This window comes from Streptomyces ferrugineus (assembly GCF_015160855.1).
Classification (GTDB): domain Bacteria; phylum Actinomycetota; class Actinomycetes; order Streptomycetales; family Streptomycetaceae; genus Streptomyces; species Streptomyces ferrugineus.
On the sequence record NZ_CP063373.1, the window covers coordinates 8,933,524 to 8,991,194 of the forward strand.

Annotated in this window: 45 protein-coding genes and 1 riboswitch (2 of these 46 only partly in view); of the genes, 23 read left to right on the forward strand and 22 right to left on the reverse strand. The window is 72.9% G+C overall.

Translation table 11 applies throughout. From position 1 onward, the window contains the following. Window positions 1-274 carry the 3' end of a decaprenylphosphoryl-beta-D-ribose oxidase gene (locus tag IM697_RS39695; RefSeq protein WP_194041670.1) on the forward strand. It extends 1,082 nt beyond the left edge of the window, so 274 of the gene's 1,356 nt are visible here — the last part of the coding sequence; its start codon lies beyond the left edge, outside the window; it ends in the stop codon at window positions 272-274. Between the two features lie 32 nt (window positions 275-306). Then, a complete protein-coding gene (locus IM697_RS39700) occupies window positions 307-1,062 on the forward strand; it encodes a decaprenylphospho-beta-D-erythro-pentofuranosid-2-ulose 2-reductase (RefSeq protein WP_194041672.1) in 756 nt (251 codons plus the stop codon). A 95-nt stretch (window positions 1,063-1,157) separates the two neighbouring features. On the opposite strand, the gene IM697_RS39705 is transcribed toward IM697_RS39700, so the two are convergent. Both IM697_RS39705 and trpS read right to left on the reverse strand, forming a co-directional pair. Then, a complete protein-coding gene (locus IM697_RS39705; protein WP_194041674.1) occupies window positions 1,158-1,736 on the reverse strand; it encodes a 2'-5' RNA ligase family protein in 579 nt (192 codons plus the stop codon). 125 nt (window positions 1,737-1,861) lie between these two features. Continuing rightward, complete coding sequence (gene trpS / locus IM697_RS39710) at window positions 1,862-2,875, reverse strand: tryptophan--tRNA ligase (protein ID WP_194041676.1); 1,014 nt, start codon at window positions 2,873-2,875, stop codon at window positions 1,862-1,864. Between the two features lie 131 nt (window positions 2,876-3,006). On the opposite strand from trpS, the gene IM697_RS39715 reads away from it, so the two are divergent. The 4 genes from IM697_RS39715 (at window position 3,007) to IM697_RS39730 (ending at window position 6,205) form a co-directional block, all read left to right on the forward strand. Beyond that, window positions 3,007-3,567: an RNA polymerase sigma factor gene (locus IM697_RS39715; RefSeq protein ID WP_228044352.1), complete on the forward strand. Its 561-nt coding sequence runs from the start codon at window positions 3,007-3,009 to the stop codon at window positions 3,565-3,567. After that, entirely contained in the window at window positions 3,554-4,582 is a 1,029-nt protein-coding gene (locus IM697_RS39720) for a hypothetical protein (RefSeq protein WP_228044353.1), read from the forward strand. Before IM697_RS39715 ends, IM697_RS39720 begins: the two co-directional genes overlap by 14 nt. 100 nt (window positions 4,583-4,682) lie before the next feature. Further along, complete coding sequence (locus IM697_RS39725) at window positions 4,683-5,471, forward strand: hypothetical protein (protein WP_228044354.1); 789 nt, start codon at window positions 4,683-4,685, stop codon at window positions 5,469-5,471. Continuing rightward, entirely contained in the window at window positions 5,468-6,205 is a 738-nt protein-coding gene (locus tag IM697_RS39730; protein WP_407699577.1) for a hypothetical protein, read from the forward strand. Before IM697_RS39725 ends, IM697_RS39730 begins: the two co-directional genes overlap by 4 nt. 25 nt (window positions 6,206-6,230) lie before the next feature. On the opposite strand, the gene IM697_RS39735 is transcribed toward IM697_RS39730, so the two are convergent. Further along, on the reverse strand, window positions 6,231-7,679 hold the full coding sequence (locus tag IM697_RS39735) for a glycine hydroxymethyltransferase (RefSeq protein WP_194041680.1): 1,449 nt from the start codon (window positions 7,677-7,679) through the stop codon (window positions 6,231-6,233). 31 nt (window positions 7,680-7,710) lie between these two features. Then, window positions 7,711-7,807, reverse strand: a riboswitch (ZMP/ZTP riboswitch). A 187-nt stretch (window positions 7,808-7,994) separates the two neighbouring features. On the opposite strand from IM697_RS39735, the gene rocD reads away from it, so the two are divergent. Continuing rightward, a complete protein-coding gene (gene rocD / locus IM697_RS39740) occupies window positions 7,995-9,209 on the forward strand; it encodes an ornithine--oxo-acid transaminase (RefSeq protein WP_194041682.1) in 1,215 nt (404 codons plus the stop codon). A gap of 105 nt (window positions 9,210-9,314) precedes the next feature. Here the strand turns inward: rocD and IM697_RS39745 are convergent, their stop codons facing one another. Beyond that, the gene (locus tag IM697_RS39745; protein WP_194041684.1) at window positions 9,315-10,109 is read right to left on the reverse strand and encodes a DUF3050 domain-containing protein; all 795 of its coding nucleotides are present in this window, start codon (window positions 10,107-10,109) and stop codon (window positions 9,315-9,317) included. 171 nt (window positions 10,110-10,280) lie between these two features. Here IM697_RS39745 and IM697_RS39750 point away from each other — a divergent pair, with 171 nt between their 5' ends. Genes IM697_RS39750 through IM697_RS39775 form a run of 6 tightly spaced genes read left to right on the forward strand, consistent with a single transcriptional unit; the run spans window position 10,281 to window position 18,463 of the window. Beyond that, entirely contained in the window at window positions 10,281-10,895 is a 615-nt protein-coding gene (locus tag IM697_RS39750) for a putative antibiotic biosynthesis monooxygenase (RefSeq protein ID WP_228044355.1), read from the forward strand. Between the two features lie 29 nt (window positions 10,896-10,924). Further along, entirely contained in the window at window positions 10,925-13,198 is a 2,274-nt protein-coding gene (gene pabB, locus IM697_RS39755) for an aminodeoxychorismate synthase component I (protein WP_194041687.1), read from the forward strand. Continuing rightward, complete coding sequence (locus tag IM697_RS39760; RefSeq protein WP_194041689.1) at window positions 13,195-14,835, forward strand: AMP-binding protein; 1,641 nt, start codon at window positions 13,195-13,197, stop codon at window positions 14,833-14,835. The genes pabB and IM697_RS39760 overlap by 4 nt, the downstream gene beginning before the upstream one ends. Before the next feature lie 38 nt (window positions 14,836-14,873). Continuing rightward, window positions 14,874-16,433, forward strand: a complete 1,560-nt coding sequence (locus IM697_RS39765; RefSeq protein ID WP_194041691.1) for a class I adenylate-forming enzyme family protein — start codon at window positions 14,874-14,876, stop codon at window positions 16,431-16,433. Further along, a complete protein-coding gene (locus IM697_RS39770; protein ID WP_194041693.1) occupies window positions 16,430-17,617 on the forward strand; it encodes an FAD-dependent monooxygenase in 1,188 nt (395 codons plus the stop codon). The genes IM697_RS39765 and IM697_RS39770 overlap by 4 nt, the downstream gene beginning before the upstream one ends. A 48-nt stretch (window positions 17,618-17,665) precedes the next feature. Continuing rightward, window positions 17,666-18,463: an aminotransferase class IV gene (locus IM697_RS39775; RefSeq protein WP_407699578.1), complete on the forward strand. Its 798-nt coding sequence runs from the start codon at window positions 17,666-17,668 to the stop codon at window positions 18,461-18,463. A 109-nt stretch (window positions 18,464-18,572) separates the two neighbouring features. On the opposite strand, the gene IM697_RS39780 is transcribed toward IM697_RS39775, so the two are convergent. Then, the gene (locus tag IM697_RS39780) at window positions 18,573-19,064 is read right to left on the reverse strand and encodes a carboxymuconolactone decarboxylase family protein (protein WP_194041695.1); all 492 of its coding nucleotides are present in this window, start codon (window positions 19,062-19,064) and stop codon (window positions 18,573-18,575) included. 28 nt (window positions 19,065-19,092) lie between these two features. After that, the gene (gene pdxR, locus IM697_RS39785) at window positions 19,093-20,514 is read right to left on the reverse strand and encodes a MocR-like pyridoxine biosynthesis transcription factor PdxR (RefSeq protein ID WP_194041697.1); all 1,422 of its coding nucleotides are present in this window, start codon (window positions 20,512-20,514) and stop codon (window positions 19,093-19,095) included. A gap of 145 nt (window positions 20,515-20,659) precedes the next feature. Between pdxR and IM697_RS39790 the strand changes: the two genes are divergently transcribed. The 5 genes from IM697_RS39790 to IM697_RS39810 all read left to right on the forward strand — a co-directional run bounded on the left by IM697_RS39790 (window position 20,660) and on the right by IM697_RS39810 (window position 23,643). Beyond that, entirely contained in the window at window positions 20,660-21,454 is a 795-nt protein-coding gene (locus tag IM697_RS39790; protein WP_228044356.1) for an SAM-dependent methyltransferase, read from the forward strand. A gap of 223 nt (window positions 21,455-21,677) precedes the next feature. Beyond that, a complete protein-coding gene (locus tag IM697_RS39795; RefSeq protein WP_228044357.1) occupies window positions 21,678-21,836 on the forward strand; it encodes a DUF7848 domain-containing protein in 159 nt (52 codons plus the stop codon). Window positions 21,837-21,947: 111 nt separating this feature from the next. Next, window positions 21,948-22,460 carry a carboxymuconolactone decarboxylase family protein gene (locus IM697_RS39800; RefSeq protein WP_194041701.1) on the forward strand — a complete coding sequence of 171 codons (513 nt, stop codon included), beginning with the start codon at window positions 21,948-21,950 and terminating at the stop codon, window positions 22,458-22,460. Continuing rightward, entirely contained in the window at window positions 22,457-22,903 is a 447-nt protein-coding gene (locus IM697_RS39805) for a carboxymuconolactone decarboxylase family protein (RefSeq protein ID WP_194041702.1), read from the forward strand. The genes IM697_RS39800 and IM697_RS39805 overlap by 4 nt, the downstream gene beginning before the upstream one ends. Further along, window positions 22,900-23,643 (forward strand): isocitrate lyase/PEP mutase family protein, encoded by a 744-nt coding sequence (locus IM697_RS39810; protein WP_194041704.1) that lies wholly within the window; start codon window positions 22,900-22,902, stop codon window positions 23,641-23,643. The genes IM697_RS39805 and IM697_RS39810 overlap by 4 nt, the downstream gene beginning before the upstream one ends. 12 nt (window positions 23,644-23,655) lie before the next feature. Here IM697_RS39810 and IM697_RS39815 read toward each other — a convergent pair whose 3' ends face one another. From IM697_RS39815 to IM697_RS39840, 6 genes are all read right to left on the reverse strand, one after another. Next, on the reverse strand, window positions 23,656-24,615 hold the full coding sequence (locus tag IM697_RS39815; RefSeq protein ID WP_194041706.1) for an ABC transporter substrate-binding protein: 960 nt from the start codon (window positions 24,613-24,615) through the stop codon (window positions 23,656-23,658). Between the two features lies 1 nt (window position 24,616). Continuing rightward, window positions 24,617-26,566, reverse strand: coding sequence for an ABC transporter permease (locus tag IM697_RS39820; protein WP_194041708.1), 1,950 nt, complete (start codon window positions 26,564-26,566; stop codon window positions 24,617-24,619). Continuing rightward, window positions 26,566-27,657 carry a quaternary amine ABC transporter ATP-binding protein gene (locus tag IM697_RS39825; protein WP_194041710.1) on the reverse strand — a complete coding sequence of 364 codons (1,092 nt, stop codon included), beginning with the start codon at window positions 27,655-27,657 and terminating at the stop codon, window positions 26,566-26,568. The genes IM697_RS39820 and IM697_RS39825 overlap by 1 nt, the downstream gene beginning before the upstream one ends. Next, window positions 27,657-29,186, reverse strand: a complete 1,530-nt coding sequence (locus IM697_RS39830) for a GMC family oxidoreductase (RefSeq protein ID WP_194041712.1) — start codon at window positions 29,184-29,186, stop codon at window positions 27,657-27,659. The genes IM697_RS39825 and IM697_RS39830 overlap by 1 nt, the downstream gene beginning before the upstream one ends. A gap of 50 nt (window positions 29,187-29,236) precedes the next feature. Next, window positions 29,237-30,763 carry an aldehyde dehydrogenase family protein gene (locus IM697_RS39835; protein WP_194041714.1) on the reverse strand — a complete coding sequence of 509 codons (1,527 nt, stop codon included), beginning with the start codon at window positions 30,761-30,763 and terminating at the stop codon, window positions 29,237-29,239. A gap of 174 nt (window positions 30,764-30,937) precedes the next feature. Then, window positions 30,938-31,507, reverse strand: a complete 570-nt coding sequence (locus IM697_RS39840) for a DinB family protein (RefSeq protein WP_194041716.1) — start codon at window positions 31,505-31,507, stop codon at window positions 30,938-30,940. Window positions 31,508-31,576: 69 nt separating this feature from the next. Here IM697_RS39840 and IM697_RS39845 point away from each other — a divergent pair, with 69 nt between their 5' ends. Further along, window positions 31,577-32,467 (forward strand): MarR family winged helix-turn-helix transcriptional regulator, encoded by an 891-nt coding sequence (locus IM697_RS39845; protein ID WP_194041718.1) that lies wholly within the window; start codon window positions 31,577-31,579, stop codon window positions 32,465-32,467. Between the two features lie 13 nt (window positions 32,468-32,480). Here IM697_RS39845 and IM697_RS39850 read toward each other — a convergent pair whose 3' ends face one another. From IM697_RS39850 to IM697_RS39895, 10 genes are all read right to left on the reverse strand, one after another. Then, window positions 32,481-34,430, reverse strand: a complete 1,950-nt coding sequence (locus IM697_RS39850) for a hypothetical protein (protein WP_194041721.1) — start codon at window positions 34,428-34,430, stop codon at window positions 32,481-32,483. Then, window positions 34,427-36,562 (reverse strand): serine/threonine-protein kinase, encoded by a 2,136-nt coding sequence (locus tag IM697_RS39855; RefSeq protein WP_194041723.1) that lies wholly within the window; start codon window positions 36,560-36,562, stop codon window positions 34,427-34,429. The genes IM697_RS39850 and IM697_RS39855 overlap by 4 nt, the downstream gene beginning before the upstream one ends. 76 nt (window positions 36,563-36,638) lie before the next feature. Then, window positions 36,639-39,467, reverse strand: coding sequence for a hypothetical protein (locus IM697_RS39860; RefSeq protein ID WP_194041724.1), 2,829 nt, complete (start codon window positions 39,465-39,467; stop codon window positions 36,639-36,641). Further along, window positions 39,464-42,907, reverse strand: a complete 3,444-nt coding sequence (locus tag IM697_RS39865) for a tubulin-like doman-containing protein (RefSeq protein WP_228044358.1) — start codon at window positions 42,905-42,907, stop codon at window positions 39,464-39,466. The genes IM697_RS39860 and IM697_RS39865 overlap by 4 nt, the downstream gene beginning before the upstream one ends. Before the next feature lie 78 nt (window positions 42,908-42,985). After that, window positions 42,986-45,313, reverse strand: coding sequence for a vWA domain-containing protein (locus tag IM697_RS45625; RefSeq protein WP_265582692.1), 2,328 nt, complete (start codon window positions 45,311-45,313; stop codon window positions 42,986-42,988). 201 nt (window positions 45,314-45,514) lie between these two features. Beyond that, complete coding sequence (locus IM697_RS39875; protein ID WP_194041726.1) at window positions 45,515-46,069, reverse strand: Pycsar system effector family protein; 555 nt, start codon at window positions 46,067-46,069, stop codon at window positions 45,515-45,517. Next, on the reverse strand, window positions 46,066-47,913 hold the full coding sequence (locus IM697_RS39880; RefSeq protein WP_194041728.1) for a hypothetical protein: 1,848 nt from the start codon (window positions 47,911-47,913) through the stop codon (window positions 46,066-46,068). Before IM697_RS39880 ends, IM697_RS39875 begins: the two co-directional genes overlap by 4 nt. Further along, on the reverse strand, window positions 47,906-50,506 hold the full coding sequence (locus tag IM697_RS39885; RefSeq protein WP_228044359.1) for a hypothetical protein: 2,601 nt from the start codon (window positions 50,504-50,506) through the stop codon (window positions 47,906-47,908). Before IM697_RS39885 ends, IM697_RS39880 begins: the two co-directional genes overlap by 8 nt. 5 nt (window positions 50,507-50,511) lie before the next feature. Then, window positions 50,512-51,366 carry a nucleotidyl cyclase domain-containing protein gene (locus tag IM697_RS39890; protein WP_194041730.1) on the reverse strand — a complete coding sequence of 285 codons (855 nt, stop codon included), beginning with the start codon at window positions 51,364-51,366 and terminating at the stop codon, window positions 50,512-50,514. Between the two features lie 129 nt (window positions 51,367-51,495). After that, on the reverse strand, window positions 51,496-52,230 hold the full coding sequence (locus IM697_RS39895; protein WP_194041732.1) for a Crp/Fnr family transcriptional regulator: 735 nt from the start codon (window positions 52,228-52,230) through the stop codon (window positions 51,496-51,498). A gap of 436 nt (window positions 52,231-52,666) precedes the next feature. On the opposite strand from IM697_RS39895, the gene IM697_RS39900 reads away from it, so the two are divergent. The 4 genes in view from IM697_RS39900 to IM697_RS39915 are tightly spaced (at most 25 nt apart) and all read left to right on the forward strand, a layout consistent with a single transcriptional unit that may run on beyond the window. Continuing rightward, window positions 52,667-53,053 (forward strand): CU044_2847 family protein, encoded by a 387-nt coding sequence (locus IM697_RS39900; RefSeq protein ID WP_194041734.1) that lies wholly within the window; start codon window positions 52,667-52,669, stop codon window positions 53,051-53,053. A gap of 2 nt (window positions 53,054-53,055) precedes the next feature. Continuing rightward, window positions 53,056-55,227: a VMAP-C domain-containing protein gene (locus tag IM697_RS39905; protein WP_194041736.1), complete on the forward strand. Its 2,172-nt coding sequence runs from the start codon at window positions 53,056-53,058 to the stop codon at window positions 55,225-55,227. Next, the gene (locus IM697_RS39910) at window positions 55,224-56,174 is read left to right on the forward strand and encodes an AAA family ATPase (RefSeq protein ID WP_194041739.1); all 951 of its coding nucleotides are present in this window, start codon (window positions 55,224-55,226) and stop codon (window positions 56,172-56,174) included. Before IM697_RS39905 ends, IM697_RS39910 begins: the two co-directional genes overlap by 4 nt. A gap of 25 nt (window positions 56,175-56,199) precedes the next feature. Then, window positions 56,200-57,671, forward strand: the start of a protein-coding gene (locus IM697_RS39915; RefSeq protein WP_194041741.1) for an SAV_2336 N-terminal domain-related protein. 1,873 nt of this gene lie beyond the right edge of the window; 1,472 of the gene's 3,345 nt are visible here — the first part of the coding sequence; its start codon is at window positions 56,200-56,202; its stop codon lies off the right edge, out of view.

Genomic DNA, 57,671 nt, shown 5'->3' on the forward strand with positions numbered 1-57,671 from the left:
CGCCGATCCGGGCTGGCTCTCCTTCCCGGTGCCCGGCTGGACCCTGGCCCTGGACATCCCGGCCGCCCTGCCCGGCCTCGGCGCCTTCCTGGACGCGCTCGACCAGGACGTGGCCACGGCGGGCGGGCGGGTCTGCCTCGCCAAGGACGCCCGGCTGCGGCCCGAACTGCTCGCCGCGATGTATCCGCGCGTGGACGAGTTCCGCGCCCTGCGCGCGGAGGTCGACCCGCGCGGGGTGTTCGTGTCGGACCTGGCCCGCCGCCTCTCCCTGTGACCACCCTCCAGCCACGCCTCTAGGAGCTGTTCGTGAAGGACGCCTTCGGCATCCCCCAGTCCCTGCTCGTCCTCGGCGGTACGTCCGAGATCGCGCTGGCCACCGCCCGCCGCCTGATCGCGCGCCGCACCCGCACGGTCTGGCTCGCGGGCCGCCCGTCGCCCGCCCTGGAGCAGTCGGCGGCCGAACTGCGCGCCCTGGGTGCCGACGTGCACACGGTGGCCTTCGACGCGCTCGACCCCGAGTCCCACGAGACCGTGCTCGGCAAGGTCTTCGCGGAGGGCGACATCGACATGGTGCTGCTCGCCTTCGGGATCCTCGGCGACCAGGCGCGCGACGAGCGCGAGCCGCTGAACGCGGTGCGGGTCGCGCAGACCAACTACACCGGCGCCGTGTCCGCGGCCCTGGTCGCCGCCGGCGCACTGCAGTCCCAGGGCCACGGCTCGCTGGTCGTCCTCTCCTCGGTCGCCGGGGAGCGGGCCCGCCGCGCCAACTTCATCTACGGCTCCAGCAAGGCCGGCCTCGACACCTTCGCCCAGGGCCTGGGCGACGCCCTGCACGGCACCGGCGTGCACGTCATGGTCGTACGCCCGGGATTCGTGCGCTCGAAGATGACCGCAGACCTGGAAGAGGCCCCCCTCGCGACCACCCCGGAGGCCGTCGCCACGGCGATCGAACTGGGCCTGCGCCGCCGCTCGGAGACGGTGTGGGTACCGGGCGCGCTCAGGCTGCTGATGTCGGCGCTGCGCCATACGCCGCGCGGGCTGCTCCGCCGCCTGCCGGTCTGAAGCGCCCCCAGGGCCTGTTCTGAGTTCCCCGTCGTCCGTGCGAAGGGCGGGCGCAGCGGCGGAGTGCGGCGAGGGAGCGTGCCGGGACAGCACACCTAGAGCGTCGGGATCGACCCGCGCTCCACATGCCCCGCCTGCGGCGGCACCACCGACCTGCCGAAGGGGAAGTCCCGCAGCTTGCGCCACACGCCGTCGGCGCCCTGTTCGTAGAGGGCGAAGCCGGTACAGGGCCAGCCGGCCTCGTAGTCGGCGAGTTCCTCGAACGCGCGGTCCATCGACTCCTCGTCGATGCCGTGGGCGACGGTCACGTGCGGGTGGTAAGGGAACTGCAGTTCGCGTGCGACGGGGCCGGAGGCGTCGCGGACCTGCTTCTGCAGCCAGGTGCAGGCCTCGGCGCCCTCGACGACCTGGACGAAGACGACCGGCGACAGGGGCCGGAAGGTCCCGGTGCCGGACAGCCGCATCGGGAAGGGGCGCCCGGCGGCCGCGACCTCGACCAGGTGCGCCTCGATCGCGGGCAGCAGCGCGGAGTCGACCTCGGTCGGCGGCAGCAGCGTGACATGCGTGGGGATACCGTGAGCCGCGGCGTCGCCGAAGCCCGCGCGCCGCTCCTGGAGCAGGCTGCCGTGAGGCTCCGGGACCGCGATCGACACACCGATCGTTACGGTCCCCACGTCGTCTCCTGTCGTCTGTTGGTGGGCGTGAGTGGCCGCCGTGGCAGCCACTCGGCTATCGACTGTACGGCTACGGCCGTGCTGCGGGCAGGCGCAACCGTAGTGATATGCAGCGCTGAACGGGCTCAGTGCTTGGCGGGCAGGAAGCCCACCCTGTCGTACGCCTGGGAGAGCGTCTCCGCGGCGACGGCGCGCGCCTTCTCCGCGCCCTTGGCCAGGATCGAGTCCAGCGTCTCCGGGTCGTCCAGATACTGCTGGGTGCGCTCCCGGAAGGGCGTCACGAACTCGACCATGACCTCGGCGAGGTCCGTCTTGAGCGCACCGTAGCCCTTGCCGTCGTAACTCTGCTCCAGTTCCGCGATTCCCGTCCCCGTGAGGGTCGAGTAGATGGTGAGCAGGTTGCTGACGCCCGGCTTGTTCTCGACGTCGTAGCGGATGACGGTGTCGGTGTCGGTGACGGCGCTCTTGACCTTCTTCGCGGTGGCCTTGGGATCGTCGAGGAGGTTGATGAGGCCCTTCGGCGTGGACGCCGACTTGCTCATCTTGATCGACGGGTCCTGAAGGTCGTAGATCTTCGCCGTCTCCCTGAGGATGTACGGCTTCGGGACGGTGAACGTCTGGCCGAACCGCCCGTTGAAGCGCTCGGCGAGGTCACGGGTGAGCTCGATGTGCTGGCGCTGGTCCTCGCCGACCGGGACCTCGTTGGCCTGGTACAGCAGGATGTCCGCGACCTGCAGGATCGGGTAGGTGAAGAGCCCGACGGAGGCCCGGTCGGCCCCCTGCTTGGCGGACTTGTCCTTGAACTGGGTCATGCGGGAGGCCTCGCCGAAGCCGGTGAGGCAGTTCATGACCCAGGCGAGCTGGGCGTGCTCGGGGACGTGGCTCTGGACGAAGAGCGTGCAGCGCTCGGGGTCGAGTCCGGCCGCGAGGAGCTGGGCGGCGGCGAGCCGGGTGTTGGCGCGCAGCTCGGCCGGGTCCTGCGGGAGCGTGATCGCGTGCAGGTCGACGACCATGTAGAACGCGTCGTGGGACTCCTGGAGGGCAACCCACTGGCGGACGGCGCCGAGGTAGTTGCCGAGGTGGAACGAGCCTGCGGTGGGCTGGATTCCGGAGAGCACGCGGGGACGATCAGAGGCCATGCCCACCATTCTCTCAGGTTCCGGAGGGCGGTCCGGAACTGGTCGGAAACAGATGGGAACCGATCCGTCTCCGGCGGTGTAACAAGAGTGTGAGAACGCGGGAGGGGGGCCGCATCGTCGATGAGGCCGCGGTGATCGCACGCGTACGCGCCGGGGAGCCGGAGGCGTACGCGCAGCTGGTGCGGGCCCATACGGGCATCGCGCTCAGGGCGGCCGCGGCGCTCGGGGCGGGTGCGGACGCGGAGGACGTGGTGCAGCAGGCCTTCGTGAAGGCGTACTGCTCGCTGGACCGGTTCAAGGACGGCGCCGCGTTCAAGCCGTGGCTGCTGGCGATCGTGGCCAATGAGACGAGGAACACAGTGCGCACAGCGGCCCGCCAGCGCACGCTCGCCGGGCGCGAGGCGGCGTTCGTGGAGGCGGAGCCGCTGATACCGGAGTCGGCGGACCCGGCGGTGGCCGCGCTGGAGATAGAGCGCCGTGCCGCACTGCAGGCCGCACTGGAGAAGCTCAGCGAGGAGCACCGTCTGGTCGTCACCTACCGCTATCTGCTGGAGATGGACGAGTCGGAGACGGCCCAGGCCCTGGGCTGGCCCCGGGGCACGGTGAAGTCCCGGCTGAACCGCGCACTGCGGAAGCTGGGGCGGCTGCTGCCGGATTTCGAGCCTCGGGAAGGGGGTGATGAGCATGGCTGACGGACGCGGGCCTGACGACGATGACGGCCGAGAGGCGTACGGGAGCGACGGACGGCGTGCGTACGGCCGTGAGGGCGCCGATCGGCACAGTGGGCGCCCCGCCCGCGGACATGCCGCTGATCACGGTCGGCGCGGCGACCCGGCAGGGCTGCCGGAGGAGCTGCGTGCGCTCGGGCGCTCCCTGGACGCGCCGGACGCCGGGGACGGCGCCGAGACGATGGTCGAGCGGGTGCTGGGGCAGATACTCGCCATGGGGCCACCGCCCACGCCCTCCAGGCAGTGGGGGAACGCGGGGGTGCCGGTGGCCGAGCCGCCGGGCGCGGCCGGGCGGCTGCGGTCGGTGCGGCGCTGGGCGCGGGTGCGGTGGCGTTCGCTGACCGCGTCGCTGTGCGGCCTGCTGACGGTGCTCGTGCTCACGCCCCCGGTGCGGGCGGCGGTCTTCGACTGGTTCGACTTCGCCGGGGTCGAGGTGCGCTACGACCCGTCGGCGGTGCCCTCACCGGGCGCCGAGGTCCCCGGCTGCGGTCACTCGGTGTCGTTCGCCCAGGCCGAGCGCCGGGCCGGCTTCGAGCCGCTCGTCCCGAAGGAGCTCGGCACGCCGGACGCGGTGACGGTGACGGGTGAGCCAGGGGGACGGTTCGTGGTGAGCCTGTGCTGGCGCGAGGACGGGCGCACGATACGGCTGGACGAGCGCCGGGCGAGTGTGGACATCGGCTTCGCCAAGGCGGTGCGCGAGCCGCCGGAGTGGATCTCGCCGGCGCCCGACGGGTCGAACGGCGCCGGGTCCGGCCCGGCCCTGTGGTTCCCCCGACCGCATCTGCTGACGTTCTGGTTGGTGGACGCGGGCGGGGAGCGCTACGCACGCGAGGAGCGGACGGCCGGTCCGACGCTGCTGTGGACGCACGACACCGAGGGCGAGGCCGTGGCGCTGCGGCTGGAAGGGGTGGCGTCGAAGGAGCGGGCGCTGGGGGTCGCGCGGTCGCTGGGCACGCCGTCCGAAGAGGCCTCGAAATAGGTGGTTCGGAATGGGAACCCAGCCGCGTCGGGCGGTGTACCAGAAGTGACAAGCGGCTCGGGGACGGGCCGCACGGGGATCGCTCGGGTTGGGGGTTCGGATGTCGGGACAGGGGATCGGCCGCTTGTGGGACCGGTTGCGCAGGCGTGAGGGCCGCGAGAGGAGTCGGAGTCGTGAACTCACCGCGCTGACCGGGGCGTTGACGGGAGCACTCGCCCTGCTGCTGTGGGGTGCCGCGTCCCCCGCGTCGGCGGGAGGGCCGACCAGCGTGCTGCTGGTCTCACCGGAGAGCACACAGACGGCCTCGCTGTACCACTCCGACAAGGAGTACGGAGAGCTGGACCGGCTGCTCGGCGCACCGGGCAAGGGCACGCGTGACAAGCCGCCGGAGGCCGACCTGACGACAGCCCGCCAGATCAACGTCACCTGGATGGTCCATGACGTGACGCCCTGGCGCCTGGACCGGGTCTACCCGAGCCATCAGGGGAAGGACGTCTGGATACACACGGCGGCGAACCTGGACAGCACGACGAACGGCGTCTGGCGCCGCGCCGAGCACCCGAGCCGGCTTCGCGCCCTGCTCGACAGGCTGGGCCTGATGGGCAAGGCCTCCTCGGAGGGAAACGAGGCGATCGTCCCACCGGCGTGGGAGGCGCCAGGGACGGACGAGGCAACGGAGGCGACCGAGGCATCCCCGGCCCAGGCGGGGCCAGGGCCGAGGTCGGGAGCGGGATCGGGGTCGGATGACGGCACCGACTGGTGGTGGGCCGTGCCGGGCGCGGCGGCCGGAGCCGTGCTGGCGCTGCTCCTGCGCCCCTTCGCCACCCGACTGCCGCTGGACCGTCTGCGAGGAGAGCCGGGGCCGAGGCAGGAGCTGCGGGACGTATGAGCGCCGGCCTGAAGGGAGAGCTGCGGCTCACGCTGCTCGTGACGGTGGTGGTGTCGGCGGCGCTGGCGGCCCTGTGGGGCACGGCGGCGAGCGCCGCGGCCGTCCCTGCGCAGGGGCGGGACGCCCCCGACGTGGCCATGGTCATCACCGGCGGCACGGGACGCTCGATGGCGCTGCGTTCCGGCAAAACCGCGTTCGCCCGTCTCTGGCAGCTGCTGCAGCCGACGTACGTGGGGACGGAGCGGGTGTCGGAGGAGTGGGATGAGGGGCGGCATCCGCCGATACGGATGACGGTGGTCTGGGGGCTGACGGGAGTCGGCGGCTGGCCACAGACGAGCCGGGCACCGGGAGGGGATGTGGCAGTCCAGCGGCAGGACCAGCTCTTCGTGGCCGAGGACGGCACGCCCTGGGTGCGCTCGGATCTCGCGCCGGATGTGGAGGACGACGACATCCGCTGGCATCGGGCCCCGCGCTCCGCCTTCGAGCGGCTGGATCTGGCCCGGCTGGTCGGTGGGTCCGCGGGCGAGGTCGTGGAGGTCGACGACGGCACGGCGGCCGGGGGCGGCTGGTCCGGGCCGGTGCCGGAGGGTGCCGGGTGGGGCTTGGCGGGGCTGGCCGTGGGGTTCGCGACCGGTGCGGGCGGCACGCTGCTGATACGCCGCGCGGCGGCCCGGCAGGAAGCCGGACCGCCGCGGGAGGGGCCGCGTCAGGAGTTGATCGACCTGGACCTGTGAGGCCGTAGGCGCAGCGGCATGGGCGTCAGCCCAGGTCGACCTCCGGGTAGAGCGGGAAGCCGGCCACGAGGTCGGTGGCGCGGTGGGAGATCTCGTCGGCGATCTTCGAGTCGAGGACGTGAGCGGCCTTGGACGGGGCGCCCGACTTGGTCGTGCCCGGCTCGGTGGTGGTGAGGACGCGGTCGATGAGGGCGGCGACCTCGTCCATCTCGGCGGTGCCCAGGCCCCGGGTGGTCAGGGCGGGGGTGCCGATGCGGATGCCGGAGGTGTACCAGGCGCCGTTGGGGTCGGCCGGGATGGCGTTGCGGTTGGTGACGATGCCGGACTCGAGGAGCGCGGCCTCGGCCTGGCGGCCGGTGAGTCCGTAGGAGGAGGCGACGTCGATCAGGTTGAGGTGGTTGTCCGTGCCGCCGGTGACAAGGGTCGCGCCCCTGCGCATCAGCCCTTCCGCCAGCGCCCGGGAGTTGTCGACGATGCGCTGGGCGTAGTCGCGGAAGGACTCCTGGCGGGCCTCGGCGAGGGCGACGGCCTTGGCGGCCATGACGTGCGGGAGCGGGCCGCCGAGGACCATCGGGCAGCCGCGGTCGACCTGGTCCTTGAGGGAGTCGTCGCACAGGACCATGCCGCCGCGCGGGCCGCGCAGCGACTTGTGGGTGGTGGTGGTGACGATCTGGGCGTGCGGGACCGGGTCGAAGTCGCCGGTGAGGACCTTGCCGGCGACGAGACCCGCGAAGTGGGCCATGTCGACCATGAGCGTGGCGCCGACCTCGTCGGCGATCTCGCGCATGATCCGGAAGTTCACGAGACGGGGGTAGGCGGAGTAGCCGGCGACGATGATCAGCGGCTTGAACTCGCGGGCGGAGGCGCGCAGGGCCTCGTAGTCGATCAGGCCCGTGGCGGGGTCGGTGCCGTAGGAGCGCTGGTCGAACATCTTGCCGGAGATGTTCGGGCGGAAGCCGTGGGTGAGGTGGCCGCCGGCGTCCAGGGACATGCCGAGCATGCGCTGGTTGCCGAAGGCGCGGCGCAGTTCGGCCCAGTCGGCCTCGGAGAGTTCGTTGACCTGGCGGACGCCGGCCTTCTCCAGGGCGGGGGCCTCGACGCGCTGGGCGAGGACGGCCCAGAAGGCGACGAGGTTGGCGTCGATGCCGGAGTGCGGCTGGACGTAGGCGTGGCGGGCGCCGAAGAGCTCCTTGGCGTGTTCGGCGGCGAGGGACTCGACGGTGTCGACGTTGCGGCAGCCGGCGTAGAAGCGGCGGCCGACGGTGCCCTCGGCGTACTTGTCGCTGAACCAGTTGCCCATCGCCAGGAGGGTGGCCGGGGAGGCGTAGTTCTCGGAGGCGATCAGTTTGAGCATCTCGCGCTGGTCGGCGACCTCCTGGCCGATGGCGTCGGCCACGCGCGGCTCGACGGCGCGGATCACGTCGAGGGCGGAACGGAAGGCGGTGGACTCGGTGGAGAGGGGCTCGGCTGACATGGGGACCTCCGGACGTCGTGTGCAGCGATCACGGTACGGCCCAGGCGCACGGCACTCGGTCTGGACTTGGCCCAGGGGCCGCTCCCCGATGGTTGGTCCATCCCAGCGCGCCAGTCACGGCCCGCCGATCAGCCTACCGGGCGCGCCGATGAGCGATGGTCCCGCGTCCACCATGCGAGCAACGATAGGAAGGGGCCGCACAGCACTCGTAAGGCAGGAACTGGACAGTGGCCGCGAGCCTCGTGACTGCCGGAAACACGAGCCCTCGCGGTGGCGGAAACACGAGCCCTCGCGGTGGCGGAAACGGAGAGCCCCGTGGGTACGTCGAGCACCAACGAATCCCTGATCGCCACGATCGACGCGCACAGCGCGCACAACTACCACCCGCTGCCGGTAGTGGTGGCGACGGCGGACGGGGCGTGGATGACGGATGTGGAGGGGCGGCGCTATCTGGATCTGCTGGCCGGGTATTCGGCGCTCAACTTCGGGCACGGCAACCGGCGGATCCTGGATGCGGCGAAGGCGCAGCTGGAGCGGGTGACGCTGACGTCGCGGGCGTTTCATCACGACCGGTTCGGGGCGTTCTGCGCGCAGCTCGCCGAGCTGTGCGGGATGGAGATGGTGCTGCCGATGAACACGGGGGCGGAGGCGGTGGAGACGGCCGTGAAGACGGCCCGGAAGTGGGGGTACCGGGTCAAGGGCGTGCCGGCGGAGATGGCGAAGATCGTGGTGGCGGGCAACAACTTCCACGGCCGTACGACGACGATCATCAGCTTCTCCACCGACCCGGAGGCGCGGGCGGACTTCGGGCCGTACACGCCGGGCTTCGAGATCGTGCCGTACGGGGATCTGACGGCGATGCGGGAGGCGTTGACGGAGAACACGGTGGCGGTGCTGCTGGAGCCGATCCAGGGCGAGGCGGGGGTGGTCGTCCCTCCCGCGGGCTATCTGCCGGCGGTGCGGGAGTTGACGCGGGAGCGGAACGTGCTGTTCGTGGCGGACGAGGTCCAGTCGGGGCTGGGGCGTACGGGGCGCACCTTCGCGTGCGAGCACGAGGGCGTGGTGCCGGACGTGTACGTCCTGGGGAAGGCCCTCGGGGGCGGGGTCGTGCCGGTGTCGGCGGTGGTGTCGTCGGCCGAGGTGCTCGGGGTGTTCCGGCCCGGGGAGCACGGGTCGACGTTCGGTGGGAATCCGCTGGCGTGTGCGGTGGCGCTGGAGGTGATCGCGATGCTGCGGACGGGCGAGTTCCAGCAGCGGGCGGCGGAGCTGGGCGCGCATCTGCACCGGGAGCTGGGGCAGTTGGCCGGGACCGGGCGGGTGACGCAGGTGCGGGGGCGCGGGCTGTGGGCCGGGGTCGACATCGCCCGGGGGCATGGCACGGGGCGGGAGGTGTCCGAGCAGTTGATGGAGCGGGGTGTGCTGGTGAAGGACACCCATGGGGCGACGATCCGTATCGCGCCGCCCCTGGTGATCGGAAAGGAGGATCTGGACTGGGGGCTGGCCCAGTTGCAGGGCGTGCTCGGGGTCTGATGGGGAGGCCTGCGACGGTCAGCGGTTCGCCGTGTGGTTCAGGATCGCGCCATGGATCGTCCGAGATGGTGGGCGTGCGCGTCGCCGGTGTGCAAGCCCGGCGCTTCAGCGGCGGGTAGGTGGCGCCATGGCCTCCGTGATGCCGTCCCACAACCGGGACCTCGCCTCCAGCGCGAGGGTCGCCGTCTCCACGGCCTCCCGCCAGCGTGTGTCGTCCGTGCCGCACAGGTCGGCGACCATCTGCATGGCCATCGGGGTGTGCTCCTCGCCGTCGACCTCGATGTGGCGGGCCAGATAGTCGCAGAAGAGCGGGAACCGTTCGGTGCCCTCCTTCCTGATCACCTGGTCGAACATGTCCGGGATGAGGTCCTCCCGGGAGAAGGCGAAGGCGGCGGCCCGGCAGTGCAGTGGGCGGTCGGCGATGATGCCGAAGGTGGTGCGCACGAACTCGGCCGCCGGCGCGGGCACTTGGGCGACATGCAGTGCCGCCGGCACATCGTGGCCCTCCGTGATCAGCGCCAGGAAGGTGTCGATGGGGGCCGTCTCGGCGCCCGCCTCGGTCATGCCCGCGCGATAGAGCTCGAAGTGGCTGGTGAAGCCGCCGTTCAGCTCGTCGCTCTCCTCCACCAGCACAATGTCGTTGATCAGTCGCCGGCTCACCTCGGAGCCGCGCGGCACCCAGGGGACGTCCACACATGTCAGGTCCCGTTGCAGGGACTTGAGCAGTGACATGAAGTCCCACACCGCGAAGACGTGGTGCGCCATGAACGTCGCCATGTCCGCGCGGCTGCCGATCCGCTGGTAAATCTGGTGGGCGGTGACTTCTTTTCGTACGGGTTCGATCGCGGCGCGCGCCCGGTCGATTCCCTCGTGGGTCATGTTCCAGTCGTAGCGAGACATGGTTCTCCTTCGCTTTCCCACTGAGCGGAATATCGATCCTGGGCATTTCTCGCGACTTTTGGCAAGCGCTTCCCGGGATTCCGTAAGAATTGCGTAATACTTACCGACGGTACTCACCGAAAAGCAGCCAAGGGTTGCGATTCGGACAGTCGAAAAAATCTTGATTGAACGTTGAACACCGAGGGCTTTCATGCCGTAATCGACGACGTGACCAGTAATCCCGTCACCGTCACCGTGGCCTTTCACGTGGTGCCGGGCCGCGAGGCCGACTTTCATTCCTGGGGGTGGGCCATGCTGGGCGCGAGCGCACAGCAGCAGGGTTTTTTGGGGGGTGGCGTCCTTGTCGACCGAGAGGCGGAGTGGCATGTGGTCTACCGCTTCGCCAGCGAGGGGGCAGCCCTGGCCTGGGAGAACTCGGACGTCCGAGCGCAGCTGGACACCCGGGCGGCGGAGCTCGCCCGGGAGACGGGGCGCAGGAGGGTGCGGGGCTCGAAGGCATGGTTCGACTCCCAGACCCTCACCCCGGCCCCGCCGACTCCGCCGGCGAAGTGGAAGCTCTGGTTCGTGAATATGAGTGCGGTTTTTCCGCCGGTACTCCTGTTCAATCTGACCGTGCTCCCCTATCTGAACAACCTCAATGCGCTTTTTCGTACGCTGCTGTTGTGCCTGAGTGTGACGGCCCTCGTCACCTGGATTCTCATGCCGCGCCTTCAGCGTTTCTTCCGGAAATGGCTGTATCCGCCGCTCCAGGCGCTTCGTGGACGGCACAAACGACGGACCGCATAGGTCCGGGACCAATCAAAGGAGGTGGGCGGGTGAAGACCCTGCTCATCGACAATTACGACTCGTACACGTACAACCTGTTCCAGCTGATCGCCGAGGTCAACGGCGAGGAGCCGCTGGTGATCCACAACGACACCCCCGCCGACCGGATCCCGGATCTCGCGGGGTTCGACAACGTGGTGGTGTCGCCGGGTCCCGGGCACCCGGGCGCCTCGCGCGACTTCGGCATCAGCGCCAGGCTGCTCGCCGAGTGCCGGCTGCCCGTGCTCGGCGTCTGCCTGGGCCACCAGGGCATCGCGCTCGGGGAACGGAGCCGCGTCGAGCCGGCCCCGCGGCCCCTGCACGGTCATCTGTCCACGGTCCGGCACGACGAGCGGGACCTGTTCCGGGGGTTGCCGCAGCACTTCACCGCGGTGCGCTACCACTCGCTGGCCGTGCGCGAGCCGCTGCCCGGGACGCTTGAGGCCACCGCCTGGGCCGAGGACGGTGTCCTGATGGGGCTCCGGCACCGCACCAGGCCCCTGTGGGGGGTGCAGTTCCATCCGGAGTCCGTCCTCACGGATTACGGCCACCGCATGCTCGTGAACTTCCGGAACCTGACGGCCGAACGGGCCCGCAGGCCCCGTACGAAGAACACCGCGGTGCCTTCATCGGCCGCGCCGTCGCCGGTCGCCCTCATCCCCCGCCCCCGGACCGCCGGACGCACCGCCTACCGCCTGCACACCCGCCGGATCGCCGGCGCGGTCGACACGGAGGCCGCCTTCACGCGGCTGTACGCATCCTCGCCGCGCGCGTTCTGGCTGGACAGCTCCCTGGTGGAGGAGGGGCGGTCCCGCTTCTCGTTCCTCGGGGACGACAGCGGGCCGCTCGCCGAGTTCGTACGGTACGACGTCGACGCCGGCCGCTGTGAGATCGAGCGGGCCGGACGGCCGCCGCGCAAGGTCGCGGCGAGCGTCTTCGACTACCTCAAGCGGCAGCTGACGAACCGTCGGGTGGACGCCACCGGGCTGCCCTTCGACTTCACGGGCGGCTATGTCGGCTACTTCGGCTACGAGACGAAGGCGGACTGCGGCTCGCCGAACCAGCACCGGGCCGACACCCCGGACGCCTGCTGGCTGTTCGCCGACCGGCTGATCGCGGTGGACCACCAGGAGGGCTTCACCTACGCCGTGTGCCTGGCGGAGGACACCCCGCGGGCCGCGCGGGAGGCCGCGGACTGGCTGGAGAGCACGCTGGCCCAGCTCACCTTCGTCACCGCCGAGACGGACCGGCCGTCGCCGCCCGCGTCCGCCGAGTCGGACCTCGACGCCGCCGAGCCGTGGCTGGTGCGCGACCGGGCCACGTACCTCGCCGACATCGAGGCGTGCAAGCAGGAGCTGCGGGCGGGCACCAGCTACGAGGTCTGCCTGACCAACGCCGCCCGGATGCCCGCCCCGTCCGACGCGTACGGCTTCTACCGGGTGCTGCGGCGCGTCAACCCGGCGCCGTACGCGGCCTTCTTACGGTTCGGGGAGTTCGACGTGGCCGGCTCCTCGCCCGAGCGCTTCCTGCGGATCACCCGGGACGGGCACGCCGAGGCCAAGCCGATCAAGGGCACCGCGGGTCGCGGTGCCGGGCCCGAGGAGGATGCCCGGCTCAGGGACGCGCTGGCGACGGACGCCAAGACGCGTGCCGAGAACCTGATGATCGTGGATCTGCTCCGCAACGACCTTGGCCGGGTCTGCCGGACCGGGTCGGTGCGGGTGCCCAAGCTCATGGCCACCGAGACGTACGCCACCGTGCATCAGCTCGTCTCCACCGTGGAGGGGCGGCTGCGCGAGGGCACGGACGCGGTGGACTGCGTCCGCGCCTGCTTCCCCGGCGGCTCGATGACCGGCGCGCCGAAGCTGCGCACCATGGAGATCATCGACGCCCTGGAGACCGAGGCCCGCGGGGTCTACTCCGGTGCCCTCGGCTATCTGGGGTGCAGCGGCGGCGCGGACCTCAACATCGTCATCCGTACGGCCGTCCTCGCGGACGGGGTGCTGCGGCTGGGCGCCGGCGGAGCGATCGTCCTCGACTCCGATCCGGTCGCCGAGTACGACGAGATGCTGCTGAAGACGGCGGCCCAGATGCGGGCCCTGCGGGAGCACACGGCGGCGGGGGCGGGGCGGTCCCGGGACACGGCGTCGTCTCCGGCGCGCAGCGTCGTGACCACCCTGGCGGACATGGGCTCCCAGCAGAACGCCGGGACCACGGCAACAGGGACCGGCGACAGCCACGAACCCGGCGTCATCCCGTCCGTCGCGGAGGAGGCCGCCCGATGAAGACCGAGCAGTCCTTGACCGCACCGCACACCGCCGTTCCGCACCCCACGAGGCCCCCACGGGCTTCGGGCACCACGCACCCCACGCACCCCACGGCCCCTCCGCAGTCGTCCGCCACCGCCGGCCCCGGGACACCCCCGCCGGACGCAGCAGCCCCCGGGAACCTCGCCGCCCACCTCGCCGATCTCTCGGCGCGGCGTGGATGGGACGCTCGGCCCGCGTTTCACCAGGGGCATCGGGCATGGACCCACGCCGAGGTGCACGAGCTCGGGGCGCGGGCGGCCACCGTGCTGGCCGGTCACGGGGTGCGCCCCCGTGACCGCGTGCTGCTCGCGCTGCCCGACGGTGTCGCCTGGGTGGCGGCCTTTCTCGGGGTGGCCCGGCTCGGTGCCGTCGCGGTTCTCGTGAATCCCGAACTTCCCGCCGCCGACCACGCGTTCATGGCCCAGGACACCGAGGCCGTGCTGTGTGTGACGGGACCGGGTCTGGAGCAGGAGCGTTTCCGCGGCCGGGCGTGTCTCGGCGCCGACGAACTGCTCGCGCTCGCCCCCGCCGCCGAGCCGGCCCCCGCCCACCCGGTCGACGCGCACACCCCGCTGTATGTGCAGTACACGTCCGGTACCACCGGCCACCCCAAGGGCGTCGTGCACACGCACGGCGACCCGAAGGCGTATCACGACCTGATCGGCCGGCGGGTGCTGCGCATCACCGAGGACGACGTCACCCTGTCGGTGTCGAAGCTGTACTTCGCCTACGGCTTCGGCAACGCCTTCGTCTTCCCGCTCTTCTCCGGCTCCTCCGCCGTCCTGACGGACCGCCGCCCGACCCCGGCCGCCGTCGACGAACTCGTCGCCCGGCACCGGGTGACCCTGCTCTACTCCGTGCCGTCCGCGTACGCCGCCCTGGTGGCCGACCGGGGCAGCGGACACGAGGCCTGCTTCGCCTCGGTGCGCGCCGCGGTGTCGGCCGGCGAGGGCATGCCGGACGGGCTCGGCGGACAGGTCACCGAACTGCTCGGCGCGCCCGTGCTGGAGCAGATCGGCTCCACCGAGGCCGGGCACGCCTTCTGCGCCAACGGCTTCGAGCACCACCGTCCGGGCACCGTAGGCCGCCCCGTACCCGGCTTCGAGGTGGAGCTGCGGGACCGGGCCGGGCGCCCGGTGCCGGACGGGGCGGAGGGCGAGATGTGGGTGCGCGGGCCGACGGTGACGCCCGGCTATCTGAACCGGCCCGAGGAGACCGGACGCACGCTCGTCGGCGGCTGGCTGGCCACCCGGGACCGGGCCCGCCGCGAGCCGGACGGCACCTACCGGCACCTGGGCCGCGCCGACGACATGGAGATGGTCGGCGGCATCACCGTCTCCCCGCTGGAGGTGGAGGCCGTACTGCGGACCCACCCGGCGGTGCGGGAGGTCGCCGTCGCGGCGGTGGCCGACGGGCGCGGGGCGAGCCGGCTGCGTGCCTTCGTCGTGCCCCGCACCCCCGTACGGGACGGCCTGGAGGGCGAACTCCTCCGGCTGGCCCGCGAACACCTCGCCGCCTTCAAGGTCCCCCGGGGCGTCAGCCTCGTCCCGTCCCTGCCCCGCACCCCGACCGGAAAGCTCCGCCGCCATCTGGTCCGCAAGGGCGCGTGGTGACCATGCCGGAGAGGAACAGCCGAGAGAGGAACAGCCCCATGCCACAGCAATCCCTGCTCTCCGAACGCGGGTTCTATCTGGGCCCGGTGTTCCGGCGCGCGGCGGACCGGCACGGCGCCGTCTTCGTCACCCTGGACCGGCCGCTGGACGTCCGCCCCGACCTCGGGGTCGATCTGAGCTACCCGGTGCTCGCCGACGTGGTCGACGAGCTGTCCGGCCGGCTGTGGGCGGCGGGGGTGCGGCCCTCCGAACAGGTGGCCGTCCACAAGACGGACAACGTGGACATCGTCCTGCTGACCTGTGCCGTCTCCCGCATCGGCGCCGTCCCGGTACTGCTGTCGCCCACGCTGGCCGGCCCGGTGGCCGGGCAGTTGCTGGCCCGGCTGCGGCGGCCCTGGCTGATCACCGACCGGGCCAAGCTGGAAGGCCCGCTCGCGGAGGTCGCCCTGCCCGCGGGACGCACCCTCTCCGTGGACGACGCCCCCGGCGCCGATCCGCTGGAGAAGTACGCCGGCGCCGAACCCGCCGCACCCGTACGGCTGCACCCCCGAGAGCCCGCCCTCATCACCCACAGCTCGGGCACCACCGGCGTCCCCAAGCTGGCCGTGCACTGCGCGAACACCATGTGGAACCGGCTCGTACCGCAGCAGGCCATGGGCTGGCCCACCCGTGGGGAGACCGCGGCGCTGCACATGTCCTTCGTGCACTCGCGCTTCTACCATCTGCTCGGCGTCCTGCTGCACTTCGGCAGCCCGCTGGTGCTGATCACCGACCCGGCGCCGGACAAGGTCGCCCCGCTGCTCGTCCGGCATCGCCCCGGCATCGTCGAGACCCACCCCAACACCTTCGTGCTGTGGGAGGAGCTCGCCGACGCGCCCGGCGCCCCGCTGTCCCGGGTGCGGTCGTACGGCTCCACGTTCGACGCGATCCATCCGCGCACCGTACGGCGGCTGCTGGACGCCTCGAAGCGCCGTACGCCCTGGCTGATCCAGCTGTACGGGCAGAGCGAGACGGGCCCCGTCGCGTTCCAGTGGTTCACCCGGCGCAGCGCCGCCCGCGCGGACGGCCGCCGGGTCGGGACCGGCATCCCCGGCTTCACCCGGGTCCGTGTCACCGACGCCGAGGGCAGGCGGGTCGCGCCCGGGACCCCCGGCCGGATCGAGGCCCGCACCAGGGGCCGCATCCTCACCTACCTCGGCATGCAGGACCGCTACGACCGGCAGCTCGACGACGGCTGGTGGGAGATGGGCGACATGGGCTACCGGAGCCGACTGGGCGCCCTGCATCTCATAGACCGGGAGATCGACCAGATCGACGCCGTGCACAGCAATCTGGAGGTCGAGGACACGCTGATGTCCCGCCTTGAGGAGCTGCGCGAGATCGTCATCGTGCCCGGCGTGGACCGCGAGCCGGTGCCGGTGGTGTGCGTGCGGGGCGAGCGGCCGCTGGACCCGGAGCGCTGGCGGAGGGCGACGGCCGATCTGCCCGCGATGGCCGAGCCCCGGCAGTGGCGGTTCGAGGAGCTGCCGATGACCGCGACCTGGAAGGTGAAGCGGGTGGAGATCACCCGCATGCTGACCGAGGGCGCGCTCAGGTGAACCCGGTCGTCGTGGTGGGCGCCGGCCCCGTGGGCCTGTCGGCGGCGCTCGGGCTGCGCGCGCACGGGCTGGACGTCGTCCTGCTGGAGGCCGACCCGAAGGACCGCGAACGGCCCGGCAGCCGGGCCCTGTTCGTGCACCGGGAGACCCTCGGGCTGCTCGACGGCATGCGGCCGGGGCTGGCCGCCGAGATCACCTCGTACGGACGGACCTGGCACACCAAGCGCACCCTGTACCGGGGCCGGGAGGTGTACTCCCGCACCTTCCCGCCCCCGTCCGGCCCTCCGGGACTCCCGCCCTTCACCAGCCTGCGCCAGGTGGACACCGAACGCTTCCTGCGGGCGGCCTGCGAGCGGGCCGGGGTGGAGTTCGTCTGGGAGGCCCGCGTCACCGGCGTAAGCACCACGGAGTCCGGGGTCCGGCTGACCGCCGACGACGGACGGGAGTGGACCGGCGCGTACGCCGTCGCCGCCGACGGGGCCCGCTCCACCGTCCGGCGCGAGCTGGGCATCGCCATGGAGGGCACCCGCGGCGAGGGCTTCCACGTCGTCGTCGACGTGGCCGACGTCCCGGGCGCCGAACAGCCTGGGGAGCGGGTCTTCCACTACGAGCACCCGGGGGTCGGCGGACGCAGCGTGATGCGGGTGCCCTTCACCGGGGGGTTCCAGGTCGACCTGCAGTGCCGCGACGACGACACGGAGGAGGCGTACGGCACCGAGGAGGCCGTACGGCGCTGGCTGCCGGCGGTCGTCGGGGACGGGTACGGCGAGCGGATCCTGTGGGTGTCGACGTACCGCTTCCTGCGCAAGGTGGCGGCCTCGTTCACCGACTCCCACCGCCGGGTGCTGCTCGTCGGGGAGGCGGCGCATCTCTTTCCGCCGTTCGGGGCACGCGGGATGAACAGCGGGATCGCCGACGCGGCGGCGGCAGCGGACGCCATCGCGGCGGGGACGGCCGAGGCGGTCGCCGACTTCGCCGAAGTCCGGCGCGCCGCGGGCCTGTTCAACAGCGCCGCCGCCGGCAGGGCACTGGATCACCTGCGGCCCCGGCGCCGGACCGTACGGGCCAGGCAGCGCGCGGCGGCGGTGCTGGCGCCGGTGCTGCCGTGGTGCGGTTCGTGGCTGGAGCACGCGCCGTACGGCCCTCGGCACGGGGCGCCAGCGGTGGCGGGCGGCAAATACTGAGGACGCGTACGAGGCAAGGATGAGGGCGAGTACGGAGGAGGACCCCGCTTGATCACCCGACCGGTCACCACCGAGGGGCTGTTGACGTGGACGCCCGGACGGGGCCTGACGCCCGGTGGGCAGGCGGGCGGGCGGCTGCTCGTCGCGGACTCCTGGCTGGTGCGCGACGGCCGGGTGCGCGGCTTCGACCGGCACCGGGAGCGCTTCGCGCGGGCCTGCGGGGAGTGCGGTGGGCCGCCGCCGCGCCGGCTGGTGGAGTTCTGGCGGGACATGACCGCCGTACTGCCGCGCGCGGGTGAGTGGTTCCCCCGGGTGGAGCTGACGGAGGGCTCCGGCGAGCTGCGAGTCCTGCTGCGGCACGCTCCGCCGCTCGGTGCCGGCATCCGGGTCTGGGCGCTGGGTCAGCCCGATCCGCGTGCCGTCCCGCGCCGCAAGGGACCCGACCTGGACGTCCTGGCCGAGGTTCGCCGGCGGGCAGCCGACGCGGGTGCGCAGGAGGCGGTGCTGGTCACGCCCTCCGGCGAGGTGCTGGAGTCGGCCACCGCCAGTGTCCTGTGGTGGGAGGACGACACCCTGTGTCTGCCCCCGTCCCGGCTGCCGCTGCTGGCCGGGGTGACCGCCGGGCTCATCGAGGAACGCGCCCGGCGCTCCGGGATCCCGGTCGACCGCCGGACGCGGACCGTCGCCGAGCTGGACGGCCGTGAGGTGTGGCTGGTCAACGCGTTGCACGGGATCCGGCCGGTGACGGAATGGACGGGACGGCCGATGAGGGCGGCACCGGCGACGCGGGCCCCGGAATGGCGGACATGGCTGGACGACCTCATGGAGCCGCTGCCGGATAGGTGACCGCGACCGAGAAAAATCGACTGCCGAAGCCAACCAAAAGTGCGGTCGGTCAAAAGTGCGCCGGATCGAATTCAGCCCGACCCGGCGCACTCATCGCTGCCCGAATTCGCTATTTCTTTTCGACGGCCGGCTGATAACCACCCGGAACCATGCGCGTCGCAATGGCGATCCGGTTGTACGCGTTGATGACGGTGGCCGCCCAGATCAGTGCCGCGATCTGCGCCTCGTCGAAGACCTCCGCGGCGGCGGCGTAGACCGCGTCCGGCACCCGCCCGTCGTGCACCAGGGTCACCGCCTCGGTCAACGCCAGTGCGGCGCGCTCCCGTTCGGAGAAGAAGGGCGTCTCCCGCCAGGCGTTCAGCGCGTAGATCCGCTGCTCGGTCTCGCCCGCGACGCGGGCGTCCTTGGTGTGCATGTCGAGGCAGAACGCACAGCCGTTGATCTGTGACGCGCGGATCCTGACCAGTTCCAGAAGCTCCGGTTCGACCTTGGCGTCCCGGGCCGCCGAAACGGCCGCGCCGTGCAGGGAGCCCATCGCCGCGGACACATCGGGAGTCGTTTTCTTGAGGGCTACGCGGGATATGGAATCGCTATTGCTCATGAGGCGACTCTATCCGTGAATGGGACGGTCAGAGGTCGTTATCGCCAAAGGAAATCGAGGACAGCACCGAGCACAATGCGTCCAGCGCCCCGGACCATGCGTGCTCCGGTGGTGTCCCGTATCCCACGACCAGGGCGTCCAGCGGCTCGACGACGGCGTCGGGGTGGCGGTAGCGGGGATTGAGCCCGTCGACGGCCAGGCCGTGCCAGGCCGCCGTCCGGAGCACCGACCGCTCCGTGCCGGGCGGGAGTCGCAGGACGGCGTGCAGGCCCGCCGCGATACCGGTGACGCGGATGTCGGGGGCACGGCTCGCCAGGGCCGAGACCAGCGCGTCGCGGCGCCGGCGGTAGCGCGACCGGGACGCCCGGACGTGACGGTCGTAGGAGCCCGAGGCGATGAACTCCGCCAGCGTCAACTGGTCCAGGACGCCGGACGTGTCCACACCTCCCTTGGCCCTCAGCACCTCCTCCACCAGGCTCGGCGGCAGCACCATCCAGGCCAGCCGCAGACCGGGGGCGAGGGACTTGCTCACCGTGCCCAGATGGACCACGTGATCGGGGTCCAGGCCCTGGAGGGCGCCGACCGACTGGCGGTCGTAGCGGAACTCGCCGTCGTAGTCGTCCTCCAGGACGAGGCCTCCGGTGCGGCGCGCCCAGTCCACCACCGCCGTCCGGCGGTCGCGGTGCAGGGAGACGCCCATGGGGAACTGGTGGGCGGGGGTGAGCAGGACCGCATCCTCGGTCGTCAACCCGGCCGGGTCCGTGCCGAGTTCGTCGAAGGGGAGGGGGACGGTGCGCAGGCCCGCCCGCCGCGTCAGCAGCCTCCAGTGCGCGTCCAGGCCGTACGACTCCACCGCCACCGTCGTCGCCCCGCGCGCCCGCAGCACCTCACCCAGCAACCTCACCCCATGCAGGAACCCGGCGCAGACGACGATGCGTTCGGGATCGGCGCGCACGCCCCTGGCGCGGGCGAGGTAGCCGGCGAGAGCCGTGCGCAGTTCGGCACTGCCGCGGGGGTCGCCGTAGCCGAGGGCCTGGGAGGGGGCGGTCAGCAGGGCGCGGCGGGCCGCCTTGAGCCACTCGGTGCGGGGGAATGAGGTGAGGTCGGGGGTGCCGGGGATCAGGTCGTAGGCCGGGCGGGGGTGTTCGCGGGGACGCGAGGTCGTGCTGTCGGTCGGCGGGATCACCGTGCGGTCCGCCACCCGCGTGCCCGAGCCCTGCCGGGCGGTGAGCCAGCCCTCGGCGACCAGGTCGGCGTATGCCTCGGCGACCGTGTTGCGCGCGACACCCAGGTCGGCGGAGAGCGAGCGGGAGGAGGGCAGACGGGTGCCGGGGGCCAGCCGGCCGGTGCGGACCGCCTCGCGCAGGGCATCGGTCAGGCCCCGACGCAGACCCGGTCCGGTCGGCTCCACGTGCAGGTCTACGCCCAAAGTGGCCCACGGTTCCGCCATGGAAATGGACCATACCCCTGGGCTGCCTGACTCCTAGGGTCGAGCCTGTGACCATCCAGCCAACAGGGCCAGCCAGCCCAGCAGTTGGCGAGCCTGCGGACCTACTAGATTGGAGGGTGTCCGCAGGCCAACTCGGGGAGTCTCCGTGCCACACGACCGTCCGCTGATCAACAGCAGCCTGCCGCACTCGGCACGGATCTGGAACTATTGGTTGGGCGGCAAGGACTGCTACGAGGTCGACCGGCAGGTCGGTGACGAGCTCCACAGAGTGAACCCGGAGATCGTCGACATCGCCCGCGCCCAGCGGGCGTTTCTGCGCCGCACGGTCACTCATCTGACCGCCGAGGTGGGCATACGCCAGTTCCTCGATGTCGGCACCGGGCTACCGACGCTGGACAACACTCACGAGGTCGCCCAGCGGATCGCCCCCGAGGCACGGATCGTGTACGTCGACCACGACCCGATCGTGCTGGCGCACGCCACGGCGCTGCTCACCAGTACCCCCGAAGGCGACACGGCGTACATCGACGCTGACCTGCGCGACCCGGAGGCCATCCTGGAGAGTGCCGCCCGGACACTGGACTTCGGCCGGCCCGTGGCGCTGATGCTGCTGGGGGTCGTCGCCCATGTCCCGGACGACAGCGCCTACGCGATCGTCGACCGTCTGTTGGACGCCCTGCCGTCCGGCAGCCACCTCGTGTTCTGCGACAGCACGGAGGTGTACCGGCCGGAGGCGATGCGCGCGATGGTCGAGCGGTGGAACGAGGCGAGCGACAACCCCCGCACGAACCGCACCCCCGACCAACTGGCCCGCTTCTTCAACGGCCTGGAACTGCTGGAGCCCGGCTTGCTCTCCGTCGCCCAGTGGCGACCGGAGCCGGCCGACGCCGCCCTGCCTACGGAAGTGGACAGCTTCGGCGCGGTGGCATGCAAGCGGTAGCCGACCCGAGTGGAACCGTCGATCACACGCGAGAACGCCACTCCCGCCGGCGGCCCAGCCGCGCACCCAAGCACCCGCCTTGTTCGGGGCCTCAGCGCTAAGGGCTTGCAGATCATCAACACGTTGTCTTGATCACGCTGCGGCGTGCATGGCGGTGCGGCTGCTATCAAACAGCACGGCGAGGGGTTCCGCGACGCCAGAAGGTGACCCCGTTCTGTACGCCATGGAGAGCAAGGGGTGCGGGCAGAGCAGCGACGGCAACGTGGATCAGGGCGACGGGGCCGAATGGGCCGCCGCTCGCCTCGAGGCCAACCCTGGCCACCTGACCTACCGGGAGGTCATCACCCGTTCCTACCGATTCGAACCGGGAGAGTGGCTGTGACAGATCACGAGCTATTGGCCCCGGTCCAAGAGGTCACGCCCAAAGTGGCCCACGGTCTCGCCATGGAAATGGACCATACCCCTGGGCTGCCTGACTCCTAGGGTCGAGGACATGACCACCACGAACGACACCACGACGACGAGTACGGAGTACGTTCCCGAGCAACCGGCCCGGATGCGCTGGGCCAAGCACGCTCCCGAGGTCTACAAGGCGATGGCCCGCCTGGACGCGGCCGCCAAGCAGGGCCTGGACCCCGGGCTGGTGGAGCTCGTACGGCTGCGTGCCTCCGCGATCAACCACTGCGCGTTCTGCCTCGACATGCACACCAAGGACGCGCTCGCGGCCGGCGAGAGCGTCCAGCGGATCGTGCAGTTGAACGCGTGGGAGGAGTCGAAGCACTTCTACACGGAGAAGGAGCTCGCGGCGATCGAGCTGACGGAGGCCGTGACCGTCCTGACGGACGGGTTCGTGCCCGACGAGGTGTACGAGAAGGCCGCCGAGCACTTCGACCAGGCCGAACTGGCCCAGCTCATCGCGACGATCGCGGTGATCAACGCGTGGAACCGGTTCGGGGTGACCACGCGGGCCGTCCCCGGCCACTACCAGCCGGGCGATTTCGAGTGACGGTTCGTACGCAGCTACTCGACCGGGAAGTCGCGCGGGCCATGTCCGCGCTCAGCACCGCCGCGAAGAGAGGCCTCGGCGATCCCGCGCTCGCCGAGCTCGTCGTGATCCGGGCCTCGCAGCTCAACCACTGCGCGTTCTGCCTGGACATGCATCTCGCCATCGCCCGCAAGCACGGCGTCGGTGAGTCGCAGCTCGACCTGCTCGCCGCCTGGGAGGAGGCCGAGGACGTCTTCAGCGAGCGGGAACGGGCCGCGCTGGCGCTCACCGAGGCGGTCACCGTCCTGACGGACGGGTTCGTGCCCGACGAGGTGTACGAGAAGGCCGCCGAGCACTTCGACGAGAGCCAACTGGCCCATCTCATCGGGCTGATCGTCGCCATCAACAACTGGAACCGGGTGATGGTCACCCGACGCATTCCACCAGGGGGATACACACCGTGACCAAGGTCGAAGCCTTCCGCGCGCTCCACCGGCGCCCCTCCCCCGACGACCCGCTGGTCCTGCCCGGTCCGTGGGACGCCGCCAGCGCCCGCGTCCTCGCCGAGGCCGGCTTCCCGGCGCTCGCGACGCCCAGCGCTGGCGTCGCGGCCTCCCTCGGCCACGCGGACGGGCGGACACCGGCCGACGAGATGTTCGCGGCCGTCGCGCGGATCGTGCGGGCGGTCGACGTACCGGTGTCGGCGGACATCGAGGGCGGGTACGGGCTCGCGCCGAAGGAGCTGGTGGAGCGGCTGCTGGAGACGGGTGCCGTGGGCTGCAACCTGGAGGACTCCGCGGACGGGGTCCTCCAGGACCCGCACCGGCACGCCGACCGGCTGGCCGAGGTGCGGCACGCCGCCGCCGACCGGCTCTTCGTCAACGCCCGCATCGACACCTTCGGCCAGGCCGGCACCGACCCCGAGCAGGCCGCCGTACAGGCCATCGAGAGGGCCGCGTTGTACGTCGCGGCGGGCGCCGACTGCGTGTATCCGATCGGCGCCCCCACCGGCGTACTGCCCCTGCTGCGGTCCGGGATCCAGGGGCCGATCAATGTGCACGGCACGGTGACCGGGGACGGCCCCTCACCCGCCGAACTCGGCGAGCTCGGGGCCACCCGGATCACGTTCGGGCCGGAGCTGCAGCGCTGGGCCGCCGGCGCGCTGCGCGAGATGGTCCCACACCTGGGCCAGGGGGTGTTCTGAAAGCCCCTGCGGTCAGGACAGCCACGCCTTCCACGTGGACTCGTGGCTGTCCACCCACTTCTTCGCCGCCTCCTCTGGCGTCAGCTTCTGGTCGGCGATCATCAGGGAGACCTCGTTCTGGTCCTCGGTCGTCCACTTGAACTTCTTCAGCAGGGCCGCCGCCGCACCGCCGTTCTTCGAGAAGTCGGCGTTGAGGTACTTCTGCAGCGGGGTGTGCGGATAGGCGCAGGCGACCTTCTCCGGGTCCGCGTCGCAGCCCTCCTTGTACGCCGGCAGCTTCACCTCGGTCATCGGGACCTTCTCGAACAGCCACTGCGGGGAGTACCAGTACGTCAGGAAGGGCTTCTTCTCCTTGGCGAACTGTTTGATCTGCGTGATCTGCGCGGCCTCGGAACCGGCGAACACCACCTGGTAGTTCAGGTCCAGGTTGTTCACCAGCGCCTTGTCGTTGGTGACGTAGGACGGCGAGCCGTCCATGAGCTGGCCCTTGCCGCCGCTCTCCGCGGTGCGCATCTGATCGGCGTACTTGTCGAGGTTCTTCCAGTCCGTGACGTCCGGGTGCTGCTCGGCGAAGTACGTCGGCACGAACCAGCCGATATGCCCGGTGACCCCGAGGTCGCCGCCGGCCACGATCGTCTTCTTGTCCTTGACGTAGCGCTGCTCCTGTTCCGGGTGGCCCCAGTCCTCCAGGATCGCGTCGACCCGGCCCTGGCTGAGCGCGTCCCAGGCGGGGATCTCGTCGACCTGGACGGTGTCGACGCGGTAGCCGAGCTCGTGCTCCAGGAGGTACTGGGCGACGGCCACGTTGGCCTGCGCGCCGACCCAGGACTGGACGGAGAGCGTCACCGTCTTGGCGCCCTGCGCGTTGGCGAACGGCGAGGCCTGCTTGGTCATGTCGGCGGCGCCGCAGCCGGTCAGCAGCGCCAGGGACGACACGCCGGCCACTACGGCGGTGGTGATACGGACGCGCATGTCACGCTCCCTTCTTCGCGCGGCGTTCGGTCGGCTGGGTCACCCGGTCCAGCATCAGGCCCAGGCAGACGATCGCGGCACCGGCCACCAGGCCGGTCGCCAGTTCGCCCCGGGCCAGGCCGGCGACGACCTCGTAGCCGAGCGCGCCACCGCCGACCAGGCCGCCGATGATGACGACGGCGAGGACCAGGACCACGCCCTGGTTGACGGCGAGCAGCAGGGCGGGCCGGGCGAGCGGGAGCTGGACCTGGCGCAGCTGCTGGAGCGGGGTCGCGCCGAGCGAGCGTGCCGACTCCAGGGCGGCCGGGTCGACCTGGCGCAGCCCCTGGGTGGTGATGCGCACGACGGCGGGCAGCGCGTAGACGACGGCTGCCGCGGCGGCCGGGGCCCGGCCCACGCCGAACAGCGCGACCACCGGGATCAGGTACACGAACTGCGGCATCGTCTGGAACACGTCCAGGACGGGGCGCAGCATCCGCTCGACCCGGTCGCTGCGGGCCGCCGCGACACCGGTCGCGAAGCCCAGGACGAGGGTGACGGCGACGGCCGCCAGGACCTGGGAGAGCGTGTCGAGCGAGGGCCCCCACACGCCCAGGACGCCGATCGCGGCCATGGCGAGCACGGCGGTCAGGGCGGTGCGCCAGGTGCCGATGAGCCAGGCCAGCGTGGCGACGATCAGCAGCACCGACCACCAGGGCAGCCACTGCAGGCCGTCACGCAGGGGGTCGAGGATCCAGGTGGTGAAGTGGGCCGCCCAGTCGGCGGTGCCGCCGATCACGGGCACACCGGAGTAGAGGTGGTCGGTCATCCAGTCGACGGCGCGGTTGACCGGCTCGGCGAAGTTCAGGGTCCAGGCGTCGGGCCAGTCGAGACGGCCCGCCAGGCGTCCGGCGACCGCGACGGCCACGGCGCCGCCGAGGGCGTACAGCCACAGGGCCCGGCCGCCCGGCCGGGGCTCCTCCCCGAGCCGCTCGCCCGCCGCGCCGGTCACGCGGTCCAGTACGACGGCCAGCAGCACGATCGGGATGCCGGCCGCGAGCGCCGCGCCGACGTCGACCGAGGCCAGCGCCTGGTAGACGCGGTCGCCGAGGCCGCCGGCGCCGATGACGGACGCGATGACCGCCATGGACAGCGCCATCATGATCGTCTGGTTGAGGCCGAGGAGGAGTTCCCCCCGGGCCAGCGGGATCCGGGCGGTCAGCAGGCGCTGCCGCGCGGTGGTGCCGAGCGACTGGACCGCCTCCAGCACCTCCTTGTCGGCGCCGCGCAGGCCGAGGGCGGTGAGCCGGGCCATCGGCGGGGCGGCGTAGACGACGGTGGCCAGGACGGCGGCGGGGACGCCCAGGCCGAAGACCAGCACGACGGGCAGCAGGTAGGCGTAGGCCGGGAGCACCTGCATGGTGTCCAGGACGGGGCGCAGCATCCGGTCCATCCGCTCGGACAGCCCGGCGGCGAGCCCCAGCAGCATGCCCACGACGGCCGAGGCGAGCACCGCCACGACCATCAGCGCGAGGGTCTGCATGGTCGGCACCCACATGCCGAGGAGTCCGCAGGCGAGGAACGCGACGCCGGTGCCGGCGGCCAGCCTCCAGCCGGCGACGCGCCAGGCTATGAGGGACGCGGCGGCCGTGACACCGGCCCAGCCGGCGGCGAGCAGCACCAGGTACACGGCGCGTACGGAGATCACGACCGCGTTGCTGATGTGCCCGAAGAAGTAGAGGAACAGCGGGTGGCTGTCCCGGTTGTCGACGATCCAGTCGCTGGCCTTGGTCAGCGGCTCGGAGACGTCCACGGTCAGCGCGTCCGGCCAGGTGCCGCTGGCCCAGCGGGCGTTGGCCAGCGGGACGAGGATCGCGGCGGCGAGCGCGAGCAGCAGGAGCTTGCGCACGCCGGGGCGCTTGAGGAGGCCGGGCAGGGCGGTGCGCGGGGCGGCGGCGGTGACGGTGGCCATCACGCCACCTCCCCGGGCTGCTCCGTCCCGGCCACGACGCCGAGGAGCCGCTCGTGGTCGACCACGCCCAGGCAGCGTCCGTCCTGCATGACGCGGGCCGGGGCACCGCTGCGCGCCACGGCCTCGATGGCCTCGGACACCGTCGCGTCCGGTGCGAGCGCCGGGCCCTTGTCCGCCTCGTCGGCCGACGCGGCGCGCATGGCCGTACGGACCGTGAGGACCTGTTCGCGCGGGACGTCACGGACGAACTCGCGGACGTAGTCGTCGGCCGGGGAGCCCACGATCTCCTCGGGGGTGCCGAGCTGGACCACGCGGCCGTCGCGCATCAGGGCGATACGGTCGCCCAGTTTGAGGGCCTCGCTGAGGTCATGGGTGATGAAGACCATCGTGCGGCCCTCCTCGCGGTGCAGGCGCACGACCTCCTCCTGCATGTCCCGCCGGATCAGCGGGTCGAGGGCGCTGAACGGCTCGTCGAAGAGGAGGACCTCCGGGTCCACCGCGAGGGCGCGCGCGAGGCCGACGCGCTGGCGCTGGCCGCCGGAGAGCTGGCCCGGCCTGCGGTGCTCCATGCCCTCCAGGCCGACCTTGGCGACGACCTCGGCGGCCCGCTTGCGGCGCTCCGCCTTGCCGACGCCCTGGATCTCCAGGCCGTAGGCCACGTTGTCCAGGACCGTGCGGTGCGGGAGCAGGCCGAAGTGCTGGAAGACCATCGCGGCGCGGTGCCGGCGCAGTTCGCGCAGCCGGGACTTGTCCATGGCGCGGACGTCCTCGCCGTCGATGGCGATGGTGCCGGACGTGGGCTCGATCAGCCGGGTCAGACAGCGCACGAGGGTGGACTTGCCGGAGCCGGACAGGCCCATGACGACGAAGACCTCGCCCTTGCGGACGTCGAAGGACACGTCGCGGACGGCCGCCGTGCAGCCGGTGCGCGTGCGCAGCTCGGCCGGCGTGAGCGCGGTCAGCTCGGCGTCGGCGGGGACGCGGTGGGCCTTGGGGCCGAAGACCTTCCACAGGTTCTCGACGGAGAAGACCGGCGTCTCGGTCGGGGGCTTGCGGGTCTCGGGCGCGGTGCTCCGCTGCGTCGTGGTCATCACGCGTCACCTCCGATCAGGTCGACGGCCTTCTCACCGACCATGAGCACTCCGATCATCGGGTTCACGGCGGTCATGGTCGGGAACACGGAGGCGTCCGCGATACGAATGCCGTCCAGGCCGCGGATCCGCAACTGCGGGTCCACCACGGCCAGTTCGTCGTCGGCGGCGCCCATCCGGCAGGTGCCCGCCGGGTGGTACACGGTGTGCGCGACCTTGCGGGCGTACTCGCTCAGCTCCTCGTCACCGGTGACCTCGGGGCCGGGGCAGACCTCACGTTTGAGCCAGCCGGCCAGCGGCTCGGCCTTGGCGATCTCGCGGGCGATGCGGATGCCGTCGACGAGGGTGCGGCCGTCGTAGTCGTCCTCGTCGGTGAAGTAGCGGAAGTCCAGCGCGGGCTTGACGGACGGGTCGGCGCTGGTCAGGTACAGCCGGCCGCGGCTCTTCGGCTTGGGGATGTTCGGGGTCATGGAGACGCCGAACTCCGGGCGCCGGTAGCCGAGACGCTCCGGGTTGTCCGTGAAGGGGATCTGGTAGAAGTGGAACATCAGGTCGGGGCCCTGGTGTTCGGGGTCGCGGCGCACGAACAGGCCCGCGTCGGAGTCCATCGCGGAGTTGTCCGGGATCGGCCCGTTCGTCTCCCACACGATCACCGACTCGGGGTGGTCGAGGAGGTTCTCGCCGACGCCCGGCAGGTCGTGGACGACCGGGATGCCCAGCGCGGCGAGGTCCTCCTTGGGGCCGATGCCGGAGTGCATCAGCAGCCGGGGCGAGTCGACGGCGCCGGCGCACAGCACGACCTCGCGCCGGGCCTTGACCAGCAGCTCCTCGCCGTCCTTGGTGCGCACGTGCACGCCCTCGGCGCGGGTGCCGTCCAGCTGAAGCCGGTACGCCCAGGTCTCCAGCAGGATGGTGAGGTTCTCGCGCTCGTCCATCACCGGGTGCAGATACGCCACCGACGCCGAGGAGCGCTTGTTGTTCTCCGGGTGGTAGGCGAGGTCGAAGAAGCCGACGCCCTCGGTGAAGGGCTGCTTGTTGAAGCCCTCGACGCGCGGGACGCCGAGCGCGCCCTGCGCCGCGTCGACGAAGTCACGGGCGATGGCGTTCCGGTCCTTCTCGTCGACCGGGACGATGTTGTTCTTCAGCCGCGCGTAGTACGCCTCCATCGGCACCGCGCCCCAGCCGGTGGCGCCGGCCTGCTCCCACTCGTCCCAGTCGGACGGCAGCGGCTTGAAGGCGATGAGGGTGTTGTGGCTCGAGCACCCGCCGAGGACCCGGGCCCGGCTGTGCCGGATGTGGGAGTTGCCGCGGGGCTGCTCGGTGGTCGGGTAGTCGTAGTCCAGGTCGCCGCCGAGCAGGCCCATCCAGCGGCGCAGGGTGAGGACGTCGTCGCGGTCGACGTCGCTGGGGCCGCCCTCGATGACGGCGACCGTGACGTCGGGGTTCTCCGTCAGCCGGGAGGCGATGACCGAGCCCGCGGTGCCGCCGCCGATGACGACGTAGTCGTACACAGGGGTGTTCTGGGACATGTAAGGGGTACTCCAGGGAGGTCTTGCGTGGGGGGAGGGGCCGGGCCGGGTCAGCCGGTGAACCAGCGGACGGGCTTCGGCTCGAGGTTCTGGTAGACGTGCTTGGCCTCGCGGTACTCGGCGAGTCCGGCGGGGCCGAGTTCGCGGCCCACCCCGCTCTTGCCGAAGCCGCCCCACTCCGCCTGCGGGAGGTAGGGGTGGAAGTCGTTGATCCAGACGGTGCCGTGCCGCAGCCGGCCCGCGACCCGGCGGGCGCGTCCCGCGTCGGCGGTCCAGACGGCGCCCGCGAGGCCGTACTCGGTGTCGTTGGCGAGGGCGATCGCCTCGTCCTCGGTGCTGAAGGTCTCGACGGTGAGGACCGGGCCGAAGACCTCCTCGCGGACGACGCGCATCTCGCGGTGGCAGTGGTCGAGAACGGTCGGCTCGTAGAAGTAGCCGGCGGCGGGCCGGGTGGGGCCGGCCTCCGGGCGCTTGCCGCCGGAGCGCAGCACCGCGCCCTCCTGGAGCGCGGACTCGACGTACGCCTCGACCTTGGCGCGCTGCTGCTCGGAGACGAGCGGCCCGCACTCGACGCCGTCCTCGGTGCCGCGGCCGAGGCGGATACGGTCGGCCCGGCGCGCCAGCTCGGCGACGAAGCGGTCCCGCACGGACTCCTCGATGATCAGGCGGCCGCCGGCCGAGCAGACCTGGCCGCTGTGGATGAACGCGGCGTTGAGGGCCTGGTCGACGGCGGTGTCGAAGGCCTCGTCGGTGGCGCAGGCGTCGGCGAAGACGACGTTGGGGTTCTTGCCGCCGAGTTCGAGGGCGACCTTCTTGACGGTGGGCGCCGCGGCCTGGGCCACCTTGGTGCCGCTGACCAGGCCGCCGGTGAAGGAGACGAGGTCGACGTCGGGGTGCTCGCTGAGACGGGCGCCGACGGTGTGGCCGGGGCCGGTGACGATGTTGGCGACCCCGGCGGGCAGCCCGGCCTCGGCCAGCAGCTCGATGAGCGCGACGGTCGTCAGCGGGGTGATCTCGCTCGGCTTGACGACGAAGGTGTTCCCGGCGGCGAGCGCGGGCGCGATCTTCCAGCTGGCCTGGAGCAGGGGGTAGTTCCAGGGCGTGATCAGCGCGCAGACGCCGACGGGCTCATGGACGACGACGCTGTGGATCTCGGTGGACCCCGCGTCGACGACCCGGCCCGGGGCCTCGGCGGCGACGAGGTCGGCGAAGTAGCGGAAGGCGTCGGCGACGCAGTCGATGTCGACCCGGCCCTCTTCGAGGGTCTTGCCGGCGTCGCGGCTCTCCAGCAGGCCGAGCTGCTCGCGGTCGCGCGTGAGCAGCTCGGCGACCCGGCGCAGCAGGGCGGCGCGCTCGGCGACGGGCGTACGGGGCCACTCGCCCTGGCCTGAGTCGAAGGCGCGGTGCGCGGCCGCCACGGCCAGATCGGTGTCCTTCTCGTCACCCTCGGCGACCACGGCGAACGGCGTCGCGTCCGCGGGGTCGAGGATCTCGCGCGTCGCCCCGGAGACGGCCGCGCGCCATTCCCCTCCCACGTGGATGGTGCCGCGCGCCTTGAGTTCCGTACTTACCGCCATGATCGGTGTTGCCTTCCGTTCCTGTTCAGAGCCCCTGTGTCACACGGGTGTCACTCATGGGACCGAGTGCGCATGCCCCCGCCGTGCGGATGCATGCGCGATCCACGGCCGAAAGTGGGCCGTGTCACTGAACATAGGGACAAACCGGACGGAACGCAGTGGACCGCGAGACGATCAGGGGCTCGGGAAGCCGGCCGGCGGATCCTCACCCACCCGGCCGTCGATGGACTCGCGGATCATGTCGGCCTGCCCGACATGGCGGGCGTACTCCTCGACGAGGTCGATCAGCACGCGCCGCACGCTCGGCGCCCGGCCGTCGGGCCAGGTGAGCCGAACGGGCTGATCCGGGCCTCCACCGGACAGCACCTGCCGCAGATTCGCCCGGGAGCGGGCCACGGCCCCCGCCCACAGCGCGTACAGCCGCTCCGGCGCGTCCCCGGCGGCCGACCGCCACTCCCAGTCGGCGTCGGCGTCCCAGTCCACCGTGTCCCACGGCGGCGGCAGCTCGGCCCCGAGCAGGCGCCGGGTGAGGTACTCGTCCTCGACGAGGGCCAGGTGCTTGAGCAGCCCGCCGAGCGTGAGGGCGGACGGCGCGAGCCGCGCACCCAGACCGGCCGCGTCCAGCCCCTCGCACTTCCAGGCGAAGGTCCTGCGCTGCCGCTCCAGCGAGCCGATGAGGGTGTCGACCTCGCTGCCCGCGACGGGCGGCTCGATGAGGATCGGCTGTTCGGTGTCGTTGGTCATGAGGGCAGGCTAGGAGCAACCGCGGGAGGCATGGACCCGAACCGATCCTTTGACTACAGTCAAATAAATATGGAGCCAGTGTCGGTAGAACACGTGACGGCCTTCCGCCGCTTCAACCGCTACTTCACGCGCCGCATCGGCGTACTGGACGACCACTACCTCGGCCAGGACCGTCCGCTCGGCGAGGCGCGGGTGCTGTTCGAGGTCGGGGACGGGGCCTCCCTGCGCGAGCTCAGGAGCCGGCTCGGGCTGGACGCCGGATATCTGAGCCGGATGGCCAAGGCGCTGCAGGCCCAGGGCATGGTCCGGCTGAGCACCCACCCGCAGGACAGCCGGCTGCGCATGATCGAGCTGACCCCGGCCGGGCGGACGGAGGTCAGGGAGCAGAACCGGCGGGCGGACGGCGTCGTGAACGACCTGCTCGACGGCCTCACCGATCCGCAGCGCGCCGAGCTCACCGAGGCGATGACCACCGCGCACCGCCTGCTGCGCCTCGCGGGCATCACCGTCGCCCTCGTCGACGGCGCCGCCCCGGACGCCCGCGCCTGCCTGGACGCCTACGCGGCCGACATCGACGAGCGGTTCCCCGAGGGGTTCGACAAGGACGCCCTCGTACGGCCGGAGGAGGTGTCCGGCGAGGCCGGCGCGTTCTTCGTCGCCTACGAGGAGGGCCGCCCGGTGGGCTGTGGCGCGCTGCGGCGGCTGGAGCCCGGCGCCGGCGAGATCCGCCACGTCTGGGTGCACCCCGCCGCCCGCCGCCTCGGCCTGGCCCGCCGCCTGCTCGCCGCGCTCGAACAGGAGGCGGCCGCTCGCGACCTGACCGTCGTACGCCTGGACACCCACGCCGCGCTCACCGAGGCGCAGGCCATGTACCGGGCCTGTGGGTACACGGACATCCCGGCGTACGACGACAACGTCTACGCCGGCCACTGGTTCGAGAAGCGGCTGGCCGCCCGCTGAGCGGACCGGTCGGTCAGGTGACGGCCCAGGCGATCACGAAGATCATGACGATGGCGATGAAGCCGAGGCCGCCGATGAGGAGGAGGCCCGCGTTGCCGTGCCCTCCGGTGATCCTGGCCGTGAACGGCCGCGGCGCGTAGGCCGACGGCTGCGGGGGCGGCGTCGTGGGTGCCGGGGCGGTGTGGGGCGCCGGCAGCGGCGGGGGCGCCGGTGACACGGAGTGCGGCGGTGCGCTGTTCCGCGTCAGCGCGTTCGCCAGAAGCCGGCTCCACACCACCGGCGGCAGGTCGGGGACCTGACCGTTCGGCGGCTCGATGATGCTCTGCCGGAGCCAGTTGCCCGTGGTGGGGTGCGGGTCGCGGCTCAACCGGTAGAGCAGTTCCTGGAGTTGGAGCTGATGGCGCTCGTCCCTGGCCAGCGGTGCGACGGCCCAGGTGAACAGGTGGGCCGCGCGCGAGGCGCGGTCGGCTCCCGATCTGCCCTCCGCGCCCGGTCCGTGCGGCTTGAAGTACAGGCCGTTGCGGAGCACCTCCGCGCACAGCTCGTGCCGCAGCTGGGGCGCACGCACCCGGTCGCGGTGCGGATCGCCCAGTTCGTCCAGCAGCAACTCCAGTGACTCCAAAGGAAGTTCACCCGACCGCAGCTCCCACAGCAGCACCTCGTCGGGCTGCCTGCGCAACTCCGCCAACAGCATGCTCTGGTCCATGACAGCGCCGCGCCGGAAGCTGCGGAGGTGGTGGTGCAGGGCTTGTGTGTCGTGGGAGTTCGGGTCGAGGGCGGGCTGGGGTTGTGAAGGGACAGGAGGCTGGGGCATGGGGGCGGGATGCACGGGGGGTTGGGGTTCCGGATGGGGTTGGGGTTCCGGATGGGGTTGAGGTTCCGGACGGGGTTGGGGTTCCGGATACCGGTCCGCATACGGCTCCTCGGGATACGCGGCCGCATACGTCTCCGAGGTCACCACGGCGCGGGCCGGATCGCCGTTCCGTTCCCCCGACCGCAGCGCGGCCGTCGGGATGCGCGTGCCCGCCGGGGGTGTGCGGTCGGTGCCGAGGATCTGTTGGAGGCGGGCGCGGCGCTGCTCCCAGTCGAGGGCCGCTCCGCCGGCGAGGTCCTCGACCAGTTGCGGCACTCCGGGGCGGGCCTTCCGGTGGGCGAGGAGGTGCCGAACCAGCTGGGCCGCCGCGCGGTGCTCGAACCGGGGGCGGGACTGCCGCCGTCCCATGACCCTGGCCAGCGGGCCGGAGCCGCCGGTGTCCGGCTCCCAGCGCGGCACGGCCATCAGCCGCAGCGGGTGGGTGTCGACGGTGTCGCAGGTGGCGAACGTCCACTCCTGGCCCAACCAGTCCCCGAACAGCAGGAACAGCCCGAGATAGACCACCGGCACCGCGTCCCGGTCGGGCCAGTCGCGCGGCGCCTCGTCCTCGATCAGCAGCGACACCCGCTGCGTCGGATCGCGCAGCAGCTCCGCGGCGGCGAGGATCAGCGAGTGCTCGACCCCCGGCAGCCTCTCCAGCATGTCCGGCAGCCGGCCGGACGCCAGCTCGTCGAGGAACGCGCCGTCGAACTCGGGCAGCGACCCCGACGCCTGCTCCGCCTTCTCCTGCCGGCGCCAGCCGCCGTCGGCGAGCCCGAGGCACTGCCGCACCTTCAGCGTGGCCCGGTTGCCGACCAGGACATGGCTGACCGTGCTGGGCCGCCCGCCCCGGTCGGTGGTGGGCCAGCGCTGGACGAGCAGGACGTCGCCGTCGCGGGACAGCGTGCGCACGACGCTCGGCCGGGCCGCCGCCGCGCCGGACACCCACAGCAGCCGGCCCAGCTCCCGGCCCAACTCCTCGGCGCGCTCGGCGTCGCAGGAGTGGGCGACGGCGTTCATGCCGGTGCCCTGGCGGCCGTGGTTGCCGTCCCAGCGGTAGACGACCTGCTGTACCGGGCCCCGGGCGGCGTCCTGATGGAAGTCGTTCACTGAAGTTCCCCTCCCTCGGATCCCTCGGGCTCCTCGGGCCCTCGCGGCCTCACGAATTCCCCGTCCGCCTCTTCCCCGCCCCACGGCACCGCCTCCAGCGCGGGCGCCTCCCCCACCGCCAACGCGTCGGCGCCGCCCGGCACCTGGATCAGCCCGTGCATGGCCAGCAGCGCCAGCAGCGGCTCCAGCACCCGCCGGGGACCCGCGCCCGCGGGGTAGCGGCCGTGGTCCTCCTGGCCGCCCGTGGCGGACGCGATGTGCAGGGTGCAGCGGCGGATCGCGTCGAAGGGGCGCAGCCAGGCCTGGCCCGCGTGCCGGCGCAGCAGCCCGTAGAGGTCCCGGCTCTCGTCCCGGGTCAGCGCCGGGTCCAGCGAGGTGGCCGGCGGCCGGGTCAGCCAGCGGTCGACGGGCGGCTGGAACCTGAGCAGGTCGGCCTTGCCGAGCACCATCGCGGCCGGCACGTCCACGTACCCGCCGTCCTTCGGCAGCCGGTCCAGGACCGTGCCGAAGGCGAGGTCGCCGTCCCGGTTCACCTCCACGCCCCAGCGTTCGCGGGCGTGGTCGAGCTGCGGCAGCGGCAGGGCGAGCGCCGGGTCGACGACGAAGACGAGGGCGTCGACACCGAGCAGGAACCGCAGTGCCGCGTCGGTGCGGACGAGGTCCTCGCCGCCGAGGTCGAAGAAGGCGACCGGGCGCACCTGCCCCCGCGGGTCGGTGATCAGCAGGGACTCCACGAAGCGGGCGAAGTCGTCCATGCCCAGCGCCGCGGTGTGGTCCAGGACCTTGCCGCCCCGCAGCGGCTGCACCCGGTCCCGTACGAACCGGGCGTGCTGCTCGGGATTGACGGACTGCCACTTCAGCCCGTACGGCTCAAGGCCGCCGTCGGTGATGGCCGCGATCATCTGGGTGAGCAGATGGCTCTTGCCGGTGGAGGACTGGCCGACCATCGCCACGGTCAGCGGGCGGCCGTAGGTCAGATAGGGCACCGGGATGTAGTGCGTGGGGAACTCCGGGTCCGCCGTGCACTTCTGGACGGCGCCGCGCATGACGTCCGTCCGCCGCACCGGGTTGTTGATGCCCTTGAGGTCCAGCGGCTTGTACTGCATACGGCTGTCGGTGACGAACAGTTTGGTCAGGTCGAGCTGGATCGTCTCCAGGCAGTAGGGGCACAGCACTCCACTGCCGGTCTGCTCGCGCGGCCGGGCGGCGGGCGCCTGCCGTTTGAGGCGCAGCGCCTCCTCGAAGGCCTCGTGGTGCGGGCGCGTCTCGTCGGGCGGCACGGCGGCCCGGACCCGGCGGGCGGCTCCCGGCGCCACGAGGTCGAGCACCTGGGCGGGCATCGGCCGGTCGGCCGCCCGCGGTGCGAAGGCGTCGCGCAACGTCCGGTCGAGCTTGCGGTGTTCGCCGAGGTCGGCGGGCGGCCGGTCGGCGGGTCCCGGCCGCCCCGTCGCCAGCCGGTACAGCACCTGGGCCGCGCTCCACACCGCGTCCCGGGGATCGGCGGTTCCCTCACCGCCGCGCTGTTCGGGCGGGCAGAAGGGGGCACGGCCCCACGGGCGCCTCGGCCGGCCGATCCGGGTCACCGACTCCAGGCCCCACAGCTGGACCCTGGCACCGTCCCAGAGCACGGTCGCGGGCGAGACGCCGCGCGGCACCAGTCCCTGACCCTCAAGCAGGCACAGGGCCAGCATCAGGTCACGGGTGAAGATCTCCTGGTCGGCGGCGCCCATCACATGGATCCGCGAGACGGCCGTGCCGCGCGGCGGGTCGTACAGCAGGAACGGCTCGGCGGTGTCCAGCTCGTAGCCGATGAGCCGGGGGAAGAGCGCCGCGTACTCGGTGTCGCCGAGCACCTGGCCGAGCTGCACGGCGGTGCCGGCCTCGGTGTCGAGCAGGGCGCGCGCCGCCGGGTTCGCCGCGTCCTTGGCGCTCAGCCGTACCTGCACGCACTGCTGTCCCTCGTCGTCGAGCACGGCCTTGCGCAGGAGTTGGGGCAGCAGCCGGTCGCGCCGGAACTCCCGGCCGACCCGCACCGGGGTGACGCGCCGCCGCCCCGACGGGGCGGTGAACGCGAGCTTGTCCGGAGGCGGCCCGCCCGGCCCCGGCGGGCGGGAATGCGTGGTGCTGGTCACCGGCGGTCCTTTCGTTCGTACCTGTGCACCGGGCCGTGCGGGTGGCTGTCCGGCGGACCGGAACGCGGGGTGCGGATCACCAGCGGTCGCCGTCCCCTCGGTCACCGGAGCCCGACCGGTCGTCCGAGGCCGGCCAGTCGCCGGGGTCCGCGCGGTCGTAGGAAGCCGTGCGGTCGTAGGAGCTCGCGCGGTCGTACGAGCTCGCGCGGTCGTGGGTGTCCGGTCGGTCGTCGGTGTCCGGCCGGTCGTAGGTGTCCGGTCGGCCGTACGCGTCAGGCCGGCCGTACGCGCCAGGCCGGCCGTACGCGTCAGGTCGGCCGTACGCGCCAGGCCGGTCGTACGGGTCCGTCATGCCGTACGTCCCCGCCGCACCGTCGCCCGCCTCCGCTCCGCCGGAGTCGGAACCGTGCCGGGGGCGGACGGTGTGCACCACGCCGATGCGCAGGGGGGTGAGGCGGACCAGGCCGGCGTAGCGGCCCGTCGATGTCCACAGGACCTCCTCCGGGTGCACCGAACCGCTCGCCCGCCAGGACTTCTCGACCTCGTCGCGCACCGCCCCCGGTGCGAACCTCAGCCACACCGCGGCCGCCGGGTCGCGGCTGAGCAGCGTGCCCTGCTCGGGGGTGGAGAGCTGCACCACGGCCTGCCGGTCGGCGTCCGCGCCGACCAGTTCGGCCAGTCCGTACGGGTCGGTGCCGAGCAGGTTCGCCGAGGTGGCGCGGACGCGGCGCGCGGCGGCGAACGGGGGCGGGGCCAGGACCCCGTTGTGCTGGAGGTGATGGCGGGCCGTGGACAGCAGCTCACGGACCCGTTCCTCGGTGCGCCGGACGGCGCGGGCGCCGGCCTGGCCGCGCTCGACGGCACCCCAGTAGTGCTTCATGGCTTCGAGGGCGGCGTCCGTCAGATCGGCGGACAGGGTCGCGACCAGCTCCGGCCCGCCCTCACCGCTCTCCCGCTCCAGCCAGCGCGGCACGCCCTTGGGGCGGGTCCCGGAAGGTGCGGCGGTCTCCCGCTCCCCGCTCTTCTCCTCGCCGGGCTCGTCCCACGCGTCGCCGTCCTCCCAGGCGTACACGCTCGCCCAGTCGCTCTCGCCGTCGTCGGACCCGGCGTAGTCGTCGTCCGGTTCCAGGTCCGGGTCGCTGGACAGCCAGTCGTCCTCGGCCCCGGACGCGGCGGCCGCCGCGAGCCGCGCGGGCTCGGGCAGCGCCTCCGCCTCCGCCGCGGCCGCCGTCGCCCGCAGCATGCCGGCGACGGAACGGGCGGCGTCGGCGCAGTACAGGCGCTCCTCGACGGCCCAGTGCTCCCGCACCGCCTCGGCCAGCAGGGTGTCCAGTCCGTCGAGTGCCTGGCGCAGCACGGCGGTGGTCCGGCCCGGGGCCCAGGCGGCGGCCGCCGCACGCCACAGCCGGCGTACGGTCTCCAGCGCGATCCCGAGAGCGGCCAGCAGGCCGATCGTGCCCACCCAGACCGGGGAGTCGGTCGCGTACCCCACGCCCGCCCCGGCCGCGGCACCGCAGAACGCCGCGACCCTCGGGGCCACGGCCCAGCGGCCGGGGCGTCCCGCGCCGCGCAGCCGGGCCGCGCCGAGCGTCGCCATGCCGGCGAACAGCAGCGGCACGAGGACCGCGAGGGCGAGGAACGGCCCCGACCAGAGCGCGCCGAGCAGCCCGGCGCCGGCCGCCGCCAGCGGTCCGGCGACCGGGAGTCCGGGCACCTCGGCGCCCGTTCCGCCCGCCGTCCGCCGGGCCACGGCCTCTGCGGAGTGGGGGGCGAGTTTCGGCAGCAGTGCCGTGCCCGGCAGCGGCTCCACCCGGCCGGCCAGCCCGGTGAAGCGCTGGGCGACCGAGCGCAGGGCGAGCCCCTGGGCCAGCAGTTTCAGGGCGAACTCCCGCAGCCCCTCGCCGATCCGCTCGCCCATGCCCTCGGCCGACGGCACCCGCAGCCCGAGTGCCGCGAGGCGGGTCGCCGACTCGGCCGCCGACGGTGCCGTGCCGCCGCCGCTGCGCAGGGCCGTGGCGACGAGGTCCCGGTAGTTGTCGAGCGCCCCCCGCGCCTGGTCGACCTCCGCCTCGAAGGTCTCCCGGCGGGAGGCCCGCAGCAGTCCGGGCAGGGTGCGCAGCCCGGCCAGCGCCTCGTCGGCGTAGTCGAGGGAGTCCGCGCAGGCGCGGTAGGCGTCGTCCGCGATGCCGCCGGGTTCGCGGTGCCCGAGGTCCCGGCCGGCCCGGCCCGCCACCAGGCCGCGCAGCGGCTCCGGCAGATCGGCTCCGGACGAGGCGGTCAGCAGCACGTCGGGCGCCAGGTCGTCGTCGGCGCCGGCGAACCGGGTGAGCGCGTCGCGCCAGGCCCGGTCGCGCACCTCCGGCGGCAGGTCCTGCTCCAGCAGCCGTACGCCGGGCGCGGCGACGGCCTCGGGCAGCGACTGGACGCCGTCCAGCACCGCGAGATAGACGTCCGGGACGGACAGCGCGTCCACCAGGACCGCCAGCGCGTCCGGGTCGTCCGGCTCGGGCTGCTCCAGCGCGGTGCGGGCGGAGCGCAGATCGCCGGCCCACAGCAGTCCGGTGCCCGTGGCGCGCAGCACGGAGGGGCGCAGCAGCCGGCGGTCGGGCTGGAAGTCCCCCTCCTCGCCGGCGAAGGCGCCCGGCGCGCTGCCGACCAGCAGCACCAGCACCCTGACCTCGCCCACCGCGCGGTAGCCGGTGAGCAGTTCGTACTGCGTCTGGTGGTCGTTGAGCCCGGCCGGGGTGTCGACCACGAGGAACAGCGGGTCGTCCGGCTCCGGCAGCCCGGCCCGGCCCAGCTCCTGGGCGACCCTGGCCCGCAGGGCCGACGGACTGTGCAGCGCCGCCGCGCCGGCCCGCAGGTCCAGGTGGATGACGGTGCCGAAGGACTGGGACCTGCTCACTGCGCGTCACCGTCCCAGGGGGTGCGGCGGCCGGAGTCCCCGGAGTCGCCCTCGGCCCACGGCGGCGGCGTTCGACGGCTCCCGTCGTCATACGCCTCGTCGCGGCCTTCCCCGACCCGACGCCCGACGCCCCAGCCCTCCCGTTCCTCTTCGCCGTGATCGTCGTACGACGCCTCGTACTCGTCGTAACTCCCCCTGCCGCGCGGCGTGACCGGTGTCGTCCCCCAGTCGTCCTCGTCCGGTGCCGGGCGGCGGGGGGCGGCGAAGTCCCCGCGGGGGCGGGGGGCGGTGGGAGTGCCGCCGCGGATGTGTTCCAGCAGGGTGCGCAGGGTCGGCTGGATGGCGCGCTGGTCGCCGAACTCGGTGTCCAGGGCCGCGGGCAGGGTCTCCGCCCAGAACTCCCACAGCGGACGCACCCACCCCTCGACCCGTTCGCCGCCCCGCTCCCGCCGCTCGGCCAGCAGTTCCAGCTGGCGCGGGGCGACCTTCTCGACGAGGTCGACGAAGAGCGGGTGCGGTTCGCTGCCGGCCCGGGCCAGGCCCTCCGGCTGAGCGCCCATCAGCTCACGGCAGTAGTCCTCGACGATCCGCTCGTCGTCCAGCACCGTCCAGCGCTCGTACGACCGCAACAGCTCGGCCCAGCTCGACACGCCGCCGGGGAAGTCCCCGAGCCGCAGCCGGACGCCGGGCACGTTCGGGCCCTTCTCGGGGTGCAGCCGCAGCCGGATGCGGTCCGGTGAGGCCGGGTCGCCGTCGACGACGTTCACCTGGCCGTTCCACATGCAGCACAGCAGGCGGTGCAGGATGACGCGCCGGTCCTCCTCGCCGCTGACCATCCAGCTGTCGCGGTAGCCGAGCCGCTGCCGCCAGCGCAGCACGTCCTGGGCCTGCTCGGAGTCCTTGGCGCGGGCCCACTGGCGCAGCACCTTGCGGGCCTCGGGCACCTGGGTGAGGCTCATCTCGCTGCGGAAGAGGACGACGGTGATCGAGTCGCTCTCCACGCCCCGGTACTCGACGGAGTTCTTCGCGTCGGCGGGCAGGCGAAGCGTCTTGCCGAGGAATTCCTGGACCTCCTCCACGGCCTGCACCCGGGGGTGGGTCACCAGGACCCGCAACAGCCCGGTGCCCTCGGGGGTGAACCCGACCGGCAGCAGCCCGGTCAGCTTGCGCCCGAACAGGTCGAGCGCCTCCTTGCTGACCTGGTCCTTGGCGTCCGAGTCCCCCGCCGCCGCGGCCAGCAGCGTGCCCATGGACGGCAGCAGCGGCCGTTCCTCCAGATGCGCCCCGCTCTCGGCGAAGAGGCGGGTGATACGGGCCTCCAGTCGACCCTTGACCCTCGCCACCGCGCCCTCCGGGTCGCGTCGGCTCTGCGCGTGCACGCCGCGCCAGGTGTCGCCGTCGACCAGCTTGAGCAGCAGCGCCGCCTCGTCGTCGTTCTCGCGCAGGCCCTCGCGGCGGATCAGCCGGGTGACGACGTCCTCGTAGAAGTGGTTGAGGGTGCGCTGCGGCGGCAGCAGATACGAGATGCCGGTGCGGTCCTCGTACAGTTCGTGCGCCTTCTGCTGGGCGGTCTTGTTCTCCTGGTCGCTGTGCCGGCGGAAGGCGCCCACCAGGCGCCCGAGGTCGGTGCCGGCCGCGTCGGCCTGGGGCTGCCAGTGCATCTGCTGTTCGCGCCAGGCCTCGTGCCACACCATCCGGCAGCGCCACTGGTACCAGGCGTCCTGCTCCTGGATGGCCGCCTGCACGTCGTCGTCGCCCCAGCGGGCCGGCGCCAGACCGCCCAACTGGCCCTTGATCCGGGGGATCTTGGGCGGCAGCTCGGTCACCCCGAGCGGGCGCTGCGGGTTGCGGGCGCGGTGGTCCAGCATGCCGAGGAAGCCGAGCCGGGCGATGGGTTCGTCGCTGTCCGGGACGCCCCTGACGACGCGTTCGGCGAGGAAGGGGTCCACGCTCTGCAGCAGCTTGTCGATGGCGGGGCGCGGCGCGAACCGGTCGGCCATGGCGATGGCCGCGCGCTCGGCCTCGGCCCGCAGGTCGGACAGCAGCCGCTGCATGTCCGCGATGCGCTCGCCGAGCGCCTGCTCGATGCTGCGGCCGCCGCGCGGCAGCGGATCGGGCTCGGGCACCGGCAACTGCCTGCGCTCCCAGAGCTCTTCGAGGTGGGAGTCGGCGAACAACTGCCGGATCATCGGCACCGCCTCGTCCCGCAGCGCCGCCCGCGGCTGTTCCACGAGATCGGTGACCGCGAGCCGCAGCAGCCGCCCGGCCACCAGGTCGGCCAGCTGGTCCATGGGCGCGGTCATGGAGGCGACCAGGCTGGTGGAGACGCCCTGGCGGCCGATGCCGGTCGGGGACACGGCGCTGCGCTGCACGCCCCGGTTGATGAAGCTCGCCGCGAAGGTCTGGAAGTCGTCGTCGGCGGCCAGCGTGCGGCCCCGGGAGCGGCCGTCGCCCAGTTCGGTGCCGATCAGCGACATCACCAGGGAGACGATGGAGCGGCGCAGGTCGTCGGCGCGGATGCCGGCGGTCGGGCTGAACAGGAACGCCGTGGGCAGGATGCCGGTGCGCAGCCGGATCGGGGTGTATCCGGGGTAGCGGACGCCGAGTCCGAGCTCCTGGTCGAGATCGCCGATCTCGTGGCCCTCCGACGGCGCGTTCTGCGTGTCGACCAGCCGGAACAGGTCGACCAGCGCCCGGGCCGCGTTGAGTTCGGCCTCGCGCCCGCCGCCGGTCGCGGCGGAGAACGACGACGGCATCACGACCAGCGGGTAGATCTTCACGCCGTCGAAGCGGCGCAGCTGGAAAGCGTGGTTGATGAGGTGGAGGTAGTCCAGGAAGATCCCGGCGCCGGTGCCGCCGGCCACCGAGAAGGCGACGAACACGTCGCAGCCGTTGACCTTGCCGCCGCCGAGCTCGCTCAGCTCGCCCGCCGACTTGGCGATCGCGTCGATCGCCTGGAGCAGCGGTTCCAGGACCGGGCCGAGGCCGTGCCGGAGCGTGGCGAACAGCGCGGCCCGCCCCACGGTCGGCAACTGGCCCGCGCCGGCGTGCAGCGGGGTGACCTTCGGCTCGTCGACGCGCGGCGGCAGCCAGTCGGCGACCTCGTCGCGCAGCACCGCCCGGAGCATCTTGGTCACCTCCGGGGAGGCGTCGAAGTTCGGCAGCAGGTTGTGGGTGGCCCGGGAGGTGCGGGCGTACGCGGCCCGCAGGGACGGGTCGACGTTGAACTGCGGCAGCCGCTGCAGGTCGCTCTCGCTGTAGTCCGCGTACACGAACTGCAGGCAGTCGGGCAGCTGGAACGGGGCGTGGCCGCTCTGCCGGTGCAGCGCCATGCCGTCCGGGCCGCACAGTTCGGCGCGCAGTCTGCGTTCCAGCTCGGCACCGACCAGACCTCCGGTGCCGCCCAGGCCGACGAAGAGCATCGGCTGGAAGATCTTCATGGGTTCCTCCCCGCTTCACGGCCGAGGCGGCCGCAGGTTCGTGCTCGGTACGTCCGTGGGTCGCGCGTCACAGGTCCCTCACAGGTACGAGGTGAAGGGGCTGTCGTTCCCGCCGTCACCGGGCCCGGCCGGGGAACCGGCGCCGACGGCGGATCCGGCGGCGGGCGGCCTTCGGCGGGCGGTGCGGCCGGGCCGGGTGTCCTCGCCCAGGGCGAGGCTCAGCGTGTCGGTGAGCTGGACCTGGCCGCCCGCGGACAGCGGGGTGCGGCCGCTGCCCTTGGTGCGCAGCACCGCTCCGCCCTCGCGGCTGCGCTGGACGGCGTACTGGCCGTGCGGGCGCCGTTCGATGCGCGGGCTGCGGTGGGCCTCGACGACGGTGAACTCGTACCACTGCTTGCTGTTGCCGTGCCCCGCCGGATGCTCGCCCAGGACGCGGCCGTCCTGCGAGACCAGTTGGAGCATCAGTCCGTACGGGTCCTTGCGGCGGTGCCGCAGCCGCCGCCCGGCGACGAGGGCCGCGGCGGCGAGCGCCAGCAGGACGGCGCCGGCGACGAACAGCCACCAGTACTTCTCCCAGACGCCCGGCTCCGGTGTGACCCGCACCGCCAGCGGCTCCCGTACGAGGGTGCGGTCGTCGGCGGTGGTGTCGGTGACGGTGACGGTGCCGGCGAGGTCGAGGCCGTCGCCGCCGAGGCGGTCGCCGAAGACGCCCTGGGGGGCGACCTCGACCGTGACGTCGCGGGTGCCGGACTCGCCGGGCTTCAGGGTGATCTCGGCGGGCCTGACGGACAGCAGCCCGTCCCTGACGTCGGCGACGGACAGCCGGAGGGTGTGCTCGCTGTCGGTGGTGTTGTGCACGGCGAGGCTGCCGGTGACCGTGTCGCCGGGGTTGGTGTCCGCGTCCGGCAGGTCGAGCGCGGCGGTGACGGGCAGTTCGCCGGGCGCCACGACGCTGTCCTCGTCGCGGGTGTCGGCGCGCAGGCCCGAGGCGGTCAGGGTGGCGCTCGCCCGGAGCGCTCCGTCGGCGTCCTCGGGGACGGTGACGGTGCCGGTGAAGGAGCCGTCGCTCGCCTTGGGGTCGGAGCCCTTGCCGCGGTCGGCGAGGTCGATGGCCAGCGGGGAGAAGCCGTCCCCGGTCAGCTCGCCGCGCACGCGCAGCCCCTCGTAGTCGCGCGGGTCCTTGATCTCGTAGCCCTCGCGGGTCTGCAGCCGCATGGTCACCGTGACCTTCTCGCCGGCCTGCGGCGAGGGCGGGTCCATGGTGATCGCGCCGCGCAACTCGCCCTGCCACAGCACGCTGACGGCGACGGGCAGCGAGCGATGGCCCTCCGGGGCCTCGGCCTTGACCTTCCAGATGCCGGGCAGCGGGTCGACGATCTTCAGCGCCTCGACGGTGCCGGTGCCGCCCGCGAGCTCGAAGCGGGACTTCTTGAACGTCCCCGAGGTGGCGGGGATCGTGTCACCGGCCGGGTCGATGTAGCTGATCTCCACCTCGGGGTCGCCCTTGTCGACGACGATGCTGCCGACGGTCGCGAGCGGGGAGATGCCGATCTCCAGGGTGGCCGGCGGCCGCTTGCTGGGGCCCTCCTCGTGGCGCAGGCAGTGGGCGGCGGCGAAGATCTTCTCCAGTGTGGTGCCGACGTCCTTGGCTCCGGAGACCTTGTGCGCCCTGGGGGTCGCCGAGGGCAGTGCGACGCAGCCCTTCTGGTAGCCGCCAGCGGCGATCTGGTCGAGCTGCCGCTTGTCCGGGTCGGGCCCGAAGCCGAGCGGCCAGATCTGGACGTTCTGCGCCGCGGCGTCCTTGAGCGCCTCCTTGAGCTGCTTCTCGCCCTCGGCCTTGCGGTGCGCCGGGTCGCCGTACTTGGGGCTGTCCTCGACGTCCATCTTCCCGTCGGTCAGCAGGAACAGCACCCGGGGCTCGGACGGGTCGGAACCGTCGGTCAGATCGTGCACGCCCTGCCGGATCGCGCTCGGCAGATCGGTGCCGGTGCCCTCGCTCTCCTTGCGGCCGCGCAGCTTGTCGACGCACTTGGCGACCGTCTCGCGGCCGGCCGCGTCCAGCGTGGTGCGCGGGCACACCGGGTCCACGGCGCGCTGGTCCTCTGACTCGGCGGCGGCGAAGCCGAACACCGTGACGTGCGAGGACGAGGAGACGTCGCCGAGCGCGATCCGCTTGGCGGCGGCCTTCTCGGCCTTCATGTCGGCGGGCGCGAGGCTGGCCGACTCGTCCACGGCCACCGCGTAGTTGACCGCCGGGAACGCGGGTGCCGAGTCCGCCGCGGGCACCGGATCCTGACCGGCCGGTGCCAGCAGGGACACGAACACCGCGGCGCCGCCCAGCGCCGAGGCCGCGGCGCGGCGCAGCCGGGGCCTTCCTGTCTGCCGTCTTCCCGTGACTCTCCCCACGGCCGTCCCCTTGGTCCTCGAAGTGCGTGCGATTGTGAAAGGTGGTGCTCGTGCTCGGTGTTCGCGCCCGGGGCTGTCGCCCCGCTTGTGGCGCGTAGGTGGTGACGCACCCGAGTCGTGCCTGGTGCGTGCGCCGGTCCTGTGTGGTGGTGCGTTGATGTGTGTGCGGTGGTACGCCGATGTCGTGTGCGCCCCTCGGGATCAACCCGCGGTCAGCCCCCAGACGACGGCCAGGGCCGCCGACGGCGCGAGCGAGGCGACCCCCCAGCGGATGGCTCGGTACTTGGCGGACAGGATCGAGCTGACGTCCACGGCCTGGACGAGGAGCCACTCGGCCGGGTCCCGTCCGGCCTCGACGACCCGGGCGGACAGCCCCGCCAGGTCGCGGGCGGCCACCAGGTCGCCGAAGTACGTCACCCCGTCCCCGCCGCGGACCGTGCCGGTGCGCGGCATCAGCGCCCCGACCAGCGCGGCCACCGCGACGGCCCACAGCGCCCCGGACAGGGCCAGCGTCACGTCGGCGAACCCGCTCCAGGCGGGGGTGCCGCGCCACCCGGCCAGGAAGGCGGGCAGCGCGAGCGTCCCCGAGAGCAGCACGGCCGCCTTGGAGTCGGCGCGGCCGAGGTCCTCCCGGACGTTGGCCAGCAGCCGCTCGGCGACGATGCGCTCCCCCGCCCGGTCCGTGCAGTGCCGACCCCCGTCCGGCACAGGCACGACCGGGTCGGGGGAAGTCCGGGCCGCCCCGTCGGCAGTCATCGGTCCTCCTCCGCCCAGGACCAGCCCTCGTCCTCACCACGCCTGCGACGCCGCGGCCGCTCCCACTCGTCGTCCGGGTAGTACGGCTCCGGCCGGTAGGTCCTGGGCCGGTCCCCGGAGCGCGACTCATCCTCGGGGTCCCGCCCGGGGACCGGTCCCGCAGACCCGAGCTCCGGCCGACGGGGCCGCCGTCGCGCGTCGGTGCGGGGCATGTCGTCGCCGGGGTGGTAGGGCTCCGCCCGGTGGGCCCGACGCCCGTCACGCGAGCGCGGCTCGTCCTCATAGTCGGGATCCCCACCCGCGGAGAAGGCCCCCGCCCGGTCCTCGGGACCGAAATCCCCACCCCCGGAGACGGACCCCGCCCGGAAAGCACGACGTCCGTCAGGGGAACGCGCCCCGTCCTCATAGTCGGAATCCCCACCCGCGGAATAGGGCTCCGCCCGGAACGCCCGGCGACCGGGGCGGGGGCGTGACTCGTCGTCCCGGAACTCCCCGGCCGGGTAGGCGTCCGGCCGGTACGCCCGCCCACGCGAGGGGACGTGCGGTCCGCCGAAGTCGGCCTCGTCGCGCGGGTCGTAGGGCTCGGGGCGGCGGGACGGGGCGCGCCGGTCGTCGGGGACGAGGTCGTCCGCCGGGTAGGGCTCGGACCGGTGACCGCGACGTCGAGCGCGGGTGCCCGGTCCGCCGTGGTCGGCCTCGTCGCGCGGGTCGTAGGGCTCGGGGCGGCGGGACGGGGTGCGACGGGCGCCGTGGTCGGCCTCGTCGCGCGGGTCGTAGGGCTCGGTACGGCGGGACGGGGTGCGGCGGGCGTCGTAGGCGGGGTCGTCCGCCGGGTGGGGCTCGTGTCGGTCGGGCTCGTCGTGGGAGGGCTGCGTCCGGTGGGGCGGGCGCCGGGGTGGTTCGTCCGAGGCCCAGTCCGGGTTGAACGGCCGGCCGGCGGACGCCTCCAGCTCGCGGGGCCGGCGCGCGGGCACCGTGCCGATGGGCCCCACCATGGGCCGCCCGTCGCCCTGGTTGAGCAGGTTCAGGACCTGCGTCTCCACATCGACGGTGGCCAGTTCGCCGCGCGCGGCCATCGCGAACAGCCGGGCCACCCGGTCCTTCTCGTCCTGTCTGCCCTCCTGGCGGATCTTCTCCAGGAAGTCCTTGGCGCCCTCGGGATCCGCCGCCAGCATGAAGCTGAGCTGCTCCAGCTCGCCGCCCTGCAGCATGCGCCGGTACGAGTCCTGCCGCAGCCGGATCACCTTGGCCTGGGCGTGCGCGTCCCGCTCCTCGTCGGCGTGCTCGATGGTCCGGTCGTCGACGCGCAGCCGGACGTACAGCCGTACCCGCAGGCCGAGTTCGGAGCCCAGGTCGGCCCAGCGGCCCCCCGCGCACTCGCGCGTGATGGCACGGTTCGCCTGTTCCGCCTCCGTCACCCGGTAGGTCGTGGTGACCTCACGCAGCCGCTCCAGGACCGGCGAGGTGAGCCGGTTGGCGACGTCGGTGACGACTTCGAGCGCGGCCAGGTGCGGATCGGTCACGGCCCACTGGATGTCCACCTCGGCCTTGAAGAAGGTCGTGCCGCCCGCCGCCGGCAACTCCATCTGGAGCGGGGTCACATAGGTGCCGAGCGCGATCTCGCAGATGCTGTGCGGCCGGGCCAGCACCGGCTTGTCGACGTGCTGGACACCGGAGGCGCGCTTCACCGTGTAGCCGCCGTTCCGGTAGAACTGCACCACCGCGGACCGGGGACTCACCCTCGGATACCCGTCGGTCAGCGGATTGAAGTCCCGTACGAACGGACCCGCGGGCGCCGCCCCCGACTCCTCCGCGTCAAGCGCCCCGTCCTCGTTCTCAGCCATGCCTCTCCTCCTCGCGGGTCCACTCCCGTCGCGTCCCGACCGGACGCGGCCCGGTCACACGCGGCATCTCCTCCGGATCGACGGCGAGCCACCACAGGTCGCGCGCCCTGGGTTCCGGGAGCGGCTTCTCCGGGTCGTTCATCATTCGGCGCAGCAGCCAGTCCAGCCGCCGCCGGTCGTGCTCCTCGGTGGCCAGCGCGGGCAGCAGCGCCGCAAGACCCGGCCGGGTCCACTCGGTGCCGTCCTTGCGCTCGGCCGAGCGCAGCAGCTCCTCCAGCGCGTCCATCGCCACGTCCTTGGACCGGGCCGTGTTCAGCGCGGTCCACATCAGGTCGGCCATCGGCTCGACGAGTTCGGGCCGGATCGCGGCGAGGGCGAGCGAGACCGGCCAGTCCCCGCGGTCCCCCCAGGGGGAGGCGCTGTCGTCCAGCAGCGCGTCGGGGTCCATCAGCAGTTCGTCCACCGTCGTCAAGGAGAGCCGCACGGTGGCCGCCAGCCCCAGGTCCTGGTACGGCTCGCGCTTGTGGTGGGTCCACTCGGTCATCCGCGCCAGCACCTCGGCGGCGTCCGGCAGCACCAGCAGCCGTACGACGTTGTGGGAGGCGACCGAGACCAGTTCCCCGTCGTCGCGGACCCCGATCCGGGTCAGGGCGTCCAGGGTGTCGTCCGTCGTGGCGGCGGCGTTGCCGTAGCCCAGCGCCCATGCCGCGGTCCAGCGCTGTGCCGCGGTGCCCTTGCGGCTCCAGTCGCCCACCAGCCGGTGCACCGTCCCGCGGTGCGAGTCGTGGCCGGCGGCCTGGTCCAGCGTGGTGGCCGCGAAGATCAGCCGGCGGTTCGTGGTGGCCTCGGCGAGCGGACGGACCAGCTCGGTGTAGCCGTGGTCGAAGTCCCGTACGCACAGCTCCCCGGCGGCGACGGCGGCCCGCATCCACACCTGGGAGCGCGGGTCGTCCGCCAGCAGCCGCAGCCAGCGCACCACCGGTGCCCGCACCGGGAAGTGCCGGTCCCACAGCTCGGTCAGCACCGCGGACGGCAGCGCGGAGCCGCGGTAGTAGATGAGCCGCGCGGGCACGTCGTGGCCGTCCACGTCGACCTTGCCGTCGGTCAGTTCGGCACGCGAGAGCGCCACGTCGGCTTCCGGGTCGTCGCAGAACAGCGGGCGGGCCGGGGTGGTGTCGGGGTCGGACTGGACCGACAGCTCCCAGGTCAGCAGGTGGGCGGCGGCGGCCACGGCGCTGTGCGAGGCGCCGCCGAGGACGGCGAGCGCGATCCGGAACGCCACCGGGTGGAACAGGGTGGCCGTCCCCGACCGCACCGGGCCCCGGCCCGGTCGCTCCGCCTCGGCCGGGAGCGCGGTCAGCGCCCGGTCCACGCCGGCGAACCACTCCTGGGCCTGCTCGGCGGCGATGCTGCGGCAGCCGGACAGCAGATCGTCGTAGGAGACGTCCCCCACCACGTGCCCGGCCAGCAGCGACGCCAGCAACTCGGCCTCGGCGGGGCGCAGGTCGTCCAGCCCGACCGCCTCGGTGACCTCGTCCCCGCCCGCGAGCTCCTCCGCGCGGGCCAGCAGTTCGTCCAGCGGCGGGTCGCCCTCGCGGGCCTCGGCGGTACGTTCCTCCAGCCGTTCGCGCAGCCGGGTGGTGAGCAGTTCCTCGGTGGGCGCGGGCGGGCAGAGCATGCCGTACCGCCCGGCGAGCAGCGGGTTCGCCGCCGAGCCGACGGTGACGACGATCACCGCGAAGGCCTCGCGGCGGGCCAGGGCCGCGGCGAGTTCGTCGAGGTCCATCTCGTCCGGGGGCAGCGCGTCGGGCCGGGCCGGGGACAGCTCCAGCAGATGGCCGGTGCCGCGCCACGCCTGGCCGCCCTCCCCGTCGAGCGTCTCGGCCAGCTGCCGGAACCCGCCGTCCGAGTCGATGCGGCGCACCCGCGCCACGGGCTCGGTGTCGGTGCCGTTCGCCACGGACGTGGTGACCTCGTCGAGCAGGGACAGCGCCGTGCTGGTGCGTCCCGTGCCGGGCGCGGCGCCGAGGACGAGCAGCCGCCGGGCGCGCAGTGCGTTGCGCAGCCGTACGTACCCCTCGGGCTCCACATGCGCCCGGCGCAGCCTGCGCAGCTCGTCCTCGGGGACGGGGCCGCTGCGCAGGGCGCGGCGGGCGCCCAGCAGCAGGTTGATGTTGTCGCCGATGTGGGCGCGGTCGATGTACGAGCGGTCGATGCGGTTCAGGTCCCCGCCGACCTCGAACAGCAGCCGGACGGCCCGTCGGGTGCGCGCGGCGGCGGCGAGGTCGGTGGGCCCGTCCTCGCCCTCGTCCTCGGCGAGCGGGTCGCGGGTGTAGGCCTTGAACCGCCCGGCGGCGCGCTCGCGTTCCTTCTCCCGCTCCTTGTCCTTCTCCGCCTCCTCGTCCTCGGCGGAGTTCTCGCCGTCGGCGTCGCCGTCGTCGTCCCGGCCGTCCCGGCCCCGGTCGTCGTCCCGGTCCTGCTTGCTGTCGTCCCGGTCCCGCTTGTCGTCCCCGGCCTTCCTGCCGTCGTCGGACGACCGTCCCCCGGCGGGCTCTTCAGCGGCGTCGCCGCCCGCCCGCTCGTCGTCGCTCACCCGGCTCAGCCCCTTCCCTTCCCGGCCTGGCGGTCGGTGTTCCGGCCGATGTGCACGTCGCCCTGGTACTCGTTGTGGTGGTGATGGGACAGGTCGCCGACGACGTTGTAATGAACCCCGCCGCCGGCGGGCCGGTGGCCGGACATCCTGTCGCCGACGACCTCGAACGCGTCGCCGTCGTCGGCCTCGTCGTCGAAGGCGTCGAACGCGTCGTCGGCGGGCAGGGAACCGCCGGCGGATGGCGGCGCCGGCGTGGTCCCGGGGATCTCCGGCGCGGGCCGCCCGGGAAGCTGGAACCAGGCGGTGACCTCGCCCTCCTTGAGCTCCAGCCGGGCCGGGGCGTAGTGCGCGGGCTCGATGAACTTGCCGCCGGCGGTGACCACGTCCTCGTACAGGCCCTGTGAGGTCACGAGTACGAGGTCGGCGTTCTCGGCGTCGAGGAGCCGGCGGGCGACGGTGGAGTCGGCCAGGCGGCAGGCGAGGTCGACGGCGCGTCCGCTGATGCCCCGCCCGTCGTGCCGTACGGGCCCGACGTGCATGCCGATGCGCAGCCCGAGGGGAACGGCCAGGTCACGGTTCTCGTCCCGCAGCTTCTCGTGCACCTCGACCATCCACAGCCCGAGCAGCCGCGTCACCGCGACCCGTCCCGCGACGGACGCGAGCACTCCGTCGCCGCGGTCCTCCAGGTGCACGGCGTCCCGCGGGACCCTGGCCTGGGTGAACGCCGTCTCCAGCACACGGTAGATCCGGGCGCGCATGCGCGGCTTGTCGACGTCGTCGTACTCACCGGAACGTCTCGCGTCGACGCTGATCACCAACTCGTAGTGCGCTTCGGCGAGTTCCGCTCGTGGTTGGTCCACCCGTGCCCCCTGCGTGTTCTGTTCGCGTACAAAAGAGGTGTTTGTCCTGCGGGGAAAGTGCTGCTGCCCTCAGGGTCGGCCCCGCAGGGAGAGACGTCTGTAGCCGTTTACACAAGCCGGGGCGCGGGTCTACTCCTGATGGCCGTCCGCATGGCCGTCCGCCAGGAGCGCGAGCAACCCGGGGTCGAGGATCTCCACCATCCGGTTGCCGGTGCGCACGATGCGCTGGGTGCGCAGCAGCCGCAGGGCCTTGGCCACGGCTTCGCGGGTGGCTCCTATCGTGGCGGCCAGTTCGTCCTGGGCGAGCTGGACGACGGGGCCGGCTGTCGCGGGGCCGCGCGAGGGGCCCGCCGCGGACGGGGCGTAGGGGCCGGCGGGGTCGACTCCCGACAGTTCGACGAGCCGGCCGGCCAGGCGCTGGAGCACGGTGAGGGAGGCGAGCGCGGACCGCTCCTGGTCGGCGCTGCGGAGCCGGCCGGTGAGCTGACGTATCACCAGACCGCTCACCCGGGGGTGCAGGGCGAGAAAGCGACGGAAGGCGTCCCCGGATATGACCTGGGCCTCTATGGGGCCGAGCGCACGCACGGTGGCGCTGCGCGGATGCTGGTCCAGCGCGGCCATCTCGCCGAGCAGTTCGCCCGGGCCGCGCAGGCCGAGTATCAGCCGGGTGGCCCCACGGTCCGTCACCACGGATACGGTCACCCACCCCTGAATGATGATCACGACGTGACGGGAACGGTCGCCCTCGGTGAGCAGATGGGCATCGGCCGGATAGCTCTTCCGATGGCCGAGGGCCATGACGCTCTCGTGTTCCTGGGGAGTCAGCGTGTGCGCGAACGCCAGCTCATTTCCGAGCAGCCCCATGGCCAGTCCCCCGCCACTGTCCCGACGCCTGGATTTTCGATGGGTGTCGATGGTGGCAGGGCGAGGGTCCACGCCGAGCGGATTGCGCCATACCAGGGGTACTGGCCGGTAGTTACGGAATGCCAGGTTGGTCGCCCCCTCGCCGTCCGTCACCACCACACCCCGGCCACCGACAGCCCCCACGAGTGGTATACGCCACACCGACACCCGAACGATCGACGGTGAGGTCAGGCCCGCCACTCGAACGAGAGCAAGCATCGGCGCCGGGATTCGGTCAGGGGAGGGAGAGTTGGCGGAAACTCGGGTTTGGGGTGTGGCGGCGGTGATGCCGTCAGGATTCCGGGGAGGCCGCGCGCGGGCCGTCGGCGTGCCGCCGGAGGAACTCCGGCGCCCTGAACTACCCCGCCAGTCACGGCAGTTCGTCCATAATGTTGTCGTGTCCACCTTCTTGGAATCAGAGTTCGACGACGGTACGCCCCTCAGGTTCCTGCTCGCCCCCGCGGCGGCGGCCCCCGAACCGCCCACGCCTGGGGACGACGATCTGCCCGAGGGCATGGGACGGGCCGTCCCCGTCGCCACCGGCGGGAGCCGGACCGTCGCCCAGCTCGCGACGGGTGCCCTGCGCGCCGCGCTCAAGCCGCTCGGTCCGCTGCTGCAGGAGGTGCACGACGCCGCCTCGGCGGTACCCGACCCGCCCAGCGAGCTCAGCGTGACCTTCGGCTTCCAGGTCGGGCAGGATCTCAAGCTCGGCATCGTCGGCGGCAACGGGCAGGCGCACCTCACCGTCACCGCCAGTTGGAAGCCGGCGCCCGGCGCGGAGTGACCGTGGGATGGTTCATACCGGCCGGGGCGGTGCCCGGCGACGAGGCACGTCCCCGCGTCGCGTCCGTGCGCCGGACGAGCGACGGCAAGACGGCGGGCGGGGCGGTCGTGCTCGGCGTCGACGCGGTGCTGACCTGTGCGCATGTCGTCAATGACGCCCTGGGCAGGGCGATGTTCGAGACCCGGCCGCCCGGTCTCGAGGAGCTGTTCGTCGAGGTGAAAGGGGCACGGAGAACCGAACGGTACCCCGCGCGCGTGGCGCACTGGATCCCTGCGCGCACCCGCGACGGCGAGGCCGTACCGGACGGTGACGGGGAGTGGCTCGGCGATCTGGCGGTGCTGCGGATCGACGCGCCGCCCGGCGGGGCACTCACTCCCGACCGCCGTGCGGCCATGGTGCCCGGCCGGCGGGTGCGCGCCTGGCACGGCAGCGGGCGCGGCGCGACCTTCGCCGATCTGAGGGTCGCCGCCCTCGACGGCCCGATCGGCTATCTCGACGGCGAGAGCACCGGCATGGCGGTCGGCCCCGGCTACAGCGGCGGCCCGCTGTGGTGCGAGGAGGACGGGGCCGTCGTAGGACTCGTCACCGCGCACTTCATGCCGCCGCACGCCGCCGACGGGGCCCCGCTGCCGCACAGCCCGCAGCACATGATCCGGCGCAGCTGGGGCATCCCCTGGCAGCAGGTCGAGGTGGAACTGCGGCGGCTGGACGCCCCCGACCTCTGCGACCTCTCCGGCACCTCCCGCGTGGAGGACGCCCGGGCCGCGGATCCGGAGGCCTTCGGCATGCTCGTGGAGGCGATCGGGAACGCGCTGCCGTCGCCGTACTCGCTCGGCGACGTCGCCCGGCAACTGGCGCTCGCCTGCGACGTCGGGCAGGGCAGCCCCGTCAGCCCGCCTCCCATCGAGGAGTTCGCGGCCTTTCTGCTCCGCCATCCCCGCGCCCTGGCGGCCTGCACCGAGATCCTGCGGCCAAGGAACCCGGCGGCCACCAACCGCATGCTGGTCGCCGGGCGGTTCTCGAAGACCCCGCTGCTGCTCTCACCACGCGAACGCCACCGGCTGCACCAGCTACTGCGCAAGGTCGACCGGTCGGTGCTGGAGCGGATCCCCGAGGCGGTGCGCGAGGCCGCCAAGCGGGTCGCCGTTCCCACCGACGGGGGCACCCTGGACATCCTGCTGGACAAGCTGGAGAAGCTGTCCGGGGACGGCCACTCCGACGACGGCGAGCCCCGGGTCCCGGCGCTGCTGCGGGTCGTCGAGTACGTCGCCGTGCTGTGCCCGCCGCCCCGGCAGGCGGAGCTGCGGCTGTGGTCGGACGGTGTGCGGGTGCGGCTCGGCATCCCGGAGGCGGCGCTGCGGGAGCGGCGCTCGGACGCGCAGGACTGGGGCCGCATGCTGCGTGGCGGCGTCCCGCGCAAGCGGGTCCTGGTCCAGGTCGCGCGGGCGGAGCGGGGGCGGCACCGGCTGCGCATCTGGTGCGACGAGGGCACCGGGCCCCGGCAGGTGTCGGCCGACAGCGCCGCCTCGCACACGGCGTCCCAGGCGGCGCGCGAACTGCTGCGCGTCCTGGAGTCCCTCACGCCCTCGGCCCAGGACGGCGGACGGCCCTTGGTGGAGGTGCTGGTGGACCGCGCGGATCTGAACCTGCCGGTCGACGAGTGGGCGGCCCAGGTGCCCGGCGAAATCGTGCCGGGGGTGCTCGGGGTGGAGTTCCCCCTGGTCGTTCACTGTCCGGAACTCCTGCGGCGGCACGAGCGTTTCCTCCCTGACTGGCGGGAGCGGTGGAGACAGCTCGACTCCGGAAAGACGCTCGTCGTCGCGGACCCGGCGCAGGACCCGCACCAGGTCTACTACGAGCTGATGGGCCGGCTCGACACGGTCCGGGTGTCCGTCGACGTGCCGCAGGGGCCGCGCGACGCCATCGTTCAGATCTGTCTCGCGGTGGGCATACCGGTGGTGGTGTGGGACCGCGGCCGGGACACGCCCTCGCATGTCACCCAGCACATGGCGGAGGTCGCCACCCGTGAACTGCCCGACGGGGTGCGGGTCTACCGGGCCAACGCCCGGGGCACCCGCGCCCCCGAGTTCCCCGGCCGCCCGGTCCTCGCCTGGGCGGACGCCGACCGCACCGTGCCCCGGCTGCACCTGAGCGAACCACAGGAGAGCGCATGACCTCCGCTTCCGAGGCCGACTGGCGCCTCTTCCGCGGCGACGGCGTCCCACGCGACGTCGACCTGCCCTCGGCACCGCCGTGGCGGCGGTTCAGCCCGACGCCGGCCGCCCGCCCCGAACTGCCGTACCTGATCCAGTCGGAGCACGCCGACGTGGTCAACGCCGCCCTGCATCTGCGCCGACCGCTGCTGGTCACCGGGCCGGCCGGCACCGGCAAGTCGTCGCTGGCCCGGGCGGTCGCGCACGAGCTGCGGCTGGGCGAGCTGCTGCGGTGGTCCATCAACAGCCGGTCGACCGTGCGCGAGGCGCTGTACCAGTACGACGCGATCGGCCGCCTGCGCGAAACGACGCTCAGCCGTGACCGGGGCGAAGGCGAGCCGTCGATCGGGACGTTCATCCGGCTCGGTCCGCTGGGCACGGCGCTCGTCCCGTCCGCGACCCCGCGGGCCCTGCTCATCGACGAGATGGACAAGGGCGACGTCGACCTGCCCAACGACCTGCTCACCGTCTTCGAGGAGGGCTACTTCGACATCCCCGAACTGACCCGGCTGCCCGAGGACATGGCGGACGTGGCGGTGCAGACGGCCGACCACCGCGGCACGGTGACCGTCCACCAGGGACGCGTCCAGTGCGCCGAGTTCCCGGTCGTCGTCATCACCAGCAACGGCGAGCGCGAGTTCCCGCCCGCCTTCCTGCGCCGTTGCGTGCGGCTCGCCCTGCCGGTGCCGGACGAGGCCCGGCTGCGCGCCATCGTCACCGCCCACCTGGGCGAGGAGGCCCTGCGCGACGCGGACGACCTGATCGAGGCCTTCCTCCGCCGTCGCGCCCCCGGCGAACTGGCCACCGACCAGCTCCTCAACGCGGTGTTCCTGCGCAACGGCGGGGTGGACCTGGACGCGGAGGGGCTGCTGGACGCCGTTCTGCACCAGTTGACCGGGGCACTGTGAGGGACGTCGCGGGGGCGGGTGCGTGATGAGTGCGGGTGGCGGTGGTGCGCGGCTCACCGAGGCGCTGCGGGTACTGGCGGCCGCCGGCCAGGAGCTGGACGCCGATCAGGTGCTGGACGTGCTGTGGCTCGCCCGGCGGCTGCCCGGCGGGAGCAACGCGCCGCTCGGCCGGTGCGCTCGCGTCGAGCCGCCCGCGCCGCAGCCCCCGGCCGCCGACGAGCCGGACGGTGACACACCGTCCCGGCCCGCGCAGGAACCCGATCCCGACGACCCGGACCTGCCCGACCTGACCGCCCCGTCCCTGTACGCGGCCGCCCGGCAGACCCCGCCGGCGATTCCCGAGATCCGGCTGCGGCAGGCCCCCGAGCCGGGCAAGGCGCTGCCCGTGCGGGTTCCGGAGGACAAGGCGCTGACCGGCGAGCTCGAAGTGGGGCGCGCGCTACGGCCGTTGCGGCGCCGCCAGACCAGCTCGCACCGGCTGGAGATCGACGAGGAGCGCACCGCCGCCGAACTCGCCGAGACCCGGCTGCCCGACGTGGTGCTGCGGCCCGTGCAGGAGCGCTGGCTCCACCTGGCGCTGCTCGTCGACGACGGGCTGTCGATGCTGCTGTGGCACCGTCTCGGTGCCGAACTGCGCACCCTGCTGGAACGCCTGGGCGCCTTCGCCACCACCCGCGTCCTCGGCCTCGACGCCCGCGGTGTCTCCGAACCACGCCTGCACGCCCGCCCGTTCCGCCCCGACAGCACCCCGGTACCGCTGAGCGCGGTCGGCGACCCGTCCGGCCGCACCCTGGTCCTCGTCATCAGCGACGGCATGGGCGCCTCCTGGCGCAGCGGCGCCCTCCACGACCTGCTGGCCCTCTGGGCCTCCCGGGGCCCCGCCGCCCTGCTGCACACCCTGCCGCCCGACCTGTGGGACGGCTCCGGCATCCAGGCGGAACGCTGGCAGGCCACCACCCGGCGGATCGGCGGGGCCAACACCTCCTGGGAGATCACCGACCCGGTACTGCCCGCCGACCTCGCCCGCTTCGACGGCGTACCGGTCCCGGTCCTGGAGCCGACGGCCGCGTCGCTGCGGAACTGGGCCCACCTGCTCGCCTCACCCGGCGCCACGGTGGAACTGCCGCTGCTGGCCCGGCCGCACCGGTCCGGCGGCTCGATCACCGCGTCCCCCGACCCGGGCGACGCCCAGCACTTCCGGGACGCGGCCACCCCGGAGGCGTACCGGCTCGCGGCCCACCTGGCGGCCGTGTCACCGCTCACGGTGCCGGTGATGCGGCTCGTCCAGACGGCGGTCCCGTGGCGGGCGCGGACCTCCCACCTCGCGGAGGTGTTCCTGGGCGGCCTCATGCGGCCGCATCCCGCGCCGGTGCCGGGGCCGCTGCCCGCCAAGCACCAGGTCTTCGACTTCTCCGACGCGTCGCGGTCGGTACTCCTGGACGCGGTCCCCCAGGCCGAACTCCTGCGCACCGGCCGCAGCATCGGGCGGCGCCTGGA

What these genes read in the sequence shown, in the direction of transcription:
- IM697_RS39910 (WP_194041739.1), top strand. Translation starts at nt 55,224, where the DNA reads ATGACCTCCGCTTCCGAGGCCGACTGGCGCCTCTTCCGCGGCGACGGC.
- IM697_RS39735 (WP_194041680.1), bottom strand. Translation starts at nt 7,679, where the DNA reads ATGTCAGCCGAGCCCCTCTCCACCGAGTCCACCGCCTTCCGTTCCGCC.
- IM697_RS39835 (WP_194041714.1), bottom strand. Translation starts at nt 30,763, where the DNA reads ATGGCGGTAAGTACGGAACTCAAGGCGCGCGGCACCATCCACGTGGGA.
- IM697_RS39815 (WP_194041706.1), bottom strand. Translation starts at nt 24,615, where the DNA reads ATGCGCGTCCGTATCACCACCGCCGTAGTGGCCGGCGTGTCGTCCCTG.
- IM697_RS39840 (WP_194041716.1), bottom strand. Translation starts at nt 31,507, where the DNA reads ATGACCAACGACACCGAACAGCCGATCCTCATCGAGCCGCCCGTCGCG.
- IM697_RS39895 (WP_194041732.1), bottom strand. Translation starts at nt 52,230, where the DNA reads ATGGGGCTGCTCGGAAATGAGCTGGCGTTCGCGCACACGCTGACTCCC.
- IM697_RS39800 (WP_194041701.1), top strand. Translation starts at nt 21,948, where the DNA reads ATGACCACCACGAACGACACCACGACGACGAGTACGGAGTACGTTCCC.
- IM697_RS39820 (WP_194041708.1), bottom strand. Translation starts at nt 26,566, where the DNA reads ATGGCCACCGTCACCGCCGCCGCCCCGCGCACCGCCCTGCCCGGCCTC.
- IM697_RS39730 (WP_407699577.1), top strand. Translation starts at nt 5,468, where the DNA reads ATGAGCGCCGGCCTGAAGGGAGAGCTGCGGCTCACGCTGCTCGTGACG.
- IM697_RS39760 (WP_194041689.1), top strand. Translation starts at nt 13,195, where the DNA reads ATGAAGACCGAGCAGTCCTTGACCGCACCGCACACCGCCGTTCCGCAC.
- IM697_RS39845 (WP_194041718.1), top strand. Translation starts at nt 31,577, where the DNA reads ATGGAGCCAGTGTCGGTAGAACACGTGACGGCCTTCCGCCGCTTCAAC.
- IM697_RS39875 (WP_194041726.1), bottom strand. Translation starts at nt 46,069, where the DNA reads ATGACTGCCGACGGGGCGGCCCGGACTTCCCCCGACCCGGTCGTGCCT.
- IM697_RS39825 (WP_194041710.1), bottom strand. Translation starts at nt 27,657, where the DNA reads ATGACCACGACGCAGCGGAGCACCGCGCCCGAGACCCGCAAGCCCCCG.
- IM697_RS39865 (WP_228044358.1), bottom strand. Translation starts at nt 42,907, where the DNA reads ATGAAGATCTTCCAGCCGATGCTCTTCGTCGGCCTGGGCGGCACCGGA.
- trpS (WP_194041676.1), bottom strand. Translation starts at nt 2,875, where the DNA reads ATGGCCTCTGATCGTCCCCGCGTGCTCTCCGGAATCCAGCCCACCGCA.
- IM697_RS39780 (WP_194041695.1), bottom strand. Translation starts at nt 19,064, where the DNA reads ATGAGCAATAGCGATTCCATATCCCGCGTAGCCCTCAAGAAAACGACT.
- IM697_RS39745 (WP_194041684.1), bottom strand. Translation starts at nt 10,109, where the DNA reads ATGTCTCGCTACGACTGGAACATGACCCACGAGGGAATCGACCGGGCG.
- pdxR (WP_194041697.1), bottom strand. Translation starts at nt 20,514, where the DNA reads ATGGCGGAACCGTGGGCCACTTTGGGCGTAGACCTGCACGTGGAGCCG.
- IM697_RS39880 (WP_194041728.1), bottom strand. Translation starts at nt 47,913, where the DNA reads ATGGCTGAGAACGAGGACGGGGCGCTTGACGCGGAGGAGTCGGGGGCG.
- IM697_RS39765 (WP_194041691.1), top strand. Translation starts at nt 14,874, where the DNA reads ATGCCACAGCAATCCCTGCTCTCCGAACGCGGGTTCTATCTGGGCCCG.
- IM697_RS39795 (WP_228044357.1), top strand. Translation starts at nt 21,678, where the DNA reads ATGGAGAGCAAGGGGTGCGGGCAGAGCAGCGACGGCAACGTGGATCAG.
- IM697_RS39720 (WP_228044353.1), top strand. Translation starts at nt 3,554, where the DNA reads ATGAGCATGGCTGACGGACGCGGGCCTGACGACGATGACGGCCGAGAG.
- IM697_RS39830 (WP_194041712.1), bottom strand. Translation starts at nt 29,186, where the DNA reads ATGTCCCAGAACACCCCTGTGTACGACTACGTCGTCATCGGCGGCGGC.
- IM697_RS39725 (WP_228044354.1), top strand. Translation starts at nt 4,683, where the DNA reads ATGTCGGGACAGGGGATCGGCCGCTTGTGGGACCGGTTGCGCAGGCGT.